Origin of the sequence: Micromonospora sp. NPDC057141, from assembly GCF_042670805.1 — a bacterium.
In the GTDB taxonomy this organism is placed as follows: Bacteria; Actinomycetota; Actinomycetes; order Mycobacteriales; family Micromonosporaceae; genus Micromonospora.
In genome coordinates this window covers 1-47,142 of record NZ_JBHUVA010000049.1, presented here as the reverse complement: position 1 = coordinate 47,142, position 47,142 = coordinate 1, and the positions used below count along the sequence as shown (strand labels likewise).

At 69.3% G+C, this 47,142-nt stretch carries 35 protein-coding genes and 1 pseudogene; 18 read left to right on the top strand and 18 right to left on the bottom strand.

Going from position 1 to position 47,142, the window contains the following annotated elements; genetic code table 11:
- Nucleotides 1–108: 108 nt before the first annotated feature.
- From ACFT41_RS22225 to ACFT41_RS22190, 8 genes are all read left to right on the top strand, one after another.
- Complete coding sequence (locus ACFT41_RS22225; protein ID WP_377587059.1) at nt 109–1,275, top strand: WxL protein peptidoglycan domain-containing protein; 1,167 nt, start codon at nt 109–111, stop codon at nt 1,273–1,275.
- A gap of 11 nt (nt 1,276–1,286) precedes the next feature.
- Nucleotides 1,287–2,876, top strand: a complete 1,590-nt coding sequence (locus ACFT41_RS22220) for a TIGR03773 family transporter-associated surface protein (RefSeq protein ID WP_377587060.1) — start codon at nt 1,287–1,289, stop codon at nt 2,874–2,876.
- On the top strand, nt 2,873–4,459 hold the full coding sequence (locus ACFT41_RS22215) for an anchored repeat ABC transporter, substrate-binding protein (RefSeq protein WP_377587061.1): 1,587 nt from the start codon (nt 2,873–2,875) through the stop codon (nt 4,457–4,459). Before ACFT41_RS22220 ends, ACFT41_RS22215 begins: the two co-directional genes overlap by 4 nt.
- A 56-nt stretch (nt 4,460–4,515) precedes the next feature.
- Nucleotides 4,516–5,451, top strand: a complete 936-nt coding sequence (locus ACFT41_RS22210) for a choice-of-anchor M domain-containing protein (RefSeq protein WP_377587062.1) — start codon at nt 4,516–4,518, stop codon at nt 5,449–5,451.
- 26 nt (nt 5,452–5,477) lie between these two features.
- The gene (locus ACFT41_RS22205; protein ID WP_377587096.1) at nt 5,478–6,191 is read left to right on the top strand and encodes an anchored repeat-type ABC transporter ATP-binding subunit; all 714 of its coding nucleotides are present in this window, start codon (nt 5,478–5,480) and stop codon (nt 6,189–6,191) included.
- Nucleotides 6,191–7,108, top strand: a complete 918-nt coding sequence (locus ACFT41_RS22200; RefSeq protein WP_377587064.1) for an anchored repeat-type ABC transporter permease subunit — start codon at nt 6,191–6,193, stop codon at nt 7,106–7,108. The genes ACFT41_RS22205 and ACFT41_RS22200 overlap by 1 nt, the downstream gene beginning before the upstream one ends.
- A 91-nt stretch (nt 7,109–7,199) precedes the next feature.
- Complete coding sequence (locus ACFT41_RS22195; protein WP_377587065.1) at nt 7,200–7,847, top strand: choice-of-anchor M domain-containing protein; 648 nt, start codon at nt 7,200–7,202, stop codon at nt 7,845–7,847.
- A gap of 5 nt (nt 7,848–7,852) precedes the next feature.
- On the top strand, nt 7,853–8,497 hold the full coding sequence (locus ACFT41_RS22190; RefSeq protein ID WP_377587097.1) for a choice-of-anchor M domain-containing protein: 645 nt from the start codon (nt 7,853–7,855) through the stop codon (nt 8,495–8,497).
- A 247-nt stretch (nt 8,498–8,744) separates the two neighbouring features.
- Here the strand turns inward: ACFT41_RS22190 and ACFT41_RS22185 are convergent, their stop codons facing one another.
- Nucleotides 8,745–9,548: a trypsin-like serine peptidase gene (locus ACFT41_RS22185; RefSeq protein ID WP_377587066.1), complete on the bottom strand. Its 804-nt coding sequence runs from the start codon at nt 9,546–9,548 to the stop codon at nt 8,745–8,747.
- Nucleotides 9,549–10,097: 549 nt separating this feature from the next.
- Here ACFT41_RS22185 and ACFT41_RS22180 point away from each other — a divergent pair.
- From ACFT41_RS22180 to ACFT41_RS22165, 4 genes are all read left to right on the top strand, one after another.
- Nucleotides 10,098–11,375: an MFS transporter gene (locus ACFT41_RS22180; protein WP_377613964.1), complete on the top strand. Its 1,278-nt coding sequence runs from the start codon at nt 10,098–10,100 to the stop codon at nt 11,373–11,375.
- A gap of 2 nt (nt 11,376–11,377) precedes the next feature.
- On the top strand, nt 11,378–13,183 hold the full coding sequence (locus tag ACFT41_RS22175) for an alpha/beta fold hydrolase (RefSeq protein ID WP_377587068.1): 1,806 nt from the start codon (nt 11,378–11,380) through the stop codon (nt 13,181–13,183).
- A 258-nt stretch (nt 13,184–13,441) separates the two neighbouring features.
- Nucleotides 13,442–15,409, top strand: a complete 1,968-nt coding sequence (locus tag ACFT41_RS22170; protein WP_377587069.1) for a RiPP maturation radical SAM C-methyltransferase — start codon at nt 13,442–13,444, stop codon at nt 15,407–15,409.
- A gap of 12 nt (nt 15,410–15,421) precedes the next feature.
- Nucleotides 15,422–16,096 carry a DUF5825 family protein gene (locus ACFT41_RS22165; RefSeq protein ID WP_377587071.1) on the top strand — a complete coding sequence of 225 codons (675 nt, stop codon included), beginning with the start codon at nt 15,422–15,424 and terminating at the stop codon, nt 16,094–16,096.
- A 204-nt stretch (nt 16,097–16,300) separates the two neighbouring features.
- On the opposite strand, the gene ACFT41_RS22160 is transcribed toward ACFT41_RS22165, so the two are convergent.
- From ACFT41_RS22160 to ACFT41_RS22100, 13 genes are all read right to left on the bottom strand, one after another.
- Nucleotides 16,301–16,465, bottom strand: a complete 165-nt coding sequence (locus ACFT41_RS22160) for a hypothetical protein (RefSeq protein ID WP_377587072.1) — start codon at nt 16,463–16,465, stop codon at nt 16,301–16,303.
- A 223-nt stretch (nt 16,466–16,688) separates the two neighbouring features.
- Nucleotides 16,689–17,642 carry an alpha/beta hydrolase gene (locus tag ACFT41_RS22155; protein WP_377587073.1) on the bottom strand — a complete coding sequence of 318 codons (954 nt, stop codon included), beginning with the start codon at nt 17,640–17,642 and terminating at the stop codon, nt 16,689–16,691.
- 38 nt (nt 17,643–17,680) lie between these two features.
- Nucleotides 17,681–19,159, bottom strand: coding sequence for an MFS transporter (locus tag ACFT41_RS22150; RefSeq protein WP_377587074.1), 1,479 nt, complete (start codon nt 19,157–19,159; stop codon nt 17,681–17,683).
- A 4-nt stretch (nt 19,160–19,163) separates the two neighbouring features.
- Entirely contained in the window at nt 19,164–19,871 is a 708-nt protein-coding gene (locus tag ACFT41_RS22145; protein ID WP_377587075.1) for an FMN-binding negative transcriptional regulator, read from the bottom strand.
- 45 nt (nt 19,872–19,916) lie between these two features.
- Nucleotides 19,917–21,125 carry a glycosyltransferase gene (locus ACFT41_RS22140; RefSeq protein ID WP_377587077.1) on the bottom strand — a complete coding sequence of 403 codons (1,209 nt, stop codon included), beginning with the start codon at nt 21,123–21,125 and terminating at the stop codon, nt 19,917–19,919.
- Nucleotides 21,122–21,799, bottom strand: a complete 678-nt coding sequence (locus ACFT41_RS22135; RefSeq protein WP_377587078.1) for an HAD family hydrolase — start codon at nt 21,797–21,799, stop codon at nt 21,122–21,124. The genes ACFT41_RS22140 and ACFT41_RS22135 overlap by 4 nt, the downstream gene beginning before the upstream one ends.
- Nucleotides 21,796–23,259 carry an amidase gene (locus tag ACFT41_RS22130; protein ID WP_377587080.1) on the bottom strand — a complete coding sequence of 488 codons (1,464 nt, stop codon included), beginning with the start codon at nt 23,257–23,259 and terminating at the stop codon, nt 21,796–21,798. Before ACFT41_RS22130 ends, ACFT41_RS22135 begins: the two co-directional genes overlap by 4 nt.
- 36 nt (nt 23,260–23,295) lie before the next feature.
- Nucleotides 23,296–24,780 carry an MFS transporter gene (locus ACFT41_RS22125; RefSeq protein WP_377587081.1) on the bottom strand — a complete coding sequence of 495 codons (1,485 nt, stop codon included), beginning with the start codon at nt 24,778–24,780 and terminating at the stop codon, nt 23,296–23,298.
- Nucleotides 24,781–24,895: 115 nt separating this feature from the next.
- A complete protein-coding gene (locus ACFT41_RS22120; protein ID WP_377587082.1) occupies nt 24,896–25,519 on the bottom strand; it encodes a LysE family translocator in 624 nt (207 codons plus the stop codon).
- Nucleotides 25,516–26,853 (bottom strand): ATP-grasp domain-containing protein, encoded by a 1,338-nt coding sequence (locus ACFT41_RS22115; protein ID WP_377587083.1) that lies wholly within the window; start codon nt 26,851–26,853, stop codon nt 25,516–25,518. Before ACFT41_RS22115 ends, ACFT41_RS22120 begins: the two co-directional genes overlap by 4 nt.
- Entirely contained in the window at nt 26,850–27,227 is a 378-nt protein-coding gene (locus tag ACFT41_RS22110; RefSeq protein ID WP_377587084.1) for a Rieske 2Fe-2S domain-containing protein, read from the bottom strand. Before ACFT41_RS22110 ends, ACFT41_RS22115 begins: the two co-directional genes overlap by 4 nt.
- Entirely contained in the window at nt 27,215–28,636 is a 1,422-nt protein-coding gene (locus ACFT41_RS22105) for an iron-containing redox enzyme family protein (protein WP_377587085.1), read from the bottom strand. The genes ACFT41_RS22110 and ACFT41_RS22105 overlap by 13 nt, the downstream gene beginning before the upstream one ends.
- Nucleotide 28,637: 1 nt before the next feature.
- A complete protein-coding gene (locus ACFT41_RS22100) occupies nt 28,638–29,756 on the bottom strand; it encodes a 50S ribosomal protein L11 methyltransferase (RefSeq protein WP_377587086.1) in 1,119 nt (372 codons plus the stop codon).
- Between the two features lie 114 nt (nt 29,757–29,870).
- Between ACFT41_RS22100 and ACFT41_RS22095 the strand changes: the two genes are divergently transcribed.
- Nucleotides 29,871–30,092 carry a hypothetical protein gene (locus tag ACFT41_RS22095; protein WP_377587087.1) on the top strand — a complete coding sequence of 74 codons (222 nt, stop codon included), beginning with the start codon at nt 29,871–29,873 and terminating at the stop codon, nt 30,090–30,092.
- A 198-nt stretch (nt 30,093–30,290) separates the two neighbouring features.
- Nucleotides 30,291–30,475: pseudogene (locus tag ACFT41_RS22090) on the top strand (hypothetical protein); the annotation flags it as partial.
- Between the two features lie 846 nt (nt 30,476–31,321).
- Here ACFT41_RS22090 and ACFT41_RS22085 read toward each other — a convergent pair.
- Complete coding sequence (locus tag ACFT41_RS22085; protein WP_377587088.1) at nt 31,322–31,777, bottom strand: SitI3 family protein; 456 nt, start codon at nt 31,775–31,777, stop codon at nt 31,322–31,324.
- Nucleotides 31,778–31,785: 8 nt separating this feature from the next.
- Entirely contained in the window at nt 31,786–33,546 is a 1,761-nt protein-coding gene (locus ACFT41_RS22080) for a hypothetical protein (protein WP_377587089.1), read from the bottom strand.
- A 395-nt stretch (nt 33,547–33,941) separates the two neighbouring features.
- On the opposite strand from ACFT41_RS22080, the gene ACFT41_RS22075 reads away from it, so the two are divergent.
- The 4 genes from ACFT41_RS22075 (at nt 33,942) to ACFT41_RS22060 (ending at nt 40,016) form a co-directional block, all read left to right on the top strand.
- Nucleotides 33,942–34,811: a hypothetical protein gene (locus tag ACFT41_RS22075; protein WP_377587090.1), complete on the top strand. Its 870-nt coding sequence runs from the start codon at nt 33,942–33,944 to the stop codon at nt 34,809–34,811.
- Between the two features lie 384 nt (nt 34,812–35,195).
- Nucleotides 35,196–35,885: a hypothetical protein gene (locus ACFT41_RS22070; protein ID WP_377587091.1), complete on the top strand. Its 690-nt coding sequence runs from the start codon at nt 35,196–35,198 to the stop codon at nt 35,883–35,885.
- Complete coding sequence (locus tag ACFT41_RS22065) at nt 35,882–37,891, top strand: hypothetical protein (protein ID WP_377587092.1); 2,010 nt, start codon at nt 35,882–35,884, stop codon at nt 37,889–37,891. The genes ACFT41_RS22070 and ACFT41_RS22065 overlap by 4 nt, the downstream gene beginning before the upstream one ends.
- 64 nt (nt 37,892–37,955) lie before the next feature.
- Nucleotides 37,956–40,016, top strand: coding sequence for a hypothetical protein (locus ACFT41_RS22060; RefSeq protein WP_377587093.1), 2,061 nt, complete (start codon nt 37,956–37,958; stop codon nt 40,014–40,016).
- Nucleotides 40,017–40,257: 241 nt separating this feature from the next.
- Here ACFT41_RS22060 and ACFT41_RS22055 read toward each other — a convergent pair whose 3' ends face one another.
- Together ACFT41_RS22055 and ACFT41_RS22050 are read right to left on the bottom strand one after the other, a co-directional pair.
- Nucleotides 40,258–40,914, bottom strand: coding sequence for a hypothetical protein (locus ACFT41_RS22055; RefSeq protein ID WP_377587094.1), 657 nt, complete (start codon nt 40,912–40,914; stop codon nt 40,258–40,260).
- Between the two features lie 156 nt (nt 40,915–41,070).
- Nucleotides 41,071–46,245, bottom strand: coding sequence for a sacsin N-terminal ATP-binding-like domain-containing protein (locus ACFT41_RS22050; protein WP_377587095.1), 5,175 nt, complete (start codon nt 46,243–46,245; stop codon nt 41,071–41,073).
- Between the last annotated feature and the right edge of the window lie 897 nt (nt 46,246–47,142).

The following is a 47,142-nucleotide window of genomic DNA, read 5'->3' as shown; positions in this document are numbered from 1 at the left end:
TAAGAGACAGGCGCTGAGCGGTGCCACCGGACGGTCGCGGGATGGGCGGGCTAGCCGCCCGCCCATCCCGCCCCATCTCCCAGTCGAGGAACGGAACCCGTCCCCGCCATGCGCCTGCTCGCCGCCATCGCCACCGGCTTCGCCCTGCTCGGCGCGGCCCTGGCACCGCCCACACCGACACCCCCCGCGCCGTCGGCGCCGGCCGCCGCCACCTGGGGGGTGGCACCGTCGAGCGCGAAGGGCCCGAACGGCCGGCCGGCGTTCACCTACAAACTCGACCCCGGTGCCACTCTGACCGACTACGTCGCGGTCACCAACCACTCGGCGCGCCCGCTCACCCTGAACCTCTACGCCAGCGACGCCTTCACCACCGCGCAGGGCGGGTTCGACCTGTTGGCCGGTGGTCAGCAGCCCACCGACGTCGGGGCCTGGGTTCGCTTCACCCAGCGAACCCTGATCATCCCGTCCACCTCCCGCCTGGACATCCCGTTTACGCTCACCGTGCCTGACAACGCCACACCGGGCGACCATGCCGGAGGAATCGTCGCCTCGCTCGCCGCCACGTCGACGGACGCCCACGGTAACCAGGTCGCCGTCGACCACCGGGTCGGCGCGCGGATCTACCTGAGGGTGACCGGTGAGTTGCGGCCAGCGCTGGCCGTCGAGGACCTCCGGGTACGGCACAGCGGCTCGCTCAACCCCTTCGGCGGTGGCACGCTCACCGCCACCTTCACCGTGCGCAACACCGGCAACGTACGGCTCACCGGGCAACCCTCGCTCGCCGCGGCCGGTCCGTTCGGCCTCGGCGGGCGCTCGGTCGACGCGGCGGCCCTGCCGGAGATCCTGCCCGGCGGGGAACTGACCACCACCGTCCGGCTGAGCGACGTGCCGCCGCTGTTCCGGCTGACCGCGAACGCCACCGTCACCCCCGCTGCGGTGGGCGACCAGGTCCTCGACCCGCCCCCGCAGGGCGATGCGGCCCGGATGACCGTCTGGGCGCTGCCCTGGCCGCAACTCGTCCTGCTGGCCCTGCTCGCCCTTGTCGGCTGGGCGCTGATCGCCGCCCGCCGGCGACGGGCCCGCCAGATCGCACGAGTGGTGGCGGCCGCTCGGGAGGAAGGCCGGACCGAGGCCAGCCGGGAGGCCGAACGGAACACCGCCGGGAGGAACACACCAGCCCTGTCGACCGCGTCGGGTGACGCCGACGCGACCAGCCACGTCGTCACGACGCGGCACGACGCAACACCACCACGTCGCCTGGGGAGCAACCAATGAGGATGAGAAGCATGCGGCTTGGCGCCGCCGGCCTTGCCGTGGCGGTACTGGCGCTGGCCACCGGAGCGCCGCCGGCGTCGGCCGAACCGGCCGTGACGCCTGCGTCGGCCGAACGAGCCGTGGTTGCCGTGGCCGGCGCGGACCTGGTCTCCGTGGCGCTCGACGGTGACTCGATGTCGTTGAGCATCCGGGACGCCGCGCAGGTGGCCGGCGATGCGCCGGGGCGCGACCCGGCCGAGGTGGTGCTCGGCCCGGCGGGCGGCCTGGCCGGCCGGGTGCCGGCCGGGAAGGCCCTCGCCTTCCTCGGGACGCCGGGCCACGCCGTGTGGTCACTGTCCACCGGCGACACCGGCTTCCCGGCCCTGGACACCACCGGGGTACGTCCCGGCGTCGTCACCGACGACGCGGTCACCCTCGCCCTGCGCTCCGTCGAGGGGCCGGGAACGTTCACCGCGTACACCCTGTCCGGTCTCGGCTCGGCGAGCCCGATCTTCGGCAGTGGGCCGGACCTGCCGCGGACGGCGCGGTTGCCGGTGGGGACGCGTACCGGCGGTGTGGTGTGGGCCTTCGACGCGGCCGGCGAGTACCGGCTGACCCTGGCCGGCTCGGCCACCCTGCGGTCCGGCCAGCAGACCAGCGCCGAGGCGACGTACACGGTGCGGGTGCCGGCGATCAGCCCGGCCGGGCAGGCTCCGCCACCGGCGCCGGCCAAGCCGGTCACCCGCGCCGGCGGGCAGCCGACGCCGCAGGCACTCGCCGAGCCGAAGCCCGCTGTCGCGCCGAAGCCCGCCGCAGCCGTACCGCCCGCCGCGAAGGCGGCGGCGTCCGCCGCCAGTGCCCACCAGGTGATCGCCGACGGGCACGTGGACATGGGCCCGCAACTGTCCGGCGACACCTGGACGATCCGGATCAAGGACGACCGGACCAGCCCCCCGGTGTGGCGGGAGACCGCCGACGTGGTCCTCCAGGTCAAGGGCAACGCGAAGGTCACCCTGCCGGCCGGGGTGGACTTCCTGGGCAAGCAGGGCGACACCGTCTGGCTGCTGCCGCAGTCCCAGCAGGCGGGCGTCGTCTGGCCCGGCTGGAACACCCAGCACGAGTCCGTCGTGTCCGGCGTCAAGGGCAACGTCATCTGGACGCTGAAGGGAGTCACCGGGCCCGGTCAGTTCGCACTGTTCCTGACCGGTTCGTTCGGCAAGGCTGACGTGCTCTTCGACTCCACCGAGGCGTTCCCGCAGCAGCTGAGCGTTCCACTCAACACCCACGCGCACGGCAACTGGGGGTTCACCAAGCCCGGCCTCTACCGTCTCGCGGTACAGATGAGCGGCACCACCAGCGCCGGCAAGGCGGTCACCGACACGAAGACGCTCACCATCGCCGTCGGCGACAGCACCGATCCGAACGACGGATTCGGCTCCGGGGGTGGCAGCGGCGACGGCGGCACGGATCAGGGCAGCGGGCCCCTGCCCCGCACCGGCGCCGGTTGGGTGCTGACGGCCGGAGCGGCCGGCGTCGTCCTGGTGACGGTCGGGGCCCTGCTGGTGGTGCTCGCCCGCCGCCGCACCGCACCGCCCAACTCCCCAGGCGGGGTGGCCGCGTGACTCATCGCCGTTCTGGGCCGGGGTGGCGGACGCTCGTACCGCCGCTGCTGATCGCCGTGCTGGCTTCCGGCTGCCGCTCGGAGGTGACGCTGAGCGCGAACGACGAGCGGATCCAGGTCATCACGACCACCGGGATCCTGCGGGACATGGTGAGCAACGTCGGTGGTGAGCGGGTGGCCGTCACGTCGCTGGTGCCGGACAGCGCCGACCCGCACAGCTACGAGCCGTCGCTTCGGGACGTCCGCGACGTCGTCTACGCAGACGTCGCCTTCAGCAACTACCTGCTCCTGGAGGAGCAGGCCGTCATCAAGGCGCTGGACGCGAACCTACGCGACGGCGTACCGAGCATCTCGCTGGCCGAGGGCGCGGTGAAGTACGCCGCAGAGATCATCCCGCTCGTCGAGGACGTGTCACTGGACACCATCTGGCTGGGCATGCGCGTGCGCGGCACCGGCGCGGCGCAGGGCGCGAACCGCTCTTCCGACGTGCTGCTCAGCGCGACTGCCGCCGACGGGCCGGGTCGGTTGCTGGCGTACCTGACCGAGTCGTTCGGCAATCCGGCGTTCTACGTCGATTCCGAAGACGGGTTCGATGCCGCTGACGGGTACCGTGACGACACCGCCACGCTGCCACCCGACGCACACACCCACATGAGCTGGGCCTTCACCAAACCGGGTGTCTACCGGCTGACCATGCGTGCACAGCTGGCGGTCACTCCCGACACGGCGCCCCTCCCGCTGGGCGAGCAGGTGTTCACCTTCGCCGTCGGGGTGGATCCACACTCGGTGCCCGGCATGACCGGAGCGACGGTACTGAACTCCGGGCACGCCGACGTCACCGTCGACCTCGACGAGCGGCGGCTCTACCTGTTCGCCGACCCGGAGGGCAGCGGCGAGGTCAACCAGCAGGTGTACGACCCGGCCAGCACCGTGATCGAGGTGCCGAACAAGGCGCTGCTGGAGGTGCCCGGCGACCGGAGATTCCGGTTTCTCGGTCGGTCCGGCACCCAGATCCACCAGCTTCCACAAGCGGTCCTCGGCAAGCACGTGCACGGCGAGATCGACCCGCACCTGTGGCAGAACGTCCGCAACGCCATCTCCTACACCGAACTCATCCGGGACACCCTGATCGGCGTCGACCCACAGGGCGCGGCGGCCTACCGCGCGAACGCCTCGGCCTACATCCGGGAACTGGAGCAACTCGACGCCGAGGTCCGGGACACCATCGCCCGGATCCCTCCGTCGCGGCGCCACCTGGTCAGCACCCACGACGCGTTCGGCTACCTGGGCCAGGCGTACGACATCCAGATCTCCGGTTTCGTCACGCCGAATCCCGCCACCGAGCCGAGCCTCGCCGACCGCCGCCGGCTCACCGAGACGATCCGCAACCTGAAGATCCCGGCCGTTTTCCTGGAACCCAACCTGGCGGCCCGATCCACCACCCTGACCGAGGTGGCCCGCGAACAGGGACTGCGGGTCTGCCCGATCTACGGCGACACCTTCGACCGCGACGTGACCACATACGTGCAGATGATGCGGTTCAACGCCGACTCACTGCACGACTGCCTGACCACAGACAAGTGATGGAGAAGCCAGTGACGGCAGGACGGGCGCGACGCCGCACCCACACGATCATTGCCATGACGCGATGCGCGGTGGCCGCAGTGATCATGCTGGCCACGACGCAGACGCCGGCACGGGCCGAGGGGCCGACGCCGGGTCTCGGCCAGTCGATCGCGGCCGACCAGCCGCTCGCCACCGGCCGGGCGGAACTCGCCACCGGGCACGTCGACATCGGCCCCCGCTACGTCGACAACCGGTGGACGCTGCTGATCCACGACGGCACGCAGGCGCGGCCGGTGTGGCGCAACCCCGACGAGGCCCTGCTCCGCGTCTCCGACGCCGCGCTGCAGACCGTTCCCGACGACCCCGCGTACGCCTTCCTCGACATCGACGCCGGCAAGCGGGTGTACGTGGTGCCGCAGGTCCAGAACCCCGACGTCGTCTGGCTCGGCTGGAACACCCAGGACCCCCGGGTGATGCAGACCATCGACCGCGGCGTCACGCTTACCCTGCTCGGCGTACGCGGACCGGGGAGCCTCACGACCTACCTGCAGTCGGGAAACTTCGCGCCGCCGCAGCCGCTGTGGCGTTCCACCGAGTCCAAGGCGCAGCCCTTCTGGGCCGAGGTCAACACCCACACCCACGCCAACTGGGTGTTCAGCGCACCCGGCGTCTATCTGGTCGCAGTCCAGGCGTCGGCAGACCTGATCAACGGTGAGACGGTTTCGGCGACCGGCACGTTGCGCTTCGCGGTGGGCGACGCTGCCAACGCCGCGGAGGCGTATGCGGCAACGGCGGACATCCCTGCCGCAGCCGGGCCGGCAGCAGCCGACGAGGACCGGGCCGCGGACGACGAGCCTGCCGGCACGTCCACGACCCTGCTGATCATCGCGCTGGCGGGCATGGCCGTCCTGCTCGTCATCGGCCTACTGATCCTGCTGCTGCGCGGACGCGGCGCGAAGCGCCGGGCCGAACAGGAACGCGCCGCCGCACTGGCGGAGGACCAGCGGTGAGAGCACTGGACATCGAAGGGTTGGACGTGGACCTCGGCGGCCGGCCGGTCCTGCGGGACGTGCGGCTGCACCTGGACCGGGGCGAGCTGGTCGGGTTGCTCGGACCCAATGGTGCCGGGAAGACCACCCTGCTCCGCGCCATCCTGGCACTGACCCGTACCCGCGGCGGCACGGTGACGGTGGAGGGCAAGCCGTCGCGCCCCGGCCGCTCCGAGATCGGTTACGTCCCCCAGCGTCACGAGTTCACCTGGGACTTTCCTATCTCGGTCGAGCAAGCCGTGATGACTGGCCGGACCGGCCGGCTGGGCCTGCTCCGCCGCCCCGGCGTCACCGACTGGCGGGCCGTCGGCGACGCCTTGGAGCGCGTACAGCTGACCGGGTTGCGTCGCCGGCCGGTCGGCGAGCTGTCCGGCGGGCAACGCCAGCGTGTCCTGGTCGCGCGGGCTCTCGCGCTCGCGCCGCGCATCCTGCTGCTCGACGAGCCGTTCACCGGACTCGACCTGCCCACCCAGGAACTGCTGGGTGACCTGTTCGCCAGCCTGGCGAGCGAGGACCGGGCGGTGCTGATGACCACCCATGACCTCGTCGCGGCGGTGGACTCCTGCAGCCGGCTGGTCCTGCTCAACGGCCGCATCATCGCCGACGGGCGGCCGGCGGACCTGCAGGACGCCGGGCTGTGGACGAAGACCTTCGGGGTGAGCGCGACGTCCCCGCTGCTGAAACTCGTGAAGGCGGTCTGATGTCGATCACCGAATTCCTCACCGACCTGCTCAACCCCGACCTCGCCTTTCTTCCCAAGGCGCTGGCGATCGCGATCATGTCCAGCATCGTCTGCGGCGTCGTCGGGTGCTACGTCGTCCTGCGTGGGATGGCCTTCATCGGTGACGCGGTGGCCCACGCGGTCTTCCCGGGCATCGCGGTCGCCTTCGTGCTGCAGGGCAGCCTGGTGCTCGGCGGTGCCGTCGCTGGCGTCGCCACCGCGCTGCTGATCGCCATCTTCTCGCAGAACCGGCGGGTCAAGGAGGACTCGATAATCGGCGTCTTCCTGGTCGGCGCCTTCGCCCTGGGTATCGTGATCATCTCGCAGGCGCCCGGGTACGCCGGTTCGCTGCAGCAGTTCCTGTTCGGCTCGATCACCGGCATTCCGGACCGGGACCTGTACGTCGTCGTGGGTGCCGGCCTGGTCATCCTCGGCCTGGTGCTCGTCCTGCACAAGGAGTTCGTCGCGGTCTGTCTGGACCGGGAGATGTCCCGCGCGATGGGACTCCCGGTCTTCTGGCTGGACATCGTGCTCTACGTCCTGGTCACCCTGGCCGTGGTGATATCGCTGCAGACCATCGGCAACATCCTTGTCCTGGCCCTGCTGATCACCCCTGCGGCGGCGGCCCGTCTGCTCACGGACCGGATCGGCGTGATGATGCTGCTCGCCCCGGTGATCGGTGGTACGTCGGCGGTCGTCGGGCTGTATCTGTCCTGGAGCTACGACACACCGGTCGGCGGCACCATCGTCCTGGTCGCCACCGCCGTCTTCCTCGCCGCCTGGCTGGTCGCCCCACGGCACGGCGTACTGACGCGGCGCCGGGGGCGCCCGGTCGAACGGGAACTCGCCACCGGCACCCCGCCGCATCCCGGGTCCGGTCTCCCTGACCCGCGGTGAGTCCCTCCAGTAGCCCTTCCATGGTTTAGTCAAAACGACTATCATTTTCATTATCGCGGTCCATCGTGGGCCGCCTGGAAGGAGTTTCTCCGTGCGCAAGCCCATCCGCCTGCTGCTCGCCTCCGGGGTGGTGACCGCGGCGCTGCTCGCGGCAGCGCCACCGGCGCAGGCCGCCGTGGTGACGTTCAACTCCGGGCACCTCGACCTGGTCGACATCGCCTACGAGGCCGGCGAGCTGGAGATCGGCGTCCACGACGAGGACAACGACGTCGAGTACGCTGCCGACGAGGTCAAGATCGTCGTCAAGCGACAGGCCAAGGTCACCGTCCCGAACGATCCCGCCTTCGGCTTCCTCGGCACCCCTGGCGTAGCCAAGGTGTGGATCCTGCCCGAGATCCAGAACACCAACCTCGTCTGGCCCGGCCTCGCCGCCGAAGAGGTCGAGGCCGGCATCTTCACCACCGAAGCGCTCACCCTCGACGTGCAGTCGGTCAGCGGGCCCGGACAGCTCGCCATCTACACCGAAAACGCCGTCGGGCAGCCCACCGTCCTCGCCGACAGCGGCGACGGCCTACCCGACGCCATCGCCCTGACCGCCGGCGACCACCTCCACGCCAACTGGGCCTTCGACCGCGCCGGCACCTACTGCATCACCGTCCGCGCCACCGGCACCCTCGCCGCCACCGGTCAGCAGGTCACCAGCGAGCCGACGACCCTGCACTTCGTGGTCCGGGCGTGACCGCCGTGCGCACCCGCAGCCGTTTCCTCACCGGCCTTACCCTGACCGCCGCGCTGCTCGCCGGCACCGCCGTCCCCGCCGTCGCGGCGCCGATCGTGCTGTCCAGCGGCCACGTCGACGTCATCGACGTCGACTACGCCAGCGGCGCGCTGAGCGTCGACCTGCACGACGACACCGTCAGCCCGGCGGTGGAACGCGACCCTGCCGACGTCGTCCTGCGCGTTCCCAACACCGCGAAGCTCACCGTTCCCAGCGCCAGCGCCTGGTCCTTCCTCGGCACCGGCGGCCAGGCGTGGGTCCTGCCTCAGGCCAGCACCGCCGGACTGCTCTGGGCCGGCTGGAACACCACCGACGTGCCCAGCGGCGTGTTCCAGAACAACCGGGTCACCTTCAAGCTCACCAACGTCAGTGGGCCGGCAGGCTTCAGCGTCTACACGGTTTCCGGCGGCACGCCCACCGTGCTCTTCGACAGCGGCAACGGGCTGCCCGACAGCCTCAACGTCAACCGCAACACGCATGCCCACGTCAACTGGGGCTTCGACGCCGCCGGCACCTACACCGTCACCTTCGAAGTCACCGGAAAGCTCGCCTCCAACGGCACCACCATCAGCTCCGGTGCCAAGACCTGGACCTTCGAGGTTCTTCCCTAGCCACCCTCACCCCGCAGCAGCCGGACACAGTCGTCCGCCGGGGTGAGGGTGCCGGCAAGCGACGGACCCGGCCGGCGCGAACCCCATCGGGCCCTCGCGCCGGCCGGGCCGGTAGGACGAACGGCTCTGGCACCTCCTGCTGACCCCCTCAGGCCGAGAGGTGCCGACGCGGGGTCTGAAGCGAGGAGAAGGCTCGGGGCGGGCGACGGCATCTCACCGCCCGCCCCGACCGCGCCGGCCGGAGGGGTCAACGCCACTGCATGTAGTTGTTGATGATCGGTAGCGTCATCCGGGTGGCGATGTTGTTGGTGGCGCTGGGCCCGCTGCCGAAGGGTCCACGGGAGAGGATCCCCAGCACCGTCGGGGTCGGGCACACGCAGGGCGGCGGCGGGCACGGGCACGGGATCACCAGCGGCGGCCGCACCGGACACCATTCATCCGGGTCGGGCGTGTAGAAGACGGGGCTGCCGTCCAGCCCGCTGACCAAGGGATGCCGGACGTAGAGAGCGGCAGCGTCCTCGGCCCGGACGGCGTCGTCGCTCGCCCACTGTCCGGGCCGGTCGGCCGGATATCCCTGGGTCCTTGTGCAGGATCCGGTCACCGGTTGGGTCGGATAGCCGAGGTTGAGCCAGCCGGTCCTGGTGCCGATCGTGCAGTTGAGCTGCGCCGCTCCGTAGTCGAAGGCGGGGTCGCCACCGCCAGGGGCATTGGTTGCGCCGGTCCAGTTCGAAGGGACGAAGAGGCGGAGCGCCGCGCACCCGCCGAAGGGCGCTGTCGTGCCGTCGTGCCCGGGGTACGCGACGACGTTGGTACGCCAGGTGCCGTTGGAGCCGCCGGAGTGCAGGCAGTGGGCGGCAGTCGCCACGGAGCGTTCGCTGATCATGAAGCCGGTGCACTGGCCGCCGGTGAAGACCAGCCGCACGATGGCGCTGGCGGGAAACGTGGTGGTCGGGCGGACCGGCACCCGAGTGTCGGGACCGAGGATTGCCTCGGTGCCGACGGCGGGAGTCACGCCGACGGCGGTGCCGGCCATCGGCGCCGTCGTGCTCACGGGCCGGTGACCGGACTGGGCCGCATCGGCGCTGGCGGGTCGGTCGGGAGTCGTGGCGGCAGCCGCTGGCCCGACCGGAGGGGCTGCGGTGCCGACGGCTACGGCGGCTAGGGCTACTACCGCCCATCTCTTTCCAAGCATGGCTCTCCTCTGGTCGGACGGGGTTCCCCCGCAGTCACGCCTATCTCGACCAGGCTGCGCAGAGGCCGGGCTGTCCGACCGGTTCCCGGACACCGGAGCACCGTCAGCCGGTCGCCGGGCACCTCCCTCGTCAGGGAGGGGCACCGTCTCACGGGCTTCCGCGGCCTTCCCTACCGCGCAACGGGTTCGGGCGTGTCCGCAACCAACTACCTAAATCGGCCACCCTCCACACTCGCACCGTTACATGGATAGGCCCAGCAAGTTTCGTTACCTGCCGCAAGTCAGATCAAATCGACGCCAATCATTCAATAATATTGCCGCCTTGTCAGTCGCGCCACCTACTGTTAGCGTTCGTGTACAGGAAGAAACTCCCTGCTTTTGCGGAGTTGACCTTTCCCGCGCCCGCAAATGGGAGCCAGACGTGCGATTTTCGCGACGAAGAATATGAGGGCGACCTCGGCTCGTGAATTGCCGTTGCAGCCCGGCTCGTCCCGCCCACGCGACTTTCGTCTCTACTGGGTGGCCGGCGGGATCAACCTGCTCGGCTCCCAGGCCTCCGGCCTGGTCCTGCCGCTGGTGGCGCTCGCCGTCAGCGGTTCACCGGCCGCCGCCGGCCTGGTGGGTGGCCTCGGCCTGACCGGGCGGCTCGTGGCGGCGCCGGCGGCGGGCGTGCTGGCCGACCGGCTGCCCCGCAAGGGCATGATGGTCACCGCGCTGCTGGTGGCGGCCGGTGCCATGGCCGTCGTCGCCGGCACCCTGGCGGTTGACGCCGCGACCCTCGGCATCCTGGCCGGTGCCGCCTTCGTCGAGGGCGTCGCCCAGGCCGGCTACGAGTCGGCCGGCGCGGGAGCCATCCGGCGGGTCCTGCCCCCTGACGACCAGCGGGCGCTGGCCCGGCTCGAAGCCCGCAACCACGCCATGCAGATCGCCGGGCCGCTGCTGGGCGGGGCGCTCTTCCAACTGGCGCGCTGGGCTCCGTTCTTGGCCGACGTCGTGTCCTATCTGGTCGCCGCGACCTGCGTTGCCGCAATTCGCACGGACCTGAGCCCGCAGCGGACGGACCACAATTCGTTCCTGGCCGACCTGCGGACCGGACTGCGCTTCGTATGGGAACACCCGTTCCTGCGCTTCGTCACCATCTGGGCCGCCGGCATCAATTTCGTCTTCGGTGCACTGATTTACCACACGATCCTGGTCGCCGGCCGCCGGGGCGATCTGCCGGTGTCGATCGGTCTGATTCTCACCATCGCCAGCGTGGGTGGTCTCGCCGGCGCGCTGTCCGCGCCGCGGGTGCTGCGGCACCTGCGGCCGGCGGTGGCCATCCCGATCGCGTCGTGGGCGACGGTGGGCCTGGTCGCCGCGCTGTGCGTGGCCCGGCAGCCGTGGAGCTACGGACTGCTGTTCGGGCTGGTCTTCCTCCTCACGCCCATGGTCGCCATCGTCTTCCAGTCCCGCGCCATCACGATCACCCCCGACCATCTCCAGGGCCGGGTGGCGACGGTGATCGGCACGACCGGAGAGGCGCTGCGGGTGTTCGCACCGGTGCTCGCCGGCGCGCTGGTCGCCCGGTACCGCCCCGACGCGGTGGCGCTGATCTTCGCGGCGCTCCTGGCTGTGCTGGCCGCGTACGCGACCGTCAACGTCCGCAATCTGCGCACCGGCACGGCCCTGGTCAGGGAGGACTGAGGATGGCTCGCAACTTCCGCGTCTACTATCCAGCGCTGCCGCTGGTGGCTGAGCACGCGCCGCACCGGGCCGCCTTCGTCGGCGACGCCGACGGGCGCTGCCAGGTCTTCGTCTGGGACCGCGAGGTCGGGGTGGCACGCCAGGTCACCGACCGCGCGGCCGGCACCGTCCGGGCCGCCATCGACCCCGGCGGCACCGCCGTCTGGTGGTTCGACGACGACCTCACCGGGGTCGGTAGCTGGCGGGTCGGCGACTTCGATGACCCGGAACATTCGACCGAGGCGCTGCCGGGGCTCGACCCGGCCCAGCACGCCGGCCTCGCCATGGCCGCCGACGGCACCGCGGTGGTCGGACTCTCCGACACCGGGGGCATGACGCTGTACCGGCGGACCGCCGCCGGCCGGGCCGACCGGATCGCCCGGGTCTGCGGGTACGCCCACCTGGTCGACGTGGACCCGACCGGCCAACTGCTCGTGGTCGGCACCGACGCCGCGTCGCCCGCGGCGGTCACCGTGCTCACCGGCGACGGCGAGCCGGTGGCGGTGCTCCCGGGCAACGCCGACCGACGGGTCTGGCCGCTGGGATTCGCGCCCGGGACCGGCCCGGCCCGGCTGCTGCTGGTCGTCGAGGAGGACGCCGAGTACGCGCTGGCCACCTGGACCCGGGCCGGCGGGTTGACCCGGCACGAGTGGCGCTTCGACACCGAGGTCACCGCCAGCTGGTATCCGGACGGGACCCGCGTCCTCGTTCGCCAGGACCGGCACGCCGGCAGCCACCTGCACTGCGTCGACCTGTCGGCGGGCACGCGTACCGAGGTGCCCACCCCGGCCGGCAGCATCCTGGACGCCGCGGTCTGGCCCGACGGTGACGTGGCGTACGTCTGGACCGACTCCACGACACCGCCGCAGATCCGCTCCGTCGCCGGGGTGGAGCTGCCGACGGGGCCGGACGACGGCCCGGGTGACGAGACGGTGTCGTTGGCGGAGTACTGCCGACGGACGGAAATCTGGGTGCCAGGGCCGGCCGGGCCGATCCATGCGCTGGTCGCGGCGCCCGCCGACCGGACCGGGCCGCTGCCGGCGGTCTTCCTGGTGCACGGCGGACCGTTCCAGCACGCCCGGGACGCGTACGACCCGCTGGTCGAGGTGCTCGTCCGGACCGGGTGCGCGGTGGTCCGGGTCAACTACCGGGGCTCCAGCGGGTACGGGGCCGCCTGGCGCAACGACTTCCGTGCCGGCGTCGGGCTCACCCAGCTGGAGGACCTGGCGGCGGTCCGGTCCCACCTCTGCGAGCGCGGCGTGCTCGTCGCGCACCGGGTGGCGCTCTGGGGCAGTTCCTGGGGTGGGTACCTGACCCTGCTCGCCCTCGGGGTGCAGCCGGACCTGTGGCGGCTCGGGGTGGCGATCAACCCGGTCGCGGACTACGCCGCCGCCTTCGCGGCTGCCACGCCGGCGATCCGCGCGCTGGACACGGCGCTGTTCGACGGCACACCGGACGAGGTCCCGCAGCGGTACGCGGACTCCTCGCCCGCGAGCTACGTCGACCGGGTACGCGCGCCGGTCTTCCTCGCCGTGGCCACCGACGACGTCCGGTGCCCGCCCGCCCCGGTGGAACGCTACGCCGAGGCGCTGGGGCGCCGCCGGGTCCCGGTGAAACTCCTGCGGACGCGGGCCGGGCACGAGGATTTCGATGCCCGTGGCCACGTCTCCCTGATGCAGGCGGTGCTGCTGTTCATGCAGCGGCACTTCGACGGCGTACGGGACGAAGGGACGCCGGTCGCGCTCGCCATGGCGCGACCGACGGGCTGACGTGCCGGACGGCGGCCTGACGGTCCACGAGTGGCGAGGGGAGGTGAGAGCCCATGCGTAAGAACATCATCGAGAACGACCCGATCAGCGGCAACCGCGACCAGGTCCGTTCCGACGTCGCCGTCACGGTGACGGTGACCGTCAAGTTCTGATCCACCACCGAGTGGGATCGCCGGTCGCGTGCCTCGACCGGCACCCGGCGATCCCACTTCGGTGCCACCTTCGTCGGTTCGGGCATCGTGAGCAAGGAGAGGTGACGTGCGGGTTCTGCTGGTCAACATGCCGTGGGCGTCCATCGATGTCCCGTCCCTGGCGTTGGGGATCCTCACCAACAGCGTCCGTCGGAGTTGCCCGGACGCCGAGGTGGAGGTCCTGCACGCCAACCTCGACTACGTCGACTGGGTGGTCGACCGCACCGAGTTCACCCTGCATGACTACCAGTACTACTCGCTGTTCACCTATTTCGCCGGGTGCGGCGACTGGGTCTTCTCCTCCGCGCTCTACGACGACCCGCGGTGGCGGCTGGACGAGTTCACCAGTCGGGTCCGCGACCAGATGTCCGAGGAGGAACTCGCGCGCAACGTCGAGCTGCATCGCTCCGCCCCGCAGTTCATCGCCGAACTGGCGGCACGGATCGTCGAGCGGGCGCCGGACCTGGTCGGTTTCACCTCCACCTTCCAGCAGAACACCGCCGCGCTGGCGGCGGCCAAGCACGTCAAGCGGCTGGATCCGACGATCCGTACCGTGTTCGGCGGAGCCAACTGCGACGGCGAGCAGGGCGCGGCCCTGCACCGTAACTTTCCGTTCGTCGACCTGGTGGTGCGCGGCGAGGGCGAGGCGGCGTTCCCACAGTTGCTGGCCGCCCTGGCCGCCCTGGCCGACGGCAACCCCGCGCGCCCACCGACGCCGTCGGGGACCACCCCGCGGCTGGCCGACGTCGAGGGGGTGTGCTGGACCGCCCCGGACGGCCGGCGGATCGCGAACCCGATGAGCACCAAGCCGCTGCCGCCCGCCGAGATCGTCACTCCCGACTACGCCGGCTACTTCGAGCGGCTCGCCGCCTCCCGGGCCCGCAACTGGGTGGAGCCGAAACTGGTCGTCGAGGGCGCCCGGGGATGCTGGTGGGGCGAGAAGCACCACTGCACCTTCTGCGGGCTCAACGGCTCGTTCATGGAGTTCCGCAGCAAGAATCCGGGCAGGTTCTACGACGAGATCATCTCCCTCGCCGAGCGACACCAGGTGCTCGACATGTTCGTGGTCGACAACATCCTCGACATGGGATACGTGACCTCGCTGCTGCCCAGGCTCGCCGAGTCTGACTACGACCTGCGGTTGCAGTACGAGATCAAGTCCAACATGAAGGGCGCGCAGGTGCAGGCGTTGGCCGACGCCGGCCTGGTGAGCGTGCAACCCGGGATCGAGAACCTCAGCAGCCGGGTTCTCAAGATCATGGACAAGGGGGTGACCGGCTGCCTGAACGTGCGCATGCTGCGCGACGCCGAGACCAGCGGCATCACCGTCGCCTGGAACTATCTGTACGGCTTCCCCGGCGAGACCGACGAGGACTACCGGACGATCCTGGAGCAGTTCCCGGCACTGCACCACCTGGCCCCGGCCGGCGGCAGCAGCCGCATCGCCATCGAGCGGTTCAGCCCGTACTTCAACCGTCCCGAGCTCGGCTTCGGCGACCTGCGGCCGGCGGGGCAGTACCGCCTGAACTACGACCTGCCCGAGTCGGAGCTGATGGACCTGGCGTACATCTTCGACGTGCAGGAGCAGGGCATCGGCGCGGAGCTGACGGCCCGGCTGGACGAGGCCGTGACCGAGTGGCAGCACGAGTACGCCCGCAGCCAGCTGACCCACCACGATCTCGGCGAGGAGATCGTGCTGGTCAGCCGCCGCCGGCACTTCGACTGGCGGGTCCTGCGCCTGACCGCCGCGCCGGAGGTCGCCGCCTTCCGGCAGCTCGACCAGCCGCACACCGTCGCCTCGCTGGCCCGCCGGCTCGGCCACCCCGAGCCCGAGACGGCATCCCTGCTGGGGCGCTGGCGGGAGTTGGGCATCGTCTTCACCGACGGCGGGCAGTTCGTGCATGTCGCGCCCCGGGCGATGAACCAGGACCTGCTCCGCATCGATCATCTGCACCCGGAACGCGTCGGCGCGCGGCCGGAGACCGACCACACCGCGAGCGGGCCGGCCGCGCAGGCCGCCCTGAGCGCCGTCTGAGGGGAGGCCGCCATGGCCGTCGCCGCAACCACCCGCAAGCCCATCCTGGTCCGCCTCGCCCGCGACCACGACCCGGCGGTCAGCGCCGTACCCGGGATCGACCTCGGCGTCACCGAGTTGCGTGAGCCGCCCGGCGAGGCCGCCGCCCGCTGGTTCCACGCCGGGGTACGGCACGTGTCGCTGCCCGATCCTGTGGACCTGGCGGTCGACGACACCGACGCGGCGTCCCGGGACGCGGTGCGCCGCCTCGTGCTCGTACGCGACCTGACCAGCTTCGGGATCGCCGTGGACTGGCGGCTGCTGCTGCCCTACGGCGGGTCGAGCTGGCGCGTCTACTGCCACCTGCATCCACCCGTGGAGCTGTCGGCGGCGGCCGACGACGACACCGACGACCCCCTCGACGCGTGGCGCCGTTCCTACTACATCGACAAGTGCACGTTCCGCAAAGGTCCGGGCTTCGTTCAGGTCCGTGACCGTCGGGCCGGTCGACTCAACCTGCTCACCGTCGACGACCCGGCGTACCTGAAGGTTCTGGACCAGGTCATCGAGGGTGCGCCGGCCAGCGACGTCGATCTGGACATCGCCCGCGACTTCGCGGCCGAGGGCCTGGTCGCACAGGTGGGCACCATGCTGGTGTGGCTGCCGTACCGGCTGCGCCGGTGGCCGCTGCCGTCCATGATCGTCTAGCGGCAGCGCGGTCGAGCCGCCGGCGTTTCCGCGGCAGCTCCTGCACCGGCACAAGATCACCTTCCAGCGGACCAAGACGTGGAAGGACTCCACTGACCCCGACCGGGACCCCAAGCTCGCCCTCATCGAGTACGTGAGCAGCCACTTTCCGCAGCGGGGCTGCCTGCCTGACAGCTCCGAAATCCAGATGTCCTCCTGCGGCGATCAGGTCGAGTGCTCGGCGTGGTGCAGCACTTCCGCGATGAGTCGCCTGGTGGCTTCCCCCTGCAGCGTGTAGGTGACCTGTCGGCCGCGACGCTTGCGCCGGACCAACCGGGCTTCCGTGAGGTACCGCAGGTGGCGGGCAATGATCGTCGAATCCGTCGACATGGCCGCCACCAGCGACGGCTCACCTGGTCGGGTCGCTCTCTCCCATGGGGACATCGGCGACTGATCCATGGATGCCTGCGAGCGACGGCTCAAGCGGCAGAGGTCGGCATGAATTCCTTTCTACCCCTTATCGCCGGCGCAAAGGCGGCACACCAGCCCGACACGCTGCAGCCGCTCGCTGATCATCCGTCAGGGCGTGACCGCCCTCACCCGCCCGCGTCGGTCAGTCGGCGGCCTGGGCGATCAGGGGCGGGCGGGTGGCCGGCTCGGCCTCGCTCAGCAGCCGCCCGACCGAGGCGCAGAAGTCCGCCCAGGCCCGAGCGGCGGCGGGGCACATGCCTCGGGCCCGCAGCGGCGCGTGCACCAGCCCCGGCTCCACCCGCAGCTCCGCCCGTACCCCGGCGTCGATGAGGCGCTGGGCGTAGTCCACCGCGTCCTGGCGCAGCGAGTCCAGTTCGGTGGCGAGGATCGTCGCTGGCGGAAGTCCATCGAACCGGGCCGTGCGCAGCGGGGAGACCAGCGGGTCCAGCAACTCTTGAGGGCTGCGGGTGTAGCAGGAGGCGTAGAAGCTCATTTCCCCGGAACTGAGGATAGGAACGTCCGGTCCCTCGCCTTGCCAGCGGGCGAAGTCGAGGACCGGACTGATCAAGCCTTGGCAGGCGATATGCGGGCCGCCCCGGTCACGGGCGAGGAGGCAGTTGGCGACCATCAGGTTACCGCCGGAGCTGTCGCCGACCAGCCCGAGCGGCCCTGGCGCGACACCGAACCGGTCCGGCCGCTCGGCGAGCGCCTTGATGACCGTCCGCAGGTCGTGCACGGCGGCCGGAAATGGGTGCTCGGGGGCGGAGCGGACGTCAACGAAGACCACCGGGTAGCCGGTGCGGTTGGCCAGTTCCGCCGCCACCGTGTCATGGGTCTCCAGGCTGCCCAGGCAGAAGCCGTCTCCCCGGGCGTAGCAGAGCACGCCCGGGCCCACCGGCACGGCAGGGAGGTAGATGCGCACCGGGACGTTCCCGTCGGGGCCGGGCACCACGGCGTCATTCACCCGCAGACCAGGCGGTCGCTGGTAGACGAAGACCGTGGGCAGGGACTGGTATAGCCGCCGCTGCTCGTCGATGGGCAGAGTGAACATGTCGTCGGGCACCAGGCTGGTGAACTTCTCGATGAACTCGGCCATTCCGTGGGCGTACACGGGCGGTTACCTCCGGCGGGTCGTCAGTCAGGAACACACACGTTGTCTGGTATAGCGGTGGATCGTCGGGCGGCGAGGGTCGCCACCAGGGCGGTGACCGCGAACACCAGGCAGAGCAGGGCGTGCGCCCGGACGCTCGGCGCCGGCCCGGTGGTGGTGGTCAGCGCGAGGTAGAGGCTGCCGAACCCGGCCACCCCCACCACCGCGAAAAGTTGCAGCACAGTGCTGACCAGACCGCTGACGTCAGCGGCGTACCGGCTGGGAACTGTGCCACCGAACGACGCGATCAGCGAACAGAAGCCCACTCCCAGGCCGAGACCGGCGGTAGCCAGGACGATGGGAAGCACCGGCCCTTCGGCCAGCCCGGAGTACGTGACGACTCCGAGGGTCAGATAGGCAGCGGCGAGCAGGCCATAGCCTAGCGGCGCGGCCAGATGCCGGGCCGACGACGGGATACGACGCCAGTGGACTCCGCCCACTCCGAACGCCGCAGCCCACGGCGCGAAGACCAACCCGGCGTACAGGGCGTCGTGGCCGAGTCCCTCCTGCAGGTGCAGCGATAGGGTGAACAGCACCGCCGCGTACGTTGTCTGGCCCACCGCGATGGCAGCCAGCCCCCACGCTACTGCGGGAATGCCGAGCACCCCCAGATTGAGCAGTGGCTGACCGCCCCGCTTGGCACCCGTGCGCTGACCGGCGAGGAAGAACGCGAACGCCGGCACGCTGGCGGCCAGGCACAGCCAGGTCCACACCGGCCAGCCCTGCTCCCGGCCGCTCACCAGCGGCAGGATCAGCAAAACCATGGAGGTGCTGAGCAGCATCATGCCGGTGACGTCCAGCCGGTGCCGTGGCCCCGGAGAGTGCGATGGCAGCAGCCGTGCGCCCACGACCAGCAGCACCACCCCGATGGGCACGTTAACCAGGAACGCCGGCCGCCAGGAGAGTCCGAACAGGTCGGCGGAGACGAGCAGTCCGCCGAGCACCTGACCAGCGACTGAGCCGGCGGCCAGCACCACGGCGTACGCCCCGAGTGCCCGTACCCGGGCCGCACCGGCAAAGTGCAACATTATTCCGGTGAGGATCTGCGGAACCAGCAGCGCTGCCCCGGCCCCCTGGGCCACCCGCGCGCCGATCAGCACCAGCGGATGAACAGCGAGACCGCACGCCAGCGACGCCAGCGTGAAGACCAGCAACCCCAGCAGGTACGTCCGACGGTGTCCGCGGGCCTGCCCCAGTCGCGCCCCGGTGATCAGAAACGTGCCGTACGCCAGCACGTAGCCGGCGATGACGAGGGCCAACTGCGCGTCGCTGGCCGCCAGGTCGGCGCGGATGGCGGGTGCCGCCACGTTGCTGATCGAGCCGTCCATGTTCGCCATGAACTGCCCGGTCAGCAGGACCGCGAGCAGTCCGCCCCGGCCGCGTACCGGGTGCTGTGGCGGGTCTGCGGTCGACGTGGCCTCCCGCTGGTCGGTGGTGCCGGTCCGTCCTATGCCGTCGCGCACCTGGTCACCCCTGCGATCCTGCCGGTCCTGGCCCGGCCGTGTCGTCCCGTAGCCCGGCGTCAGGCGCATCGTTCGGCCGGACGGCGGCCATCAGGTTGGCCAACTGCCCGGTGGATGGCGCGCCTCGGGCCCGCAGCGCGGCTACCTGGGCGTCAATGTCGGCCGCTCCCCGCCCCTGGCTGAGCTTGAACACGCCCTCGGCACGCTGCACCTCGAGGGCGAAGAAGAAGATGTGCGGCAGCATCTCGGCCACCATCCGTTCGGGTGCCTGCGCCAGTGTCCAGGGGGCGGTCCCCGGCTCCGTCCGTTCCCGGTGCCGTTCCCCGAGGGCGGCCAGGCGGGCGAGCTGTTCGTGGCGCTGCTCGTCGGGAAGCGGGTACAGGGTCCCGCTGACGTGTACGACCACGTAGTTCCACGTGGGCAGGTTGTCGTCGGTGGCGTAGTCGGTGGGGGACAGATAGCCCTGCGGGCCGTGGAAGACGGCGACCGCCCGTACCCCCGGCCGGCCGATCAGCCGGTGCACCGGGTTGTGCCGGGCCAGGTGGCCGAGCAACCGACGGGGCCCGGCGGGCGGCCCGCCCGACACCAGGGGCAGGTGCGTGATCTCGAGGTCCGGGCCGGCGGTGACGCAGAGCGTCGCGAAGGGGTACTCGGTCACCACCTGCCACAGGTCGGCCTCCCGGGTGGGCCGGAACCGATCGGGTGCGTACATCCGGTTGCGCCTTTCCGTTTGACGGCCTCATCCCGGCCGGTCAGGTCATCCGGCGTCGTTGCGGCGCAGGTCGCCGAATTCGGCGTCGCACGGCCAGCTACAGAAACTGATCTCGGCATAGAACGGCACGCCATGCTCGCCCCGGTGCGGGGAGCGCTGGTGGTCGAGGTGCACGATCGGATCCTGGTGGCGGTCGAGCGGCCCGTACCTCTCGGCCCGCCATACCAGGTCTTGGTCTTCGCCGCCCCAGCCGCAGAAGCGCTCATCCATCCCACCGATGCGGCGGTAGAGGCTCTCCCGCAGCCAGAGGCAACCGCCCGGCGGCCGGCGTAGCACAACCCCCCGGGCCGCGGCCTGGTCCACCGCCGCCGCGCCGTCCAGGCAGCGCCGGTGCACGGCGCTGAGGCTGGACGCCGCGTCGAGGAAGAGCATGTCCTCGAACGGCCAGTGGGCCTGGGTGCCGGGGACCTGGAACCGGTTGACCGCGCGGGCCACGAAATCCCGGTCGACCAGGATGTCGGCGTCGAGCACGCAGACGGCGTCCGCCGGCCGCGCGCCGTGTACCACCCCGCAGTTGACCGCCCACGACTTGTTGAACCTCCCCGGGTCCCGGGCGAACACGTACACGTCGCAGGCCTCCGCCAGCAGGTCCCGCCACCGCGGCCGCGAGTCGGTCTCCACCACAACCACCCGGTACCGGTGACGTGGGTGGGTCTGGTCGTGCAGCGCGTTGAGGGTCGCCGCGAGGTTGCGAACCCGGCCGGTGGTGTCATCCGCCGCGCGGAACGGGATGATCACGGCGGCGTCGACCGGGTCGGTTCGATGGTGCGGAGGTGTGACGAGCCGCCCGAGCAGCTCGGCCGCGTCGACGACGGGGTACGCCTGCGGGTGGGGGTGGGCGTCGCCGACGTGGTAGCGCAGCCGTGACACGCACTCGGCGTCCCAGATCGCCTGGGCGAGTTTCGCCGCCGCGTCGTCCCCGACGCGGAGCCGGTCGGCGAGGACGCCGACGAGGGCCCGGTAGGCGCGCGGGTCGGTCGGGTCCGCCCCGAGTCGGGTGACGAGCGGGTCGGCTTCCGGCTCGTCGAGCGCGGCGACCGCGTCCATCACCGTGCGGTGGGCGTTCTCGGACCAGGTCCAGTAGTCCGGGGCGGCGCAACGGCAGAACGGGTCAGCGGCGAGGACGATGCTGCCGGCCCCGGCCGCCGCCAGGACGACCGGGTTCTGGGCCTGCCACGCGGCCGACGCTGTCACCGCCGTTCCTCCGTCCGCGCCGGTGGCCAGGCCACCTGTGTCAGGTCGGTGACGATGAGGTCCGCGGCGTCCAGTGCCGCCGCGGGCTGCGAGGTGGTGATACCGACGCAGAACATCCCGGCGGCCTTCACGGCAGCGACCCCGGGCGGGGCGTCCTCGAACCCGACCACGTGCTCCGGGGCGACGCCGAGAGCCGCGCACCCGGTCAGGTAGCCCTCCGGGTCGGGCTTGCCGCTTCGCACGTCCTCCGCAGTGACCAGCACGGTGAGGAACTCACGGACGCCAAGCATGTCGAGCATCGCCTCGGCATCGACCCGCAGCGCCGAGGTGACCACGCCGGCGGGCACCCCCCGGACGTGCAGGTCGCGCACCAGCTCCGCTGCGCCGGGGACGGGTCTGGCCGCTGGCATCCCGGGATCCGACAGGAACGACACCGCCTGGTCGAACAGGGCATCGACCGTGCTGCCCTCAGGGAACAGGTGCAGTCGCTCGGTGAGGACCTCGTGCCCCCGCCGCCCGGCGAACGTGGCCAGCAGCGCGGCGTCGCAAGGCACGCCGTGAGTGGTGAAGAGCCTGTGCCACGCGGTGCGGCTGCGCATCTCGGTGTCGACCAGCGTGCCGTCCAGGTCGAACAGGGCGGCGCTGGGCGTCGCGACGGTACGGGTCAGGCTCATCGGTGGGCCAGCTCGGTGTAGGTGTCATGCCAGGGCCGCAGTCGTTCGAAGGCGGCACAGGCGGTGACCACCCGCTCGTCGCCGAACCTGCGGGCGGCGATCTGCAGTCCGACCGGTACGCCGTTGGCCGCCCGGCCCGCCGGTATGGTGGCCGCCGGGCTGCCAATGAGGTTGAACGGGCTGGTCATCGACCAGCCCACCAGCCGGTCGACCGGCTCACCGGCGACCTCGGCGGGGCCGACGGTGTCGCCGTCGGTGGCGTTCGGGACCCCAGCGACGCAGTTGACCGGGCTGACCAGCAGGTCGTACTCGTCGAAGAGGTCCTCGAAGGCGTCCAGGACGGCGGTGCGCAGCACGTCGGCGAGCCGGAACTGCACTGCGGACAGCCGCGCGCCCGTTTCGACGCTCTGTAGGTAGTCAGGGGCCACCAGATGACGCAGTTCCCCCGTCAGGTCGAGGCCCTGCCCACGGGAAATCGCCGCGGTCTCGGCGTGACACAGCGACAGGTACTGCCGCCACATCGCGGTCAGCTCGCCGTGCGGCATGGGCAGCTTGAACCCGACCTCCTCCACGGTGGCACCCGCATCGGCGAGCACGGTCGTGGCGGACCGGACGATGGCGCCGACCTCGTCCTCCACCGGGTAACCGCCCAACGTCGGCGCATACGCCACCCGGACGCCGGTCAGGGAACCGGTCAGCGCACCGTGCAGCGGACCCGGCACCGGGAAGGAGTACGGATCGCGGGGGTGCGCCCCGGACATCAGGTCGACAGCGATGACTGCGTCCTCGACCGTGCGGGCCAGCGGCGCGTAGCACACCATCGGGTACAGCCGACGGAACGCGTTCGGCCGAGCCGGAACGGCGACCCGGCCGAAGGTGGGCATCAACGTGAACACCCCGCAGAAGGCGCCTGGCACGCGCAGCGACCCCCCGGCATCGGAACCCTGCGCGAGGGGGACCAGGCCGGCCGCCACCGCGGCGGCGCTGCCCCCCGAGGAGCCGCCCGCGTTCATCGCCGTGTTGAACGGAGTGCTGGCCGGCCCGAACAGCGTGCTGTCGGTGGTCGCCTTGTAACCGAACTCCGGGGTGTTCGTCTTGCCGACCACGATCGCGCCCGCGTCCCGCAGCCGCTGCACACACAGGATCGTCTCGTTCGGCACGTCCTCGGCAAAGATCCGCGACGCCCGGGTGGTGCGCACGCCGGCCACCGGGTCCAGGTCCTTCACCCCGATCGGCACTCCGTGCAGAGGACCCAACCGGTCGCCGCGCGCCACCGCCTCGGTCGCCGCGCGGGCCTCGTCGAGGGCCTGTTCCGCGCAGACCGTAACAAACGCGTTGACGGGCCCGTTGTGCCGCTCGATCCGGTCGAGGGTCATGGCGACCACCTCGACCGGGGACACCTGCCCGGTCCGGATGAGTTCCGCGAGTCGCGCTGCGGGCAGGTACGCGAGGTCGTCCATGTGCTGGTGCTCCTCTTCGTGGGGGTGAGCGGCGGTTCAGCGTGGTGCCGGGACGGGGCCGGCACGGTTCGGGCGGGGTGGTTCGTCCGCCGCGACCGGCCGTGGGGCTGGTCCGGACAGGTCGGGCGCCGGCCCACGAGTGGCGAGATGGCCGGCCAACGCGGCCAGCAGCGTGACGGCCGCGAGCGCGGCACAGACGACGGCGAACGCCCGCATCGATCCCGGCGCGCCGCCCGCTCCGGCGAGGGCCAGGTATGCGGTCCCGGCGACGGCGACCCCGGCCGCCGCCACCACCTGCAGGATGGTGCTCATCGATCCGCTCAGGTCAGCGGCGAACCGGGCCGGCACCGCGCGGGTCAGGTGCGCGATCACCGAGCTGGACACCGTGCCCAGGCCGAACCCGCCGATGCCGAGTGTGGTGAACAGCAGCACGTCGTGGTGCACGCCGGCGAGGAACTGCGTGCTCATCGCGAGGTAGGCCGCCGCCAACACGAGACAGCCGAGCGCAGGTACGCGCCGGACGAATCGCTCCGGTACCCGCGCCTGCAACGGCCCGGCGACTCCGAACGCTAACACCCACGACACGAGCGCCATGCCCGAGTAGAGCGCGCTGCGGCCCAGACCGTTCTGAAGGTAGAGGGCGAGGGTGAACAGCAGCGCCACATATGTCACGGTGGTGAGAACCTGGGTGGCCAGGCCTAGGACCACCGGACGGGGCACCAGGATGCCGAGGTTCACCATCGGGTAGCCGCCGCGGGCGGTGACCCGCCGTTCCACGAGGACGAACACCCCGAGGGCCGGCACGCTCGCCGCCAGGCACGCCCACGACCACGCGGGCCAGCCGGACTCGGAACCGTTGGAGAGCGGCAGCGCGACCAGCACGACCGCCACCGTCAATGCCGCCATGCCCCGCAGGTCAAGCCGGGTCGCCTCGTGGTTACGGTCCGGCGGCAGCAGCCGCAGCCCGGCGACGAGCGCGAGTACGCCCACCGGTACGTTGACGAGAAAGATCGACCGCCACCCGGTGCCCCACAGGTCCGCGGTGATGAGCACGCCACCGAGCACCTGACCCAGGGCCGCGCTGCCGGACAGCGCCACCGAGTACAGCCCGATCGCCCGGACCCGGGCCCGGCCGGTGAGGTTACGGTGGATCCCGCTGAGAACCTGCGGCAGCATCAGCGCCGCCGCCACCCCCTGGGCGGCGCGGGCCAGGATGAGAATCTCCGGGTTCCACGCGAGACCGGCCAGCAGTGACGCAGCGGTGAAGCCGGCGAGCCCGATCATCAGCAGCCGGTGGTAGCCGTACATGTCGCCCAGTCGGGCGCCGGTGACCAGCAGGACGGCGTGGGAGAGGAAGTAGCTCGACACGACCAGGGCGAGCTGTCCGCTCGTCGCACCCAGATCGACCTCGATGGACGGCATCGCCACGTTGACGATCGAGAAGTCGAAGTTGGCGATCGCCTGACAGGTCAGGAGAACGGCGAGCAGCCCGCTGGTGGACCGGGTGGTGGCCTGCTCCATGTGCTTTTCTCTCCAACGGGGGTTCGTGGGGTGTCAGCGGCTGTAGCGACTGTGGACGACGGGCGAGGGCCTCCAGCGACTGCCAACATGTTCGGATCGTCGGGCCTGGCCGGGGTCAGCTCACGAGCGCCATCCGGACGGCGAAGCCCATGAACAGCACCCCGGTCATAAGCGCGACCGCGCGCTGGACGCCGGGCCGATCGACGCTTGCGCGTAGCCGGTGCGCGGCCTCCGCCAGGGTCACCAGCCACACCGCCGCCAGGCTGAGGTGAACAGCGGCCAGCACCGTCATGGCCCGGCCGGGCGGGACCCCGGCGGGCACGAACTGCGGCAGGAAGGCCAGCAGGAAGACGCCGACCTTCGGGTTGGTGCCGGTGCAGAGCACCCCCTGCCAGTACGGGTGCACCTTCGGTCGGGTCGGCACCGCCCCGGTCGTCGAACCGGCCGGCCGGGCCCGAACCGAGGCCGCCAGGATCACCGCGCCCCAGCAGAACAGGCCGAGCGCGCCCGCCCAACGCAGCGTGGTGAGCTGCCCGGGATGCCGGTCGAGTAGTTCGGCCACGCCCACGACTGCCAGGGTGGCGTGCAGGGTGCCGGCGGTCAGGATGCCGGCCATGGTCAGGTACGCCGGTGCCCGCCGGCGGGCCTGAACCACCCGGTGTACGACGAGCGCCGAGTCCGGACCGGGGCTGGCGATGACCAGCAGCGAACTGGCCAGGAACGCGGCGCTGACGATCATCGGCGGGCCACCTCGGGCCGTCGGTCATCGTCAACGGCGGCCGGCTCGACCGGGCGGACCTGCAGCCCATCCTCCAACTGCCGGATCCGCCGGTAGTCGGACTCGACGACGGCCGGGTCCTCGTGGGCGAGGACCGCGAAACCGAGGTCCAGGCTGCCGAACAGGTCTCTGGTGATGCCGAACTGGTCACCGTTGCGGACGTTGATCGACGCGTGCGTCAGGCTCGGCACCTCGTGGACGCCGTCGAGGATCTCGGCGTTGGTGACGATCCCGGCGGCCCGGCTGATCAGGAACACCACCCGCACGTGCCGGCTCAACGCGTAGCCCGTCGCAACAGTGCCGCCGGTGAGGTGGCGTACCGCCCGGTCGACCTGACTGTCGCCGGTGGCGACCCGGCAGAACCGAGGGTGGCCGCCGCCGTGCGGTCGGGCCGCGACCTCGATGAGCCGGCACCCGTCGGGAGTACGCATGATCTCGGCATGGGCGGCACCGAACCGCATGCCGACGGCGTCGAGGACGGCGCGGGCGTACTCGACGACCTCGTCCACCTCCGAGGCGTCCGGAGGCAACCAGTCCATGCTCTCGTAGACGGCCATGTGCCCGCCGTTGTCGACCTTGCGGTAGCGGCACACGTCGGCCACGGTGTGCGTGCCGTCGTGGCTGAACGTGTCGACGACGTACTCGACGCCGGTGACGTACTCCTGCACGAGGACGCGGTCGTTGAGGATGCCGAGCCGGTTGTGCGCACCGAGCAGCCCGGTGAACGCCTCGCGCCAGTCATCGCCGCCCCGCACCCGGGTGACGCCATCGGTGCTGGCACTCTTGGGTGGCTTGACCACCAGGTCCCGACCGGTAAGCCCGGACGCGGTGAGCCATCGGTCGACCTCGTCCGGGTCGGCGGTGCAGAGCTGAGCGATCACCGGCACGCCGGCGCGTAGCACTGCTGCGGCCATCTCGCCCTTGTGCCGCCGCGCCGCGGCGAGGTCGGGCACGTTGGCCCGCTCCGGCACGACGAGCGGGGCGATGGCGTCCGCCACCTCCACGCCGGACTCACAACCGGCCAGGACGCACCGCGGGCGCAGCTCACGCAGCCGGGCCACGGCGGGTCCGGTGTCGTCGGTCACGACGATGGTCTCGGCGAAGTCGCGCGGCTGGTACGTCGAGGCGTACACCTCCGGCGGCTGTGGGGCGCTGAGCACCGCGACCACCGGCACGCCGGCGGCGGTGAAGGCCGGTGCGTACAGCGCCCCCGACGAGAACGGGTCAACGATGACCGCCGGACCCGCCGGATCGAGGTATGTCGGGCGCGCGTCGGGCTGGTCGCCGCTGCTCACCGGGGCTCCCGTCGGTCGGTTGGCGGTCGGTCCGTCCCGGGGCGGCCGGACGTCAGGCACGGGGACGTCGGGCGGTACTCGACGGTGTGTTCCAGGTTCGCCGGGCCGGGAAATACCGCGGTGACCACCCGACCCCGTCGGACGGCCGGGATCCCCATCCGGACGGCCCGGGTCACCGACGTGGCCCGCTCATGCCAGGGACAGATAAGGCGGGTGCCACCATCCAAGGTGGCCAGGTGTAGCGGCCCGCCCCGGTGGGGACAGCGGACTGGCAGTACGAACGAACCCCTCGCGGTACGCGCGAACACGTACGGCGAGTCACGTACCACGACGCAGTTGCCGGCGCCCTCGGCTGCGAACGTCAGGATAGGCATGCCCGGTAGTCCCCGATGGAGTGGATCTCGTAGACGCACTCGTCGGACTCGATATTGGCGCCGTGCAGCCGGTTGCGGCGGATCACTGTGCCTTCGCCCGCCCGCAGGATCTGCGTCGAGTTGAAGCCGCTCTCGAAGCGCATCGTGCCGGAGACGATGTGGCACAGTTCGTCGCCGTCGTGGCAGTGAGTGTTGGACAGCTCGCCGCGCGGCTCCACCAGGTGGGCGACAGGCGCGGTGATCTTGCCGCTCTGGATGGCCGCCCAGACCGGGTCGTGCAGCTCCTTGTAGCGGGGGCGGTCGTCCATCCACATGACCTGGTCAGCGAAGTCCCGGTCGGCGATGTCCGCCACCACCTGGAACTCCTCGAACCCGCGCACGATCTCGGGGATTATGGTCTCTCCGTGGGTGTCCACCAGCGGCAGGATGAGCTTCTCCAACGCCATACGGCCGTGGTGGGTGTCGATGTGCACGTGCTCGGTGAAGTACCGCACGTCGACGTCGTTGCCGAAGACGCGGGTCAGCAGGCTGGCGGCGCGTTCGCAGAAGTCCACCAGGGTCGTCTCGGTGTAGTAGAGCGCGCCGAGATACCGGAACAGCAGCTCGTGGTTCTTCCCGAGGTAGTGGAAGTAGTTGTTCATCATGAGGCTGCTGTTGAGGTAGTACTGCCAGTAGTGGTGCAGGTCCGTCTCGAGCCCGACGGAGCGCAGCGTGTGCTCAAACAGCGTGCTGTGCTTTGTTGAGTGCACTGCGTAACCATACTCGTCAATGATGATCTTGAACCAATCGGACTGGGCGGGTCCGTAGTTGCCGAGCACGTTACGGATCATGGGCGACGCCTCGGACAGGAAGTCCGGAGCGAACTGGATCAGCCACATGCGAGCCGCACGCTGCGGGTCCACCGACTTCTCGATCGCGGTCTCGGCCAGGGACGGCGCGTGCCGGTCCCGGTTCTCGATGTTGCGGAGGAACTCCACCAGGCTGTCCCGCGTCCAGGCACCAGCCACCTCGACCTCGTCGTCGAGGAAGCCGAAGACCTGCCGCTCCAGCGCGGGTCGGATGACCTCACCGAGCGCCCGGTTGGTCGAGCTGTAGAACCGACGGAAGTCTTCCCACTTGCTCGCGAGGTCGGCCCGCGGCAGGAACATGAGGTCGGCCTCGTAAATGGTGGTCAGGATGCGCTGGGTGGCGAGCCCCTGGTAGCTCAGCAGCTCGTCGCGGGGCAGGACGCGCCCAAAGTCCAGCTGCGGCACGACCTGCGGACGGAGTTGCCGTCGGTAGGGGTTGTCGGCGTTCTCCCAGTCGTCGTTGTCCAGATAGAGCGGGTTGCTCGCGTATCGCAGAACGGCTGCCTTCAGCTCGTCCTGCGACAGCTCGAACGAGGTGTAAGGGGGAGGGGTGAACGACACGTCAGTCCTCCGACGGTGTGAGGGGCTGGTGGACGGTGGCGCCGAGGCGGGTACCGCGCCAGGTCAGGGTGAGCGGGACGCGGTCACCGACGGACACGGCGAGCCAACCGCCGATCGGAACCAGCGCCTGCATCCAGTGCGAGCGGACATTGTCCGGTGAATTGCGGATGATCACGCCAGCGCCGAGGTCCAACTCGAACCAGGCCACCAGGGCATGTGCCGTGCCCTGCTCGGTGGTGGTCAGGCGAACAGTGGAGCTGCCGTCGTCCAGTGGGCCGTTGGCCAGGTCGAAGCTGGCCAGCTCCACCACGTCGGAAACGATCCGGTATGGCCAGGTGTTCAGCCGGACGGGGAAGTGGCCCCGGGTGGCGACGGTGTTGAGTTGTCGCACGTCGAATCCGGCTGCCGTGCCGGTCTGGTTAAGGCTGGCTACCACTGGGCTGTCGACCAGACAGCCCAGGAGCCGCGCCGACCGGGGCAGCATCTGACCTCCAGGAGCGAGGAGCTGCTCGCGGGCGTGGGAAATCGTTGGCAGGATCCCCTCCCCGATGAGCCCGCAGTCCACGATCTCGGAGACGAGGAGATCGACCGGTGCCGCCAGGTCGCGACCGATCACCAGGTCGGTCGAACGCTTCGGAACAATGGTGATCACGTCCGCCATGCCGTGGTCGGCGACGATTTCGCGGGCGATCTCCGCTATTACCGGGTTGGTCTCGCAACTTGTCACATGGGAGGCACCGGCGCGGATCGCCATCATGGCGAGCAGTCCGGTTCCGGAACCGATATCGAGTACCCGACTACCTGGTTTCATCTGCCGTTCCAGAGCCACCGCCAGCGCGTCGTTGCGCTCGTGGTCGTTCAGCATGGCAAAATGCCAGCGCGGAATCAGATTCCGGGCCGCGTCGGTGACGATTTCATCGACCGGATCGGCGGCGGAAAGGCGCGCCAGCATCCTGCTGGTCGTGGCCGCGAGCCGGGCCATCTCATCACACTGGGCCTGCAGCGACGACACCAGCAGTCGGCTCTGGAACGAGCTGGTATCGCGTGCCCGTTCGGTCAGCCTGTAATCGTCGCGATTGCCCTGGTGGGCGGATATAGGGACGCTTTCTACTGCACCCATGCAGACTCCATGGTCTCCTGCGAACACGAATAGGATCGAGGGGATTCCCTGGCGGCGGGGGTGATTCCGCGAGAACACGGCAAGGGTATACACAAAGATGGATGTCAATCAAGTATGCGTGGCTATCTGACTGAGAGTTACCGCTTCGCGATCATCGTTGGCCAGGTTTTCCAGCTCGACCCAATTGTCCGAGGCGATGCGGCAGGTGTGCACCTCGACGACTTTTTGCCGCCGGGTCGCTGCATTGAAATGGGATATGCGTCCATGGGAACGCACGAGCTGGCCGAGGTGTGCACCTCGACGACTTTTTGCCGCCGGGTCGCTGCATTGAAATAGGATATGCATCAATGGGAACGCACGAGCTGGCCCAATTGGTGCGGCGCACGAACATCACGTCGCTCGACGGAAGAGGTGGCGGGACGATCTTCACAACCCCTATCAGCTGTGATCTATGTCACCATTGGACAGTGGGCTGTGCGTACTGAGCGTGTTGTCGACAGGGACTGCGTAGATTTCGGCTCTGTCTCACATTCGATGGTGACCGAAGGTAGTCGATGTACTCGTGCTGCGGCACCAGGTCCCCCGCTGGTGATCGACGACGTGACGGACGAGGGCGAGCGGATCTTGGTGCGGGCTCGGACTCCTGAGCTGAGGGACCCGTGGCCTGTCCGGGCTGCAGGGCGTTGTCGGGCAGGGTGCACGGGTGCCACCAGCGGACCCGCCGTCGGCCCGTGGCGACCTAACCTCGGCCCTTCAATAAGGGCTGCCCAAGGAGTGGACCGAGAACGAAGAAGTGCCTTCTTATCAGGGCAAATGGGACTTGCTGAGGGTCCGAGTTTCCAGTCACGGAAGGCACTTGCTGGGTGAAGGCTACCGCAACACGTCCGAAGATCATGGTGACCGGCCGCGGGCGGGGCGTGGTTGGTCACGCCGGTACCCTGTACCGTTCGGAAACTCGATCGTGGCCCGTGAAGTGCGGTTCTGTGGTGTGGAGCCTCTGCGACCGAGATCGTTTCTTGCGTGCTGGAGGTCCTGGCGATCGATCATGGGCTCGGCCTTCCGCCTGCATCGGCCCGCGTCGAGCCGATTGTTGCAGTGCTTGGTATACAGCGATTCGACACTATCGGATCGCGGGCGAGCTGGGCGTGGAGCTGAATCGTGTGGCGTGCTGGCGTGGCGGGTAGGACGCCACTTCTACCTCCTAGGCAACGCGGGAGCGCTGCCGTGGCCTCTGTGGCCGCTTGGAACCCGGCAACGGTAGACCATTCATGATCAAAGCCACCCAGACGCGGCAACCGCCCACCGGACAGAGCCGGACGTGAGGGACGCTCGTCGCACGAGCACCCCCGAGTACCCGACCGACCACAAGGGATGGACAAGCACCACCATGCCGGCAGGTTAGACCCATTTTGATCTTGTCCGCCCGAAGGGACTCGAACCCTAACCTTCTGATCCGGTGCGCCGTGAGGCGCTGTTGCTCGAGTGCGCATCCTCCTGGCCCGCCGAGCCTGAGCGGGCAGGTCCACTCCGAGCGCAGATCGTGGTCTTCGACGACTGCCGCCCGCTCAGCCGGGGATCGACGCCTCCGCGCCAGGGTAGTAGCTCCACCAGCGTTCCCTGTTGTGTTTCCGCAGCTGCCCGCCGAACCGGGTCAGCACCAGCACCTCGCCGTTGAGCACCAGGGCGGCATTCTCGGCACCGGAGCGGAGCACCCTGTCCACGGCCGCCACCATGTTCCGGGTACCCCAGTCGGGCGGGCCGAACTTGTCCATCCGGAAGCTCAGGTCCGTGTAGCGCTCCGGCTCCCACTCCCACGGACCGTCGTCGCCCTCGGCGTCCAGGTAGCCGTTTCGGCCGGTGAGCAGCGTGATGGCGAAGCCGCGCTGTTCCGACATCTCTGCGCCGAGCGTTGCCAGGTACGGCTCGAACCTCGCCAGGTCCGCTGGGTCGGGAAAGGCGCGGGCGGCGAGGTCGGGCAAGGGGACCTCGCCGTCGAGGGTCAGTCGGTAATCGATGGACATGTGGCTCCCTACAGCAACGGGAAGATCTCGCCGGCCGAGGTTATTACCTTGACCTCCTTGAGCCCCGGGATCGGCCAGTCGGCGAACTGCTTCCGCAGGTCGGCTAGTTCTCCCGGCCAGTCCTTGAGGTTGACGAGCACCCGCTGGGTCTGCCCTTCGTCTACCTTCTTGCGGGCCTCGGTCCAGATGCCCCGCACTTTCTTGACCGCCGACGGCGAGTAAACGTCGAAGACCTTGCCCTCCACCAGCATGTCCGGCTTGCTGGCCGGCTTCCCGATGTCTCCGGTCTTCGCGCGGGCCGCCGCAGCCTCCGCTTGGTTCGGGTTCTGCTGTACGCGGTACCCCTTGTCGGCGAGGATGTTTGCCGCCTCGTTCTCCCGCTGCAGCGAACGCTTGTTTTCTGCGGTCATGCCCGGTTCGATCCTCGTCGGCGGTCCGGTCGGCCTGCCACCGGCCGGGCCGGTCGGGGAGGTGCCCGCCGTATGTGGCGCAGTGGGCGGCGGGGGCGTGGCGGCCGCCGGATTCTGCCGGGCCCGCCTCGCCGCCTCCAAGCGGGCGACGTCCTTGATCATCCGGTCGATGTCGGCCTTGACGACGGCCTTCGCCCGGGCCCGGATCTCCGCCCGCACCATGTACGTCTTCGGTGTCCGGGTGCGCGGCAGGGTGTAGGTGGCCAGGCACTGTACGCTCGCCGAGCCATTCGGCGGCATCGTGACGGACTGCGCGCAGGTGCGCACCGGTCGCCCGTCGAGCGTCATGGTGATCGTCACCTCGGCACTCACCGGTCCGCTGGTCCGCAGGTACTCCGACTGGAGATCGACCTGATTCCTGATGGTGTACGCGGCCAGGCACGACGTCTGCAGGCACGGTCCGATCCGGCCGTTGCCGTCCAGGTTGAAGCTCACCTGTGAGTCGAACGCATCGGCCAGCTGCTGGACCCGATGTTTCACGGCCGCGAAGAACTCATCCAACTCCGCTGGGGAGAGCGCACTTAGAGCCAGCTCCGACTCGTCGTCGTCCGTCATCCCGACCAGCTGGTAGCCACTGCCGGCGGGGGAGCCGCCGCCGTGCCGGCTCGTCCGAGTCGTGGTCGGGACGCGGTCCCGGGTCGACTCGAGCCGGACCATCCGCCTGGGCTGACCGGTGGTGATCGACGCCAACGCGTCACGCGTCCGCACCTGACGCACCTCAACACCGTCGATTGTTCGCAACTCGCCGAGCGTTGCCTCCAGTTCGGGCGCTGGGCCGTCGCCGTCCCCGACGCCCGGTACCAGCGTTTCGGCGAGGGTGGCCGGCACCAGCTCACCCTGATCAAACCCCAACGTGCCCGGGTCCACCCGGACCCAGGCGTCGCCATACAGTGTCGCCTCAGCCAACGGCGCATCCAGCGCCGCCCAGAAGGCGGTGCCGCCCCGGGCGTACATGCCGTTGTAGCCCATGTAGAGCAGTTCACCCCGGGTGCCGTCGAACTCGACCCTGGACAGGATGGTGCCGTCGCTGGTGACCTGTGACTCGATCCGCACCGGCGTACCCGAGTCGGTGGTCAACGTCCCCTGGTAGCGCTGCGCCTCGGAGTCGTACAGGGTGCGCGCGGCCTCGTACAACAGGGTCGCCGCCTGCCGGTCCGCCCTGCCCGGCTGGCCGTCCGACCACCCGGAGATGACCAATGCCGCCGACACCATGAGGCCCGCGCAGAGCGCCAGCGTGAGGAACGCGGCACCGCCGACCAGCCACCAGACCCGCCGGTTGGCCCGGTACGCGACCGGCATCGGGCCAGGCCAGGCCACCGGTTGCTGGCCGCCCATCCGGCCCGGGGACACCGAACCGAAGCCCGAGGCCGGGATTTGGCCGGACGGCGGGGCCGAAGTGGGCGGTGCCGGTGAGGGGCCGGCAGATGTCGCACCGGGAACCGGTGGAATCGGCGGGGTCGAACCCGGGGAACCATCCTGCGACATCGGTCCGCGATCCTCGTAGGACATACCGATCCTCCCAGTCGCGCTGCGCAAACGATGTTATTCGCACCATCGCGGTGCACTCGACCCGACACCCGGTCAAAATTATCTATACTGATCATGTGGCCGGTCAACCTGACCGAGTTGACGCTATTCCGCGATGACTGCCATCGATTTAGGAGGAACGGGCTGCCACAGCGACTGCCCGATCCTTGGCCGTCATCCCGAACACGATCACCTGGCGGCCGACTAGATCCGACGTCGCCGGCCACCTCACCACCGCAACCGCCGCCTTCGACACCGCCCAGCTACACGGCCCCCAAGCGCTCAGCCGCCTCGACCTGGCCACCGCCCACCTACACGCCGACGACCCCGACGACCTCGACCACGCGGCCGAGCTGGAGCTGCAAGCACTCGCCCTCACCACCGAGCACCGCTTCGAATCCGTCCACCAGCGACCTACCAGTTCCTCGCCGCCGCGCACCCCCTGCGCCACCACCCACGGCTACAGGACGTCGCAGAGCTGGTCGCCGAACGCGCACACCCCGGCGCGACACCACCGGCGGGCCTCCGATCGCCGACATAGCCGCCGGGAACTGACCAGCCTCCGGCAACGGTGGACCACCTACCAGGACCTGCCCACCCTCACCGAACACTGGTACTGGCGTCTCGGCTGGCACGCCGGCCGCCACTCCTACACCTGGCACCTCACCTTCCAGGACCAACCCGTACTCCACCACCTCGTCACCGACCTTCAGCAGCAGCTCACCCTGCGGCCTGGGCTGGACCTCGTGCCGCTCGACGGCCTGCACCTGACCATCCAGGGCATCGGCTTCACCGACGAGATACCCGACAGCGACATCGAGGCGATCGTCGCCGAAACCCGCCAGCGGTGCGCCGCCCTGCCGCTGCTGAAGCTGTCCCTCGGACCCCTCGACCCCGACGCCGAAGGCATCGGCCTGCTCGTTCAACCCTGGGACCCCGTCGAACGGATCCGCACCACCATCCGGGCCACGATCGCCGCTGTGTGGTGGCACACCGTTCCGAACCAGCCGACGGGTCTCGAACCCCTAAGCTTCTGATCCGTAGGAAGCTAGGACTACGGATCTTCATAATAGCACTCTAGACCAAACAGAGTCGCTCCGCAACCTCCCTAGTCCAACCCCGTCCAGCTACGTCCTTGCTGGTCCAGGCGCTGCAGCCGGCTGCCATCGCTATCCATCAATTAGCGCCAGGGCCCTCGATAGCTGATGAATCCGGCTCCGTCCCGGTAAATCCACGCCCGTCCCCCGTCGCCCGAGCAGCCACCGAGCAGCCACGGATCTATCGCGGCGTTGGTCGACGTCAGCCAGCTGGCGGTGGGTGCCCGATCGATCGGGTCGTAGATCGACCGCCTCGGTCAGAAGTCGCCTTACGCCGCGCGACGGGTCTAGACACGCAGTGTGGTGGTCCGGTTGGCTCTACACGTGACTCAGGTGATGGTCCGGCACGCCAGCCTCTGGCAAGACGCGGTTCGACTGCTGTTGTTGATCGACGCAGCCGCGAAACCCATGGGCGAGGACAGCGAGGCACCACCGAGTGCCGTAGGCATCGTTCGCACCCAGGTGCGGTTACAAAAGCTGGACTTCTGGGTCCGCTACCCGGACTACCTCGCCAACGAGCTCCTGAACGAGTACGAGTCCCACCCGGACTCACCAGGACTTGTCGGCGAGGCGGAGCGCATTCTGTCGTCGCAAGAGCCCGACCTACGCCGTTTCCCCATGCTGCGGCACCGCTTCGGCGCCTTCGAGCAGCTGGACAACGCCCTGTCGGTCCTCGTTGAGAGGGGCCTGGCGCGTAAGCACGACCGGCTCGGCGAACGCAGAGTCCTTCAGCACAACTATTACCTGCTCGAGAAGGGGCAGAGGACCGCCGTCGACCTCCTGAGGGAAGCACCCGCGCTCGGCTGGTACGGCGATCGGACCCGAACCGTGGTGGCCCTCGTAGACAGCTTGGGTGGCAGCCACATCAAGGCTCGCCAGTACCTGCAGCGCGAATACGCCGACACCCCCATCGGCTCCTACATCCCGGCGATCACGGAACAGGCCCGCCGCCGGCTAGCCGAAGTCCGGGCGGCTGTCCCGGCCCCCACTGCCCGAGAGGAGCTGGTCCGGTGACGGCCACTGTGAGCCCGGCGGCGGTGCAGACCTGGACGCCACCCAGCCCCGGCGAGCTGTTAGCGACCGCCGCGACAAAGTCCTCGGCGACGGTGGCCGATGTAGAGACGGTGCTGCGGGAATTCGGTATCACCCTGCCCAGCCCGATCCCGCCGCATCGGCGCATCAAAGTGCTGCGGCTGCGCGTCGAGGGCGTCAAGAAGACCGGCGAACAAATCAACATCGACCGGCGCTTGGACGCCGGCGTCTGGGCGATCATGCACCCGAGCAACTCCGCCGGGAAGACAAGCCTGCTGGAGTTCTTGGTATGGGCGCTGCGGGGCCGAACACGCGATCTGCCTAACCACGTCAAAGCCTGGGTCCGACGCATCGCCGTCGACGTCACCGTCAGCGGCCAGCACGTCCGCGTGGTGATCAACCAGGACGTGTCGAGCGGCCGACCCCATGTGACCGCTGTGCTGCTGTCGGCCGATACCGAGGGCCAACTGCTGGCCGCGACCGACGGCAAGCTGCGGATGCTGGTCAGCGCCGACGGCGAGGAGCCGGTGGAGCAGCTCATCGGGGCCTTCATGCGGGAGTCGCTTGGCTTGGATTCCACGGAGCTCTGGAACAAGAGTGGCGGGCTAGACGGCGAGGGTGCCGCTCAGGTGCACGGTTGGCCGGCGTACTTTGGCGCCGTCTACCTCAACCCGGGCGGAGACAAACTCCTGCTTGGAGACGTACCAGGGGCGCTGCCAGCGAAGTTGCTAGAGCTGTTCATCGGGATCCCCTACACCTCCCTGCTGACTCACCTCTCCGCCGCGAAGAAGCGGCACACAAAGTCCACGAACCAAGCCGCTCACCGTGCCGATCAGGACCGGACGATTCGCGGCCAAGAACGCGCGCAGTGGAAGCGGGAACTCGAGGACACTCGCCGGCAGCTGGCGGCAGCGCAGCGGGCCGTCAGCCCATTGGCCGAGGTGGCGCTAGCGGCGGTTGATGCCGCGCTGGCTGACCTGCGTGCCGTCCGGGATGCCTACACGGCAGCCGAGGATGCTCAACAGGCCGCCGAGCAGGTGTGGTTGCTGTCTGAACAGCAGCTGATGGATGCCCGGGAGACGGAAGAGGCTCGGCGGGTGCTGGGTCGTTTGTCACCGACCTGCTGTTCGCGCTGTGAAATGCCCTTCGAACAGGACCGGTACTCCGTTGAGCGCCAGGACGCCTCCTGTGCTGTCTGCACCCGCCCGCTACCGCCGGTGGATCCGGAGCTGACGGCCGCCAGGCTCGTCGAGTTGGAGGAGCAGGTGCGCGACTCTCGGGAAACACGGCAGCAAGCCAAGGCGCACCTCGATGCCTGCGCTGGAGAAGCGGCGGATGCCCAGCGTCGCCATGAGGCTGCCGTCCTTGAGCTCAACAACGTCAGCGTGGCGCGGGCGTATCAAGCGATGCGCGATCTGGACCTCAAGGCGGCACGGTTGGAGGGCCAGCTTCAGGCGACTGGCTCTGACGATGGCGGCGAGCCGGCCCAGCCGAACCGCTCGGAGCAGATCCTCCTCACGTTTCACTCCGTGGTCGAGGGCACGGTCCAAGAGGCGGCGAAGAACCTCTTTCCTGACCTGAACCAGCACATCGTCGAGCTGGCGCGGACCTTCGGGGTCGCAGACCTCGACTCAGTGAACATCCAGCGCAACGGACGGATCAACGCGATCAAAGACGGCGAAAAGACGCCCTTTGACGACTTCAGCCGCGGCGAGCGCCTGCGGATGCGGATCGCCACCGTCATCGCCATGTTGCGGATCAGCACTCGGCGAGGCGCCGCCTCCCACCCAGGGCTGCTGCTGATCGACGCCGTCGGCGCCGAGGAAGTGACAACGGAACCAGGCCGCAAACTGATCATGGCTCTACGGGACCTGGCAGAGGAACTTCCGGCGCTCCAAATCATCCTGACAACGGCGACACCGCCGCTGATTGACGGCCTACTCTCCGACGAAAGGATCATTACCAATGATGGTGATCACATGTTCTAGCGCGAAAGTGATCTACTGAGCCAGGGCCCGAGCACGGCCGGTGCCACTGACCGGGGAGCGCAGGATGACCACGGTGGAAAACGCCCTCGCGGAGTGGGCTACGGCCGCGACCCAGGAACAGCTCGATCAAGGCCCGAGCATCTCGGATCTCGGCGGCCTGGACGCCGTGCTGGTGGAAGCACGGTCCCTGGCTAAAGGCCCGCTCTTTCCCTACCTGCTGCAAGCGGTGGCACAGGACGCCTCGCAACCCCCTGCTACCCACACGGAGCCGCTCTTCGCTGCGATCAAGGCCGGGATCCATGAGCCTCACGCAGCCTGGGTCCTGGCCGAAGCCCTCGACGTTCTCTATCAACACCCCGAACTGCTAGGCACGTTCGGCAAGAGCACCGCACAGTCTTTGGCTCGTCACGCCACTGACGCGCTGCAGGGTGGCCTCGACCCGGCGTACGCCCACACTGCGGTCGCTGGCCTGCTGCAGCTGTCCATCAGCGAGTACGCAAACCCCCACCAGATCCTGTGGATTCTGACCGAGATCGACGGCACCGAGCCTCCTGAGGCATTGGAGCGCCTGCCCCTGCTCATCGGAGTCGCACACGACCACTACGACGACGAGAATCTTGTCGCGGTGTTGCAGACCCTTGAGACACATCTTGATCTACCACCAGCCACCCGCAACGACGCTCGGTACGAATTGGCCGTGATTGCCCTGCGGGCCGGCCTGCAAGCATCTGACCGAGCCGAAGTTACGCGGCTGCTCCGTGACGCAGCGATGCTCATGCACAGGGTAGACGGCGCCCAGGAGGCGCGCCTCGACGCGCGCGCCTACGCCCACGCCGTCGACGCCGTGCTGCTGTTCACGGGTCTTACCTCGGGACCGGACCCCGCAATCCGTGACCGCATCGCTGCCGCAGCCGACTCCCTCGGCGCCGTGGTCATGCAGCGCGGCGCCTGGTCCAGCCGCATGCATCAACCGCGTTGGCTCGAAGCACGAGGCCAGACCGAAGCCGCCTGGGCCCGGCTCGTGACAACCCTGACTACCACCGCCACTCACCTGCATGAGCCGAGCTGGTACGACGCCAGTGCCGTGCTGACCAGCGTGTTGCAGGTCTACGAAGCCAGCAGGGCTGTCCACACGCCCGCAGGCGCAGGAGGGCTTGAGCGCCTGGTGTCCCCCTCAGTGGAGGCCGCTTTCATTCACGAGATGGGTCTACTCCATCACCTCGAGCAAGCGCTCAAGGTCGATCCAGTTATGGCCGCACATCCTGACGCCAACCACCTACACGCCGCCATTGGCGTTCGCCGAGCAGCCCTCGGCGCTGGATCACCAGCGGAGCCGCCGGGAAAATCGTCGGCTGGGCAGCCGGTCCTGGAGCTGCTCGAAGCCGTCGAGGACCCTGACCTTCAGGAGCACCTCCGCAAGATGGTGCTTGACCACGAGCGCGGCTACGCCCTCACAGGGAACGTCCTACTTGATCAGAAGCTCGAGCGCGTCCTCGAAGAACTGGGCGGCAGTTCTGGCTGGAAGCACCCAGTTAACGCTCATTTCACCACACTTCTAAGCCACGTTTTGCAGTTCGTTCACCATCGCTTCGACGCCCAGGCTGACTACCTGGGCTCCGTGACCGCGTACCTCGGTCCTCCCCCGTCGGGGAAGCAATGGCCGGAAAAGGCTCTACAGAACGACTGCCTTCAGCACCTGATCTCCAGACTTCCCAACGGGACGGTGCATCGCGAGGTGGTCGACGTTGCCTCCGGGCGTACTGACATCACCTACACCCCGTCGCCGGGGATGCGGTTCAACGTCGAGGTCAAGCGCCACACCAGCGGCTGGACCGCACCAAGCCTGGAAGACAAGTACATCGCCCAGGCAGTCAACTACACCGCCACCACCCCACCTTTCGGCATCCTGCTGATCGGGGACCACAGCAACCACGCGAGCGGCTACACGAGCTTCGACGACAGCGTGTGGGTGGCCTCGCGATCCCGAACTCCCACCGAAACGCCCCGGCTGATCGTCGTGGGCGTACTCCCAATAGGTCGTCCCACGCCCTCCGCCCTACGCTGGAACCTGTCCGACGGCTTGCACGACCAAAGCCCCGTTGCAACCGCAGCCGAACAGGGCTAGATGCCGAACGTCAGGGCGCCGATTCGGCGCGCCGAAGATCCGGCACGAGTTCGTGATCATCGCTGATCTTGTAGATTTTGGCGAGGTAGGGCTGACCGCTACGGAGGCGCTCGATCGCACTCGTAGCCAGCACGGCACTCCAGCCTAGTGCGAGGTTCTGCTCAGGATCACGGCCGCCGACTCCGTCCGGCCGCAGTGCGGGCGTCTCGCGCTCTCCCCGCCACTCAAAGGTAGGTTGCCGCTACGGGGTCGCCGCCCACGGCGGCGCGGGCGGGTTTGCGCTGACCTCGGTACGGGGTGGGACCGGCCAGTCTGGGATCAAGGTGGTTTCTCCGGTGAGTTCGAGGGCGGTGATCGTGGCCAAGTCCTGTACCGCCTGGACGAAGCCCTCGACCCACATCAGCGTGATGGACGTCTTGCCGTCCTTGCGGTCATACAGGGTTCCCGAATCGTTCGGCGCGGTCTGCGGGTCGTCGCCGTGCGCGAGCCGGTTCCGGACCGCCTTGGCATCCCGTAGGTAGTTGTCGAGGCGCTGCGCCTCGATGGTGGTCCAGAGCCAGCGCCCACCGCGACCCGGCTCGGGCTGCGCGCGAACCCGGGCCCGCCACTGACCGGTGACATCCGGGAAGCCGAGGTGCTGGCCGAACCGCTGCCGTATCCGTTCCATGGTCGCCGGCGTGTTCTGCCGGGGGCCGCCGTGCGCGCCGATCAACTGGTTGAAGAACATCTCGAACGGCCCGTACGTCAGAAGGAACGCCCCGTACCTCATGCTCCGGTACCGGGAGTTTCGCCTCGCCTCGTCCATGTTGTCGCGGTGGATGGTGATCAGATCCACCGGCGTCACCAAACGCACCGCCAAGACGCCCAACGCTTCCTCAACCGCTGCCGCATCCACCACGACGGCGAGCGTACTGACAGGCGTGAGTCGTCGACAGCCAGTCTCGACACGAACGCGGCCAGCTCGACCCTAGCCACCGCCGACCGACACACCCCCGGTGGGATTCCTGGGCCAGTCGCGGCACCGTTCCGCTGGACAGCACAGATTGAGTGCCCCTCAGCGCGTGGGCAAGCGGAACTGTAGGCGCATGCTGCGGCCGGCCACGCGGTAGAACTCGAAGCCGCCGGTGGCCAGTGGATTCGGCAGGATGTGGAGGCGTCGGCGCACCGGATCGAGGGCGTCGGTGACGAAGGCGATCAGGTACTCCTCGTCGGCCGCGAGGGCCTGCGCCCGGCGGACCTCGGACTCTCCGAGGGTGATCTGAAGCGTGATGTCGGTAGTTGCCTTGACCTCGATGAGGATGCGCTTGTCGGTTGTGTTGACCAGGAAGTCGTAGCCGAGACCGTCGTCGCCGTCGTCCGGGAACCGGATCCGGCGGTAGCCGGATTTCCAGGTGGTCTCGGGTGGATAGCCGAACCGGTGTTGAATCCACTCGCCGACCAGGAGTTCGCCGGCGAGGCCCACCCTCGCGGTCACCTCCGGCGGTGCCGTGGTGGCTCGCCAGCCTCCTCCCAGGCTGGACCCGCCGGTCCTCGTCGGTTCTCTGGGCAGTGTCGTGGGTGGGGCGGACGGCAGCGGCGGCGTTGCCAGAACCTCGGCCGGGACATCCGAGCGAACGGTGTTGATGAATGCCTGAGTTTCCTCTGGTTCGTGGCCGAACTTCTTCGTGCCGTAGGTCGTGGCCACTGAGATTTGGTGCTGTTGTTCGGTGGCCAAGGTCAGGCGCTCCTGGGCTCTCGTCAGGTCCTGCGGGGAGAGGCCCAGGAGCGTGGGCGCGATCTCCTGTTGCATCGGCTCTGGCCACTGGCTGTGGGAGTACAGCCAGCTGATGACGTGGGCCTGCGTGAGCCGGCGGAAGTCCATGCTGCCGTCTGCGGCCATTTGGGCGGCGACCGACTCGGGCGCGCCGGGCCTGCGGTTGCTGGTCGTCGCGGATCGGTGCAACCATGCTTCTACCGCGATCTTGGCGGCGGCCGTCACACGTGTGGCGGTGCGCTGGCCGACTTCCCTGAGTTCGTTGACGGACGGCAGCGGTACCGCTGTAGGCGCTGGTGCTGGGGAGACCCGGTCGAGCCAGTCGGCGGTCCGTCCTTGGAGTAGCGGCTCGGAGATCTCCCAGTGGGAATCCAGCCATTCCGGATCGGGGCCGAGGTCGGGGAGGTCGCGCAGCCGGAGGTAGTCGGTCAACGGTTCGCCGCGCTCGGCGACGGCGAGGTATCGATCCCGGAGTTTGTCCTGGATCCCGGTGCGGTGCCGCTGGAGGTGGGCCGCGAACTGTCGGGCATGCCCGGTGCCGTTGTGCAGCGGCGCCAGGCCCACGGCGCGGAGACCTTCGTTGGCCGTGGCCAGCGTGACGTTCAGTTTCTCGATCGTGATGTGCAGGTCGTCCTCATCGGCGAGGGCGAGCGCCGTGTCGGCGTGGATGCCACGGTCCGACAACCAGGCACGAAGGTCGTCACGCCCGTCGAATGGCTCCCGGCGGTCGCGCAGTTCTTCAGCGACGCCGATATCGATGACTGCGAGCACGGCGACCACCGCGAAGTGATCGGACAGGTGACTGGTGCCGTCGAGCACCAGTGCCCGCAGATCCTCGACTGGCACACGCAGGGCTTGCGCGATATCGGCGATGGCGGGGGTCCGGTCGCCGCAGATGCGGTGCAGGTCGATGAGTGCCAACTCGAGGAAGCGTTCGATCTGGGGAAATCCGACTAGCTCGGCCAACGACCCGGAAGCGGCCGACAGCAGCGTCCAGCGGCCGGAGTCGGTGGCCGCGACGACGATGCGGGGCTTGCCGTCAGCATTCATGAGGAACGACCGGGGTACGACTCCGGCCCCGACCGGGTGGCCCCCAACGCTCGCGACGATCGACCCCGCCGCCGCGAGCTCGCATTGGCTGAGCTGACGGGCGGCTGTCGCGAGCTGCTTGCTGCTGACCGTCAGGAACGAGTTCTGCTGGAACTCCACGGCACCGAGTACCAACGTGTGCAGCCACCGTCCGGCAAGGTCATCGAGTCGGCGGTACGTGAGGTCGGCAGCCGGCTGACCGTCCGCGGTGATGTCGATGATCACCGTGGAGGTACGAACCAGCCGCCGGGGCCCGGATCCTTGTAGAAGGTCGTGGACCTGCGTGGCGAGCCGGTGCTTCCTGATCGCGAGCATCGCGATCGGCGTCTGGGCGAGGAGTCGCTCCTGGGCGACGCCGGTCTCGTCGCAGACATACACAGGCTCGCCCGCGCTGTTGAGGTCGGTGACGTCCAGTTGGGCCTGCCGGACGACGACGATCCGCTGCGGGGGTTCGTCTGTGTCGCCGAGGTCCTCCCATGCCTCCTCGTACGCCTTGCGGACGCTTGGCGGGATCAGACCGCCACCCTGCGAGCGGTGCCGCGCCACCAGGTCGGTGAGCTGGTCCAGGCGATTTCGGGCGGTGGCCGGGTCATCCCAGAAGCGGACGCCGACGCGAGCGAGCCGCGCTAGCACGCGTGGTGTCGCCAGCCCTCGTAGGCTCGACGGCGGAGCGGGTAGGTAGTCGGGAGTTTCCGCGGCCTGGAGCCACCAGGCACGGTCCGGCGCAACGAAGCTCACCCGTGTGCGGTCCCCGGGCGCGGTCTGTGGGATCCACTCGGCGGTGGCCAGAAACGCAGCGACAAACGTCGGCCAAGCCGGGCGTGTGGGGTCGCTGTCGCGGGCGAAGCGGATTTCCAGAACTGAGTCAGGCCAGCGGCCGAGTCCCCGCAGGATCAGGTCCGTGAACAGGCGACGCGCACGGACGTCGAACCTCGACCAGTCCCGCTGGCCAGGCAGGATCGCGACGTCGCTCTCCGGTCGGTACTGCACCGTCTGATGACACGGCCCGGACCGCTGCCAGTTCACGGCGACCTCGCGCCAGCGTCGCTGATCATCCGCTGACACATCAACGGGGAGATGTCCCACGGTCTCGGGGTTGGCGACCTGCGAGCCGGACAACGACATGCGGGAAGCCTGGACCAGTATGGGCATGAGCCCGTGGCGGACGCCGGCGGCCTCCAGGAACGACCGCCACCGCTCAACGTCGATGTCGCCCAATTGGGCGACATCGATCGTGGCGTCGCCGATCCCCCGGACATCCACCGAGGCGTCTCCCGCCGCGGCGACAAGCTGCGCGAGGCGGGTGTCGGTCTCACCGCTGGTCCCGCCCCAACCGAACCCGAAATACGTTGTATTCGCCGTCTTCCAGCCCGACTTGGCCGGAACCCGCAGGCGAGCGTCGCGGACCGCCTCGGGACTGACGTCCCGAGGCGCCCGCCGCCAGACCTCGAACGCGAACTCGAGGCACTGCCGCAGCGTCTCGGACTCGCCCGCATCGATCGCCTGCATGGCCGAGCCAATCAGGCTCAACACGGTGTCCGTCCGGTACTCCCGGACCAGGTTCTGCGCATCCAACCACACGCGACCGGGACGCCTACGTCGTTCGGCTGTCAACCAAGGGATGCCGGCGAGCATGAAGGCCAACCGTGTTCGCACCGCAGCCGGCGGAATGTGCGCCCCAGTACTGTCGTCGTCGGCCGACCTTACGAAGACGCTCCGCTCGCCGCCTGGCGCCAAGAGCTTCCCCTCGTCGTCGATGAGGATCCGCCGCTGCCGCAGGGCCCTGTCGTCAAGCCGCTCAGCTTCCAGATCGTCGTAGAACCCGGCCCACACCTCCGGTGCCGCCGAACGAGCGGCCAACGCCTCCGCGACCGCCTCGGCGAACGCGCCGACCTCGACCGGGCCCGGTTGAAGTGGGACGCCGAGGTCACGAGCTAGCACCGACAAACGACTCCTTCGCGACGTATGAAGCGACGTGTCGACGATCGGAGTGCTTCCGGCGGCCGCCACCGCCTCGGCGGTGAAGACAGATCCTCGACCCGCCCAAAGCCTCGTGGCGGCGAGGGCGGTGCGGCCGCGATCCGGACCCAGCGCAGGCACCAGCGGCAGCTTGGCGGGGTCGACGCCGATCTCGTCGAATGCCCTGCGTAGACGAGGCAGTTCCGTACTCGTCCAGCAGACGAGGTCAAGGACGACGTCGCCCGGCAGACCGGACGCATCGGTCGCGGCCCGCGCACAAAGCCGGGCCACCTCGGTGAGGAGCAGACTATTGAGGGGAATCGAGGGCGAGAGGCTTCGGCGGTCGAGCTGCGCGAAGAACGGCGCGTTGACGAACGCCGGCATCGGCGCCTGCGCTGCCTCGCCCATCGGCAGGAAGGTGTAGAGCCGCCCGCGTTCTACGGGCCGGTCGAGCGGGACCGCGACACACACCGCGGCGTCGCCCCTCCACCGCTCCCAGCCGGAGTTCAGACCGTTCGCGTCCCGACTCTGCCGGATGATCCGGGTCATCTCGGCTTCCGGGACAGTGCGACGCAGCAACAGGTAGGCACCGTCGTCGACGCGCACCTCCTCGATCCCTTGGGCCAGCGGATGCCCCGAGCGGGTGAGCAGGTGCGTGGACTCGACGCCGGCCGTGGTTCGCGTCCGCACCGCAATCCGCCCGACCCGCTCCAAGAAGAGGTTGAATGGCACGTCGGACGACGAAAGCTCGGCCAGCTGCTCCCTGACCCGCTGCTGCGCGGCCGTGGAGCGTAGAACGAGTCGTACCACCGTGGAGAACCCGTCCCGCTCGAACTCGGCCACATGCGCGGGGACCTCGTCCATCGGGATCGTGACCTTGAGCGGGGACACGTTGGCGCGCAGCGCCTCGGCCAAGTCCGGCCGCCTCGGCGCGACTCGGGCCGCGAGGGCATCGAAATCGGCCGGCCTGGCGAACCGGAAGCAGAATCCGTCGAAGGCAGGTGAATCCTGAACGGACCGGCTGTACACCTCAGGGCTGTCCGACAACTGCAGCACACTCTTGAAGCCGACGCCCTTGTTACCAATACCCTGGTCGGGACGCTTGCTGCTCATCGCGATCCGGCACATCGAGTCGAAGTCGTCAACGCTCACCGGTTGGCCGCCGTTGGCGACATAGAGCACCCCAAACTTGTGCTCATCCTCGGCGAACAGGAACTCGATGCGGCCGTCACGACGATCCGCGAGATGCGCGTCGTGGCCGTTCTGCAACAGCTCGACGACCGTCCGACCGTCATAGTCGGCCGCAATGACGCCCTGGATGAACTCCTTCTGCTCCCGCGTCGCCGGCTGCCCCAGCCGTTCACCCTCCAGGTACAACTCAGCAATGCTGTCCGCCTGCCGTATGACCCGGTTCCGAAAGCCGCTCACCGCCCCAGGCTGTCACAGGAGGTCTCCTCGGTGCACGGCACGATCCCGCTCGACCGTTGGCGTACGGAGCCGGATAGGGGGACGAAGTTCAGCCGATGATGGCGGCGAGAGTGGGGTTCGCAGCTCGCGTCGTGGTCGACGGCTGCGGCGAGCAGTCTGGCGGTTGCTGAAGAAGCTGGGACTGCAGTTTCACCTGCCAGTTCGTCGGGAGCCGGGTCGCCGACGGCTACCCGCAGACCCAGAACTGCGGGGTCGGGTCGGCTGATCAGCTGGTCCGTCGACGGCACCAGGGCTGGAGAACGACACCGAAGGCGCTGCAGGACGGGATGACTTCGGTGGCGGCCATGGCGACGCCGCGATCTGGGCCCCGGTGACCGGCAGGGTGGGCGAGATCTGGTCGAGCAAGCGCTGCGCCAGGGTGGCGTCGATCTCGACGTCTGCGCTGATGCGAACATCGGCCGCGGTCGCCAGGTCCACGACGTCGTCGCTGGTGAACGCATCAGCTCCGAGAGTGCTCAGCCGTCGCGCGAACTCCTGGACATTGATCATTTGCAGCCTCATCGTCGGATTGGTGATTATCCACCGTAACCCCCGCTTCGGTCGGCGGATCCGGCGCCCGCCGTGCGGGCTACTGGGGCCGACAGCCGGACAAGCGTATGGGCAGCGCTGACATCCAGGCTTCACTGCCACGGACGCCGTTCCTACCCGCTCGCAGGCTTGGCGGTGTTCTCGATTGGCGGTGCCGGATTCCGACGGACTTCTCGCGAAGCGCTGCGCGCTAGAATCCGGCGTCGACCGATCTGAGCAATAGTCAAGACTTGTGGATGAGGAATCTTGATCAGGCGGCTGCGGTGTCGGTCGTGACCGGCTCGGCGGTGGGGCGTTCGACGAGTTTGC

What these genes read in the sequence shown, in the direction of transcription:
- ACFT41_RS22225 (WP_377587059.1), top strand. Translation starts at nt 109, where the DNA reads ATGCGCCTGCTCGCCGCCATCGCCACCGGCTTCGCCCTGCTCGGCGCG.
- ACFT41_RS22220 (WP_377587060.1), top strand. Translation starts at nt 1,287, where the DNA reads ATGCGGCTTGGCGCCGCCGGCCTTGCCGTGGCGGTACTGGCGCTGGCC.
- ACFT41_RS22210 (WP_377587062.1), top strand. Translation starts at nt 4,516, where the DNA reads ATGACGCGATGCGCGGTGGCCGCAGTGATCATGCTGGCCACGACGCAG.
- ACFT41_RS22200 (WP_377587064.1), top strand. Translation starts at nt 6,191, where the DNA reads ATGTCGATCACCGAATTCCTCACCGACCTGCTCAACCCCGACCTCGCC.
- ACFT41_RS22180 (WP_377613964.1), top strand. Translation starts at nt 10,098, where the DNA reads ATGGGAGCCAGACGTGCGATTTTCGCGACGAAGAATATGAGGGCGACC.
- ACFT41_RS22175 (WP_377587068.1), top strand. Translation starts at nt 11,378, where the DNA reads ATGGCTCGCAACTTCCGCGTCTACTATCCAGCGCTGCCGCTGGTGGCT.
- ACFT41_RS22165 (WP_377587071.1), top strand. Translation starts at nt 15,422, where the DNA reads ATGGCCGTCGCCGCAACCACCCGCAAGCCCATCCTGGTCCGCCTCGCC.
- ACFT41_RS22160 (WP_377587072.1), bottom strand. Translation starts at nt 16,465, where the DNA reads ATGTCGACGGATTCGACGATCATTGCCCGCCACCTGCGGTACCTCACG.
- ACFT41_RS22155 (WP_377587073.1), bottom strand. Translation starts at nt 17,642, where the DNA reads ATGGCCGAGTTCATCGAGAAGTTCACCAGCCTGGTGCCCGACGACATG.
- ACFT41_RS22145 (WP_377587075.1), bottom strand. Translation starts at nt 19,871, where the DNA reads ATGTACGCACCCGATCGGTTCCGGCCCACCCGGGAGGCCGACCTGTGG.
- ACFT41_RS22135 (WP_377587078.1), bottom strand. Translation starts at nt 21,799, where the DNA reads ATGAGCCTGACCCGTACCGTCGCGACGCCCAGCGCCGCCCTGTTCGAC.
- ACFT41_RS22130 (WP_377587080.1), bottom strand. Translation starts at nt 23,259, where the DNA reads ATGGACGACCTCGCGTACCTGCCCGCAGCGCGACTCGCGGAACTCATC.
- ACFT41_RS22125 (WP_377587081.1), bottom strand. Translation starts at nt 24,780, where the DNA reads ATGGAGCAGGCCACCACCCGGTCCACCAGCGGGCTGCTCGCCGTTCTC.
- ACFT41_RS22120 (WP_377587082.1), bottom strand. Translation starts at nt 25,519, where the DNA reads ATGATCGTCAGCGCCGCGTTCCTGGCCAGTTCGCTGCTGGTCATCGCC.
- ACFT41_RS22110 (WP_377587084.1), bottom strand. Translation starts at nt 27,227, where the DNA reads ATGCCTATCCTGACGTTCGCAGCCGAGGGCGCCGGCAACTGCGTCGTG.
- ACFT41_RS22100 (WP_377587086.1), bottom strand. Translation starts at nt 29,756, where the DNA reads ATGGGTGCAGTAGAAAGCGTCCCTATATCCGCCCACCAGGGCAATCGC.
- ACFT41_RS22095 (WP_377587087.1), top strand. Translation starts at nt 29,871, where the DNA reads ATGCGTGGCTATCTGACTGAGAGTTACCGCTTCGCGATCATCGTTGGC.
- ACFT41_RS22085 (WP_377587088.1), bottom strand. Translation starts at nt 31,777, where the DNA reads ATGTCCATCGATTACCGACTGACCCTCGACGGCGAGGTCCCCTTGCCC.
- ACFT41_RS22080 (WP_377587089.1), bottom strand. Translation starts at nt 33,546, where the DNA reads ATGCCGGTCGCGTACCGGGCCAACCGGCGGGTCTGGTGGCTGGTCGGC.
- ACFT41_RS22060 (WP_377587093.1), top strand. Translation starts at nt 37,956, where the DNA reads ATGACCACGGTGGAAAACGCCCTCGCGGAGTGGGCTACGGCCGCGACC.